At 35.9% G+C, this 46065-nt stretch carries 49 protein-coding genes and 2 pseudogenes (1 of these 51 only partly in view); 36 read left to right on the top strand and 15 right to left on the bottom strand.

The annotated features are described in order from the left end of the window. Both V7S50_RS23850 and V7S50_RS23845 read right to left on the bottom strand, forming a co-directional pair. Positions 1 to 1811 (bottom strand): collagen-like repeat preface domain-containing protein (locus V7S50_RS23850; RefSeq protein ID WP_336584408.1); only part of this gene is annotated, 1811 nt, incomplete at its 3' end. 116 nt (positions 1812 to 1927) lie between these two features. Beyond that, positions 1928 to 2890 (bottom strand): tyrosine-type recombinase/integrase, encoded by a 963-nt coding sequence (locus V7S50_RS23845; RefSeq protein WP_242255038.1) that lies wholly within the window; start codon positions 2888 to 2890, stop codon positions 1928 to 1930. 113 nt (positions 2891 to 3003) lie between these two features. Here V7S50_RS23845 and spoVK point away from each other — a divergent pair, with 113 nt between their 5' ends. Continuing rightward, positions 3004 to 3960 carry a stage V sporulation protein K gene (spoVK, locus tag V7S50_RS23840; protein WP_048525539.1) on the top strand — a complete coding sequence of 319 codons (957 nt, stop codon included), beginning with the start codon at positions 3004 to 3006 and terminating at the stop codon, positions 3958 to 3960. A gap of 35 nt (positions 3961 to 3995) precedes the next feature. Here the strand turns inward: spoVK and V7S50_RS23835 are convergent, their stop codons facing one another. Together V7S50_RS23835 and V7S50_RS23830 are read right to left on the bottom strand one after the other, a co-directional pair. Further along, positions 3996 to 4130, bottom strand: coding sequence for a hypothetical protein (locus V7S50_RS23835; protein ID WP_000181496.1), 135 nt, complete (start codon positions 4128 to 4130; stop codon positions 3996 to 3998). 99 nt (positions 4131 to 4229) lie between these two features. Continuing rightward, complete coding sequence (locus V7S50_RS23830) at positions 4230 to 4853, bottom strand: trimeric intracellular cation channel family protein (protein WP_000312265.1); 624 nt, start codon at positions 4851 to 4853, stop codon at positions 4230 to 4232. Positions 4854 to 4945: 92 nt separating this feature from the next. On the opposite strand from V7S50_RS23830, the gene hflX reads away from it, so the two are divergent. From hflX to V7S50_RS23795, 7 genes are all read left to right on the top strand, one after another. Then, on the top strand, positions 4946 to 6220 hold the full coding sequence (gene hflX, locus V7S50_RS23825; RefSeq protein ID WP_242255050.1) for a GTPase HflX: 1275 nt from the start codon (positions 4946 to 4948) through the stop codon (positions 6218 to 6220). Then, positions 6213 to 7484, top strand: a complete 1272-nt coding sequence (locus tag V7S50_RS23820; RefSeq protein WP_048525536.1) for a methionine gamma-lyase family protein — start codon at positions 6213 to 6215, stop codon at positions 7482 to 7484. Before hflX ends, V7S50_RS23820 begins: the two co-directional genes overlap by 8 nt. 175 nt (positions 7485 to 7659) lie before the next feature. Next, positions 7660 to 8049, top strand: a complete 390-nt coding sequence (gene glnR, locus V7S50_RS23815; RefSeq protein WP_000656783.1) for a transcriptional repressor GlnR — start codon at positions 7660 to 7662, stop codon at positions 8047 to 8049. A 48-nt stretch (positions 8050 to 8097) separates the two neighbouring features. Next, complete coding sequence (gene glnA / locus V7S50_RS23810; RefSeq protein ID WP_063221349.1) at positions 8098 to 9432, top strand: type I glutamate--ammonia ligase; 1335 nt, start codon at positions 8098 to 8100, stop codon at positions 9430 to 9432. A gap of 323 nt (positions 9433 to 9755) precedes the next feature. Beyond that, a complete protein-coding gene (locus V7S50_RS23805; protein ID WP_242255053.1) occupies positions 9756 to 10079 on the top strand; it encodes a PadR family transcriptional regulator in 324 nt (107 codons plus the stop codon). Continuing rightward, positions 10072 to 10614 carry a DUF1700 domain-containing protein gene (locus V7S50_RS23800; protein ID WP_242255056.1) on the top strand — a complete coding sequence of 181 codons (543 nt, stop codon included), beginning with the start codon at positions 10072 to 10074 and terminating at the stop codon, positions 10612 to 10614. The genes V7S50_RS23805 and V7S50_RS23800 overlap by 8 nt, the downstream gene beginning before the upstream one ends. Next, positions 10615 to 11421 carry a DUF4097 family beta strand repeat-containing protein gene (locus tag V7S50_RS23795; protein ID WP_242255058.1) on the top strand — a complete coding sequence of 269 codons (807 nt, stop codon included), beginning with the start codon at positions 10615 to 10617 and terminating at the stop codon, positions 11419 to 11421. An 85-nt stretch (positions 11422 to 11506) separates the two neighbouring features. On the opposite strand, the gene lexA is transcribed toward V7S50_RS23795, so the two are convergent. Beyond that, positions 11507 to 12127: a transcriptional repressor LexA gene (lexA, locus tag V7S50_RS23790; RefSeq protein ID WP_060631883.1), complete on the bottom strand. Its 621-nt coding sequence runs from the start codon at positions 12125 to 12127 to the stop codon at positions 11507 to 11509. A gap of 141 nt (positions 12128 to 12268) precedes the next feature. Between lexA and V7S50_RS23785 the strand changes: the two genes are divergently transcribed. Next, complete coding sequence (locus V7S50_RS23785; protein WP_060631882.1) at positions 12269 to 12925, top strand: YneB family resolvase-like protein; 657 nt, start codon at positions 12269 to 12271, stop codon at positions 12923 to 12925. A gap of 45 nt (positions 12926 to 12970) precedes the next feature. After that, the gene (locus V7S50_RS23780) at positions 12971 to 13210 is read left to right on the top strand and encodes a DUF896 domain-containing protein (RefSeq protein ID WP_000948565.1); all 240 of its coding nucleotides are present in this window, start codon (positions 12971 to 12973) and stop codon (positions 13208 to 13210) included. A gap of 40 nt (positions 13211 to 13250) precedes the next feature. Here the strand turns inward: V7S50_RS23780 and V7S50_RS23775 are convergent, their stop codons facing one another. Beyond that, positions 13251 to 14834: a bifunctional metallophosphatase/5'-nucleotidase gene (locus V7S50_RS23775; protein ID WP_242255061.1), complete on the bottom strand. Its 1584-nt coding sequence runs from the start codon at positions 14832 to 14834 to the stop codon at positions 13251 to 13253. Between the two features lie 185 nt (positions 14835 to 15019). Here V7S50_RS23775 and V7S50_RS23770 point away from each other — a divergent pair, with 185 nt between their 5' ends. From V7S50_RS23770 to V7S50_RS23705, 14 genes are all read left to right on the top strand, one after another. Next, on the top strand, positions 15020 to 15958 hold the full coding sequence (locus V7S50_RS23770) for a phosphate/phosphite/phosphonate ABC transporter substrate-binding protein (RefSeq protein ID WP_000915049.1): 939 nt from the start codon (positions 15020 to 15022) through the stop codon (positions 15956 to 15958). An 83-nt stretch (positions 15959 to 16041) separates the two neighbouring features. Next, positions 16042 to 16815 (top strand): phosphonate ABC transporter ATP-binding protein, encoded by a 774-nt coding sequence (gene phnC, locus V7S50_RS23765; RefSeq protein WP_063221328.1) that lies wholly within the window; start codon positions 16042 to 16044, stop codon positions 16813 to 16815. Then, a complete protein-coding gene (gene phnE, locus V7S50_RS23760; RefSeq protein WP_242255062.1) occupies positions 16812 to 17606 on the top strand; it encodes a phosphonate ABC transporter, permease protein PhnE in 795 nt (264 codons plus the stop codon). Before phnC ends, phnE (V7S50_RS23760) begins: the two co-directional genes overlap by 4 nt. Continuing rightward, positions 17606 to 18409 carry a phosphonate ABC transporter, permease protein PhnE gene (gene phnE, locus V7S50_RS23755; RefSeq protein WP_242255064.1) on the top strand — a complete coding sequence of 268 codons (804 nt, stop codon included), beginning with the start codon at positions 17606 to 17608 and terminating at the stop codon, positions 18407 to 18409. Before phnE (V7S50_RS23760) ends, phnE (V7S50_RS23755) begins: the two co-directional genes overlap by 1 nt. Before the next feature lie 304 nt (positions 18410 to 18713). Continuing rightward, complete coding sequence (gene tkt / locus V7S50_RS23750; protein ID WP_242255066.1) at positions 18714 to 20714, top strand: transketolase; 2001 nt, start codon at positions 18714 to 18716, stop codon at positions 20712 to 20714. A 156-nt stretch (positions 20715 to 20870) separates the two neighbouring features. Next, a complete protein-coding gene (gene sirA / locus V7S50_RS23745; RefSeq protein ID WP_000860645.1) occupies positions 20871 to 21311 on the top strand; it encodes a sporulation inhibitor of replication protein SirA in 441 nt (146 codons plus the stop codon). 78 nt (positions 21312 to 21389) lie between these two features. Continuing rightward, complete coding sequence (locus V7S50_RS23740; RefSeq protein ID WP_001123317.1) at positions 21390 to 21611, top strand: YneF family protein; 222 nt, start codon at positions 21390 to 21392, stop codon at positions 21609 to 21611. Positions 21612 to 21734: 123 nt separating this feature from the next. After that, positions 21735 to 23486, top strand: coding sequence for an ABC transporter ATP-binding protein (locus V7S50_RS23735; protein ID WP_242255068.1), 1752 nt, complete (start codon positions 21735 to 21737; stop codon positions 23484 to 23486). Beyond that, positions 23486 to 25249 (top strand): ABC transporter ATP-binding protein, encoded by a 1764-nt coding sequence (locus V7S50_RS23730; protein WP_063221323.1) that lies wholly within the window; start codon positions 23486 to 23488, stop codon positions 25247 to 25249. The genes V7S50_RS23735 and V7S50_RS23730 overlap by 1 nt, the downstream gene beginning before the upstream one ends. 118 nt (positions 25250 to 25367) lie before the next feature. Next, positions 25368 to 26387: a nuclease-related domain-containing protein gene (locus V7S50_RS23725; RefSeq protein ID WP_242255070.1), complete on the top strand. Its 1020-nt coding sequence runs from the start codon at positions 25368 to 25370 to the stop codon at positions 26385 to 26387. A 7-nt stretch (positions 26388 to 26394) separates the two neighbouring features. Then, entirely contained in the window at positions 26395 to 26958 is a 564-nt protein-coding gene (locus V7S50_RS23720; protein ID WP_242255072.1) for a hypothetical protein, read from the top strand. 215 nt (positions 26959 to 27173) lie between these two features. Continuing rightward, a complete protein-coding gene (locus V7S50_RS23715) occupies positions 27174 to 28901 on the top strand; it encodes an S-layer homology domain-containing protein (protein WP_242255293.1) in 1728 nt (575 codons plus the stop codon). A gap of 238 nt (positions 28902 to 29139) precedes the next feature. Further along, the gene (locus tag V7S50_RS23710) at positions 29140 to 29286 is read left to right on the top strand and encodes a BC1881 family protein (protein ID WP_000644411.1); all 147 of its coding nucleotides are present in this window, start codon (positions 29140 to 29142) and stop codon (positions 29284 to 29286) included. A gap of 60 nt (positions 29287 to 29346) precedes the next feature. Next, positions 29347 to 30150 (top strand): sulfite exporter TauE/SafE family protein, encoded by an 804-nt coding sequence (locus V7S50_RS23705; protein WP_142332739.1) that lies wholly within the window; start codon positions 29347 to 29349, stop codon positions 30148 to 30150. A gap of 315 nt (positions 30151 to 30465) precedes the next feature. On the opposite strand, the gene V7S50_RS23700 is transcribed toward V7S50_RS23705, so the two are convergent. Then, on the bottom strand, positions 30466 to 30699 hold the full coding sequence (locus V7S50_RS23700; protein WP_242255074.1) for a DUF3903 domain-containing protein: 234 nt from the start codon (positions 30697 to 30699) through the stop codon (positions 30466 to 30468). A 142-nt stretch (positions 30700 to 30841) separates the two neighbouring features. Here V7S50_RS23700 and V7S50_RS23695 point away from each other — a divergent pair, with 142 nt between their 5' ends. Further along, positions 30842 to 31255: an NUDIX hydrolase gene (locus tag V7S50_RS23695; protein WP_242255076.1), complete on the top strand. Its 414-nt coding sequence runs from the start codon at positions 30842 to 30844 to the stop codon at positions 31253 to 31255. 11 nt (positions 31256 to 31266) lie between these two features. Here V7S50_RS23695 and V7S50_RS23690 read toward each other — a convergent pair whose 3' ends face one another. Together V7S50_RS23690 and V7S50_RS23685 are read right to left on the bottom strand one after the other, a co-directional pair. Then, positions 31267 to 31944: an LrgB family protein gene (locus V7S50_RS23690; protein ID WP_063221318.1), complete on the bottom strand. Its 678-nt coding sequence runs from the start codon at positions 31942 to 31944 to the stop codon at positions 31267 to 31269. Next, on the bottom strand, positions 31941 to 32306 hold the full coding sequence (locus V7S50_RS23685; protein ID WP_000872364.1) for a CidA/LrgA family holin-like protein: 366 nt from the start codon (positions 32304 to 32306) through the stop codon (positions 31941 to 31943). Before V7S50_RS23685 ends, V7S50_RS23690 begins: the two co-directional genes overlap by 4 nt. 152 nt (positions 32307 to 32458) lie before the next feature. Between V7S50_RS23685 and alsR the strand changes: the two genes are divergently transcribed. After that, a complete protein-coding gene (gene alsR, locus V7S50_RS23680; RefSeq protein ID WP_063221317.1) occupies positions 32459 to 33364 on the top strand; it encodes an acetoin biosynthesis transcriptional regulator AlsR in 906 nt (301 codons plus the stop codon). Between the two features lie 62 nt (positions 33365 to 33426). Here the strand turns inward: alsR and V7S50_RS23675 are convergent. Continuing rightward, positions 33427 to 34025 (bottom strand): annotated as a pseudogene (locus tag V7S50_RS23675) (histidine kinase). 176 nt (positions 34026 to 34201) lie between these two features. Here V7S50_RS23675 and V7S50_RS23670 point away from each other — a divergent pair. The 3 genes from V7S50_RS23670 (at position 34202) to V7S50_RS23660 (ending at position 36716) form a co-directional block, all read left to right on the top strand. Continuing rightward, positions 34202 to 34777 carry an FtsX-like permease family protein gene (locus V7S50_RS23670; RefSeq protein WP_242255078.1) on the top strand — a complete coding sequence of 192 codons (576 nt, stop codon included), beginning with the start codon at positions 34202 to 34204 and terminating at the stop codon, positions 34775 to 34777. Positions 34778 to 34867: 90 nt separating this feature from the next. Continuing rightward, entirely contained in the window at positions 34868 to 35779 is a 912-nt protein-coding gene (locus V7S50_RS23665; RefSeq protein WP_242255080.1) for an ABC transporter ATP-binding protein, read from the top strand. After that, on the top strand, positions 35772 to 36716 hold the full coding sequence (locus V7S50_RS23660; RefSeq protein WP_063221314.1) for an ABC transporter permease: 945 nt from the start codon (positions 35772 to 35774) through the stop codon (positions 36714 to 36716). The genes V7S50_RS23665 and V7S50_RS23660 overlap by 8 nt, the downstream gene beginning before the upstream one ends. A 38-nt stretch (positions 36717 to 36754) precedes the next feature. Here V7S50_RS23660 and V7S50_RS23655 read toward each other — a convergent pair whose 3' ends face one another. Beyond that, positions 36755 to 37900, bottom strand: a complete 1146-nt coding sequence (locus V7S50_RS23655) for a M20 peptidase aminoacylase family protein (protein WP_242255082.1) — start codon at positions 37898 to 37900, stop codon at positions 36755 to 36757. 87 nt (positions 37901 to 37987) lie between these two features. Then, the gene (locus V7S50_RS23650; protein WP_060631865.1) at positions 37988 to 38896 is read right to left on the bottom strand and encodes an EamA family transporter; all 909 of its coding nucleotides are present in this window, start codon (positions 38894 to 38896) and stop codon (positions 37988 to 37990) included. Positions 38897 to 39222: 326 nt separating this feature from the next. On the opposite strand from V7S50_RS23650, the pseudogene V7S50_RS34100 reads away from it, so the two are divergent. From V7S50_RS34100 to V7S50_RS23640, 3 genes and pseudogenes are all read left to right on the top strand, one after another. After that, positions 39223 to 39366: pseudogene (locus V7S50_RS34100) on the top strand (peptidase T). 16 nt (positions 39367 to 39382) lie between these two features. Next, positions 39383 to 40090 (top strand): cytochrome c-type biogenesis protein CcdA, encoded by a 708-nt coding sequence (gene ccdA, locus V7S50_RS23645; protein WP_001152684.1) that lies wholly within the window; start codon positions 39383 to 39385, stop codon positions 40088 to 40090. Positions 40091 to 40180: 90 nt separating this feature from the next. Beyond that, positions 40181 to 40687, top strand: coding sequence for a CcdC family protein (locus V7S50_RS23640; RefSeq protein ID WP_001028639.1), 507 nt, complete (start codon positions 40181 to 40183; stop codon positions 40685 to 40687). A 131-nt stretch (positions 40688 to 40818) separates the two neighbouring features. Here V7S50_RS23640 and V7S50_RS23635 read toward each other — a convergent pair whose 3' ends face one another. Next, the gene (locus V7S50_RS23635; RefSeq protein ID WP_000889382.1) at positions 40819 to 41250 is read right to left on the bottom strand and encodes a DUF2621 domain-containing protein; all 432 of its coding nucleotides are present in this window, start codon (positions 41248 to 41250) and stop codon (positions 40819 to 40821) included. Positions 41251 to 41353: 103 nt separating this feature from the next. After that, on the bottom strand, positions 41354 to 41650 hold the full coding sequence (locus V7S50_RS23630) for a hypothetical protein (RefSeq protein ID WP_242255083.1): 297 nt from the start codon (positions 41648 to 41650) through the stop codon (positions 41354 to 41356). Positions 41651 to 41895: 245 nt separating this feature from the next. Here V7S50_RS23630 and V7S50_RS23625 point away from each other — a divergent pair, with 245 nt between their 5' ends. Both V7S50_RS23625 and V7S50_RS23620 read left to right on the top strand, forming a co-directional pair. Beyond that, entirely contained in the window at positions 41896 to 42483 is a 588-nt protein-coding gene (locus V7S50_RS23625; protein WP_242255085.1) for an AAA family ATPase, read from the top strand. Between the two features lie 4 nt (positions 42484 to 42487). Beyond that, positions 42488 to 43027 (top strand): DJ-1/PfpI family protein, encoded by a 540-nt coding sequence (locus tag V7S50_RS23620; protein ID WP_242255295.1) that lies wholly within the window; start codon positions 42488 to 42490, stop codon positions 43025 to 43027. A 13-nt stretch (positions 43028 to 43040) separates the two neighbouring features. Here the strand turns inward: V7S50_RS23620 and V7S50_RS23615 are convergent, their stop codons facing one another. Beyond that, the gene (locus V7S50_RS23615; RefSeq protein WP_242255087.1) at positions 43041 to 43988 is read right to left on the bottom strand and encodes a class I SAM-dependent methyltransferase; all 948 of its coding nucleotides are present in this window, start codon (positions 43986 to 43988) and stop codon (positions 43041 to 43043) included. A gap of 194 nt (positions 43989 to 44182) precedes the next feature. Between V7S50_RS23615 and hutP the strand changes: the two genes are divergently transcribed. Both hutP and hutH read left to right on the top strand, forming a co-directional pair. Next, positions 44183 to 44623 carry a hut operon transcriptional regulator HutP gene (hutP, locus tag V7S50_RS23610; RefSeq protein WP_000926516.1) on the top strand — a complete coding sequence of 147 codons (441 nt, stop codon included), beginning with the start codon at positions 44183 to 44185 and terminating at the stop codon, positions 44621 to 44623. Positions 44624 to 44728: 105 nt separating this feature from the next. Continuing rightward, positions 44729 to 46065, top strand: partial view of a histidine ammonia-lyase gene (gene hutH, locus V7S50_RS23605; RefSeq protein WP_242255089.1) — the 5' portion only. 181 nt of this gene lie beyond the right edge of the window; the window shows 1337 of its 1518 coding nt (coding positions 1–1337); the start codon lies at positions 44729 to 44731; its stop codon lies off the right edge, out of view.

Below are 46065 nucleotides of genomic sequence, written 5' to 3'. Positions count from 1 at the left end.
GTGTTACCTTGAGGTCCAGTAGCGCCAGTAGCACCAGTAGCACCAGTAGCACCCGTGTTACCTTGAGGTCCAGTAGCGCCAGTAGCACCGGTAGCGCCAGTGTTACCTTGAGGTCCAGTAGCGCCAGTAGCACCAGTAGCGCCAGTGGCACCAGTAGCACCGGTAGCGCCAGTGGCACCAGTAGCGCCAGTGGCACCAGTAGCACCGGTAGCACCAGTAGCGCCAGTGTTACCTTGAGGTCCAGTGGCACCAGTAGCACCCGTGTTACCTTGAGGTCCAGTAGCACCGGTAGCACCAGTAGCACCGGTAGCGCCAGTGTTACCTTGAGGTCCAGTAGCGCCAGTAGCACCAGTAGCACCAGTAGCACCCGTGTTACCTTGAGGTCCAGTAGCACCGGTAGCACCAGTAGCACCAGTAGCACCGGTAGCGCCAGTGTTACCTTGAGGTCCAGTAGCACCGGTAGCGCCAGTGGCACCAGTAGCACCGGTAGCGCCAGTGGTACCAGTAGCACCAGTGGCACCAGTAGCACCAGTAGCACCAGTAGCACCGGTAGCACCAGTAGCACCAGTAGCGCCAGTAGTGCCAGTGTTACCTTGAGGTCCAGTAGCACCAGTGGCACCAGTGGCACCAGTGGCACCAGTGGCACCAGTAGCGCCAGTGGCACCAGTAGCGCCAGTAGCGCCAGTGGCACCAGTAGCGCCAGTGTTACCTTGAGGTCCAGTAGCACCAGTAGCGCCAGTGTTACCTTGAGGTCCAGTAGCACCGGTAGCGCCAGTGGCACCAGTAGCACCAGTAGCACCGGTAGCACCAGTAGCGCCAGTGTTACCTTGAGGTCCAGTAGCACCGGTAGCGCCAGTGGCACCAGTAGCGCCAGTGTTACCTTGAGGTCCAGTAGCACCGGTAGCGCCAGTGGCACCAGTAGCACCGGTAGCGCCAGTAGCGCCAGTGTTACCTTGAGGTCCAGTAGCACCGGTAGCGCCAGTAGCACCAGTAGCACCAGTAGCGCCAGTGTTACCTTGAGGTCCAGTAGCACCGGTAGCGCCAGTAGCACCAGTGGCACCAGTGGCACCAGTAGCACCAGTAGCGCCAGTGTTACCTTGAGGTCCAGTAGCACCGGTAGCGCCAGTGGCACCAGTAGCACCGGTAGCACCAGTAGCACCAGTAGCGCCAGTGGCACCAGTAGCACCGGTAGCGCCAGTGGCACCAGTAGCACCGGTAGCACCAGTAGCACCAGTAGCACCAGTAGCGCCAGTAGCGCCAGTAGCACCAGTAGCACCGGTAGCGCCAGTAGCACCCGTGTTACCTCGAGGTCCAGTAGGTCCAGTAGGCCCGGTAGGACCTCTGCCGAACGAAGCCGAATTAACTAGAGTAGTTTGTAACTCTGCAATTAATTTAAGGAGTTCTTGGAGTGTACAATGATCGATTCGGAATAACTTTGTGATGTAAAGTAAATAATTAATTAAAATTTGGAGTTCAACAAATACAGCACTTGCTATGAAGGTTGGGTTTCTTAATATAGTTATTAAGTTTTTTATAATAGCTAATCCTTGCGCTTTCAGGGAGGAAGTAGCGTCTAGCGAACAAATAAATTTACTTAGTAGGTTCAATGTATCAATTAAATCTTCAATGTTTTGGGGAGATGGATTTGCGAAAAGTTTTGGGATTATTTTTGTTAAGTCGATAATGATTGCGCGAAATGTTCTAAGTTGTGCCTTAGTAATTGGGATTGATGGGGTATTTGGAATTCGCCCAGCGCTACTTGGAAAGCATGGTTTGGAGAATTTGTTTTGACTGTCGTCATAACGAGACATTAAATCTCTCCTTTCTAATGAGAATGTGAATGAAACTCATCATAGTAGATGCAAAAATTAGTTAAATGGTCATAGTAAAATCGTTTGTTTGAAGAAAAAATAGAAAAAACGCCTTATCATAAGGCGTTTTTTCTATTTTCTGCGTATTGATAATAGCGTTTTAGTGAAATTTTCGATTTGAACCCAGCTAGTTTTATAATTTCTGACTCCGGAGTTTCTTTTTTTATTAAGTTTAAAATATAGGTGTTACGAAAGTGTTGTCCTGAGATTCCTTTGCGTAAATTAGCTCTAGATACCTCAAGGCGAATCATTTTTTGGATAGCGATTTCTGTTAATCCCTTTGGTGCATCATTTTCGTATACCCATCTGTATGTTCCGCGATTAAAATCAAATGCGATAAATAATGGATCATTACTATGGTATTTTGGACGAACGGGTTCAGGGATACTTTTGTAATAAGTATATAGTTGTTTTTTGTCTTCGCTGGTTAATGTAATTGTTCTTTCTACCCCTGCGGTTGCTGGGATAGATAATGTGTTAGTTTCAAAGTGGACGTGATTCATAGTTAATGCTGTAAGTTCCTGTAAGGATAATCCATAGTCAATTAATAAGTTTAAAATAGCGATATTACGATCCATCAATAAAGGGCGCACAGGACGTTGTTTTTCTGAAAGTCCTTCTAATGAAGTGACTATATGTTTTAATCTTTTTTCTTCATCAGATGAAATGAAATCTTCATTGCGAAGTGTGCGATCTGGTTGAATAGAAATTTCCATGTTCTTTAATGGGTTAGGGATGTTTAGAAAGTGATGCATTCTATTCAATACAATAAATACACGGTGCATCGTTTTCTCTGAGTAATGTCGATTCTTTTTTAAGTCGGAAAAGTAATCTTCGTAGTCTTTTGTACAAAGTGTAGCCCATATATTACTGGAAGGGAGCTTTTTGTTTTTTTCTAACCAATGTCCGAAATCTTCAATGTCATAAACGTAACGTTTAATGGTTGAAGGTTTTCGGCCTTTATTCAATAAAAAAATAGAAAAGGCTTGTATTGTATCATGGAATTCCGTTGTCTCCATAGTCCCACCACCTTCATTATTTCTTATATTATAGCAAACTTTTCTGAAAATAGTCATTTGTAAGGGAGGCAGGAATAATAATATTTGGTGAGTGGATAAAATGAGGTGATTGTATGGAACAATCGATGCGAAAGAAAAATAATAATCAAATTAACATTGTGTTAAATCATCGAAAGAAAATTTCTTTACCGGCCGCAGAAAATAAAACAGTAATTTCAAATGAAACTACTACGAAACATGAGATGCTGCAAAGAATTGAAGAAGAGATGGGGAAGCTCGTTGGGATGGATGATATAAAAAAGATAATAAAAGAAATATATGCTTGGATTTATGTAAATAAAAAAAGACAAGAAATAGGGTTGAAGTCTGAGAAGCAAGTACTCCATATGTTGTTTAAAGGGAATCCAGGTACAGGGAAGACAACTGTTGCTAGAATGATAGGGAAGTTATTGTTTGAGATGAATATTCTATCAAAAGGGCACTTAGTTGAAGCTGAACGTGCGGATCTTGTAGGAGAGTACATCGGTCATACAGCTCAAAAAACAAGGGATTTAATAAAAAAAGCAATGGGAGGTATTTTGTTTATTGATGAGGCGTATTCATTAGCCCGAGGGGGAGAAAAAGATTTTGGGAAAGAGGCAATTGATACGCTCGTAAAACATATGGAAGATAAACAACACGGTTTTGTATTGATTTTAGCTGGATATTCAAGAGAGATGAATCACTTTCTTTCATTAAATCCAGGACTACAATCCCGTTTTCCGTTTATAATTGAATTTGCGGATTACTCAGTAAATCAGCTGTTAGAAATTGGGAAGAGGATGTATGAAGAGCGTGAATACCAGTTATCGAAAGAGGCTGAATGGAAATTTAGAGATCATTTACATGCTGTAAAGTACTCGTCGCAAATTACATCGTTTAGTAATGGACGATATGTACGGAATATAGTTGAAAAATCGATTCGTACACAGGCTATGCGGTTGTTACAAGAAGATACGTATGATAAATATGATTTAATAGGGATATCAAGTAGCGATTTGATGCTTGAAGAGGAGACGCACAGTACGTAAACTGTGCGTCTGTTTTTTCTGTATAAGTGCTTTTACTATTTTTTTGCTTTTTCTTGATAAGATTTATGGAATCGTTCCATTTTAGCACTTTTTTCGTGTGCAGAATTAGGATCGTGTCCAATTTGACCTACTGAGCTTTTTTGAGCACCTTTATTCACATGGTTTGTCATTTGTATTCACCTCGCTTTGAGAATTAGTATAAACATTATGTAAGGAAAAACTCATTAGAAAAGAAAAACCCCTTTACCATATGTAAAGAGGTTGGATTGTTATTTGTGCATTGAACGTTCGTTTGTGTCGATGCGCCTATGCGGTAAGTGCCATTTGTAATGAATAGAAACCATGCGGAAGCAAACAATTAAAATGAATAAGGTGTATAGAGCCCAATCGCTAACAATAATTTGAGCGCCAATTAAGAAACCTGCTAAAATCGTCCAAAAAGCATATACATCAGCTCGAAGAACGAGAGGTTTTCTGCGGGCTAAAAGATCGCGGATGATACCACCGCCAATGCCAGTTAAAACAGCTGCTACGATTGTAGCGCTAATTGGTAAATTTAATTTCTGAGCATATAGTGCTCCTTGTACGGCAAATGCTGATAAGCCGATAGCATCAGTGATATTTTCCCACTTTTTCCAGTGTCTAATTAATTTATTTGGAAAAAGAAAAATAATTGTCATTGATAAAAGTGCGATTTGGAATAACATGTCTTGTTGCCAAAACGCGACAATCGGATAACCGATTAATAAATTACGAAGGGCACCTCCCCCAAATGCGGTTGCCATTCCTAAAATATACACCCCGAAAATATCATAATCCTCTTCCATTGCAACAATGGCTCCGCTTAGCGCGAAAGCAATTGTGCCTATGATGCTAAAAATCTCCCATGCCATGAATTTTCTCCCCCGCTAACTAGATGAAATGTGCTTCCTCTGCTATTATATTAGAAGGTTTAAATTTCGAAAAGGATGAGTGAACATATTTGATGGAAGAAAAAGAAAAAGTCATATTAGTGGGCTGTCAATTGCCGCAAGATGATGATGAAAAATTTATGCATTCCATGAAAGAACTTGCATCACTAGCGAAGACTGCACGAGCAGAATTGTTAGTGTCTACAACACAAAAACGACCGAAGTTTCATCCGGCGACTTATATAGGTAAAGGTAAATTAGAAGAGCTTACAATGTTAACTGAAGAATTAGCACCGGATGTTATCGTATTTAATAACGAATTAACGCCGAGTCAAATTCGGAATTTATCCTCAGTATTAGATGCGAGGGTAATTGATCGAACGCAACTTATATTAGATATTTTTGCGCAACGTGCGAAGTCGAGGGAAGGTAAGCTTCAAGTAGAATTAGCTCAGTTGCAATATACAATGCCACGTCTTATGGGACAAGGATTGTCTTTATCACGTCTTGGTGGTGGTATTGGAACGAGAGGGCCGGGTGAGACGAAACTTGAGACGGATCGTCGTCATATTCGATCGCGCATTGATGAAATAAAGAAGCAACTTGCAGTTGTTGTGGAACATCGAAAAAGATATCGTGAAAGAAGAAAAGATAATAAAGTATTTCAAGTTTCATTAATAGGGTATACGAATGCGGGGAAATCTACACTGTTTAATAGATTAACGGAAGCTGATACGTTTGAAGAAAACTTGTTGTTTGCAACGTTAGATCCGACAACAAGGAAGATGCCGTTACCTTCTGGATATACAGTATTACTAACTGATACAGTTGGTTTTATACAAGATTTACCTACGTCATTAATTGCTGCTTTTCGTTCGACATTAGAAGAAGCTGGTGAAGCAGACGTTATTTTACATGTAGTTGATTCTGCAGATCCGAATTATGTAGGGCATGAGGAAACAGTAAAACAATTATTGTCAGAACTTGGAATTAATCATATTCCTATTATTACGTTATATAATAAAAAAGATGAATTACATCAAAACTTTATTCCGTTTCCGAAAAGTGATTTCTTAATGACTAGTGCTTTTGAAGAAATAGATCTATTACATATAAAAGAAGCAATAGAAACGAAAATGAAGGAAGAAATGAATCGTTATCAAGTGGAAATTCCTCCGAGTGAAGGTAAGTTGTTAACGCTATTAAAGACGGAGACACTATTAACAAAGATGGAGTTTTTGGAAGATAAATTTGTATATGATTGCGCAGGGTATATTTTTGCTCATTCATCGCTTAATGTGCAATTAAAGAGATTTTTAGTAGAAGAAGGAGAAAATAAAAATGTTTGATCGTTTGAAAAATGGAGAAAAAATTGCTCCAATCGTAAAAGAAGTAGAAAGCCAAATTACAGAAGTACATAAACGTGCGGATGAAGTGATTGAAAGTAATCAGTTTCGTGTATTAGAAAGTTTTCGTAAACATAAAATTAGTGATTCGCACTTTATTCCAACGACAGGTTACGGTTATGATGATATTGGTCGTGATACGTTAGAAAAAGTGTATGCGGATGTATTTGGAGCGGAAGCAGGTCTTGTTCGTCCGCAAATTATTTCAGGTACGCACGCTATTTCTACAGCGTTATTCGGTATTTTACGTCCAGGAGATGAGTTATTGTACATCACTGGCAAGCCGTATGATACGTTAGAAGAAATCGTTGGTGTACGCGGAAAAGGTGTAGGTTCATTTAAAGAATATAATATTGGTTATAATGCAGTTCCGCTTACTGAAGAGGGGCTTGTTGATTTTGGAGCTGTTGCGGCTGCAATTCAAAGTAATACGAAAATGATTGGTATTCAGCGCTCAAAAGGTTATGCTACTCGTCCGTCGTTTACTATTTCTCAAATTAAAGAGATGATAGCGTTTGTTAAAGAAATTAAACCGGATGTTGTTGTGTTTGTAGATAACTGTTATGGCGAGTTTATTGAAGAGCAAGAGCCATGTCATGTTGGTGCAGATTTAATGGCAGGTTCGCTTATTAAAAACCCAGGTGGTGGAATTGTTAAAACTGGTGGTTATATTGTTGGTAAAGAACAGTATGTTGAAGCGTGTGCATATCGTTTGACATCTCCAGGAATCGGTGCGGAAGCAGGTGCATCTTTATACAGTCTGCAAGAAATGTATCAAGGTTTCTTCTTAGCGCCGCATGTAGCGGGACAAGCGCTAAAAGGTGCGATTTTTACAGCTGCATTTTTAGAAAAATTAGGAATGAATACATCACCAGCATGGAATGCACCAAGAACAGATTTAATTCAGTCTGTTCAATTTGATGATAAAGATCGTATGATTGCGTTTTGCCAAGCGATTCAATATGCATCTCCAATTAATTCTCACTTCACTCCATATGCCAACTATATGCCGGGTTATGAAGATGATGTCATTATGGCTGCGGGAACGTTTATTCAAGGTGCGAGTATTGAATTGTCGGCCGATGGTCCAATTCGTCCGCCTTATGTTGCTTACGTGCAAGGTGGGTTAACTTATTCACATGTGAAGATTGCGATTTGTTCTGCAATTGATGCATTAATTGAAAAGGAATTATTAACAATTTCTTAAAGGGAAGCTGTCGATTTCGACAGCTTTTTTCGCGTGAAAGTAATGATTTGTTTCATTAGAAAAAAGAATGAAAAAATTTATAAAAAAATCATGTAAGAAAAGCTAACATCTATTGACACTAAACATAACATGGTATAGAATGAGAAGCAGTTAAGGCGAAGGAGGAACTGAAACAATGAAAGAAGATAGACGTTCTGCTCCGCTGTTTCCTATTGGTATTGTTATGGATTTAACACAATTATCTGCACGTCAAATTCGCTACTATGAAGAGCATAATCTTGTTTCTCCAACCCGTACAAAGGGGAATCGTAGATTATTTTCATTTAACGATGTAGATAAGTTGTTAGAGATTAAAGATTTATTAGATCAAGGCTTGAATATGGCTGGTATTAAACAAGTGTTACTAATGAAAGAAAATCAAACAGAAGCAGTGAAAGTAAAAGAAGAAACGAAAGAAATTTCAAAAACTGAGCTTCGCAAAATACTTCGAGACGAACTACAACATACAGGTAGATTTAATCGAACTTCATTGCGACAAGGTGATATTTCAAGGTTTTTTCACTAAAGAGAACTGATTCTGAAGGTGTTTAGAGGGACTAAGGAGGAATTTATAATGGCTAGGTACACAAAAGAAGATATTTTCCGTTTGGCGGAAGAAGAGAATGTAAAGTATGTCCGTTTACAATTTACAGACCTTTTAGGAGTAATTAAAAACGTAGAGATTCCAGTGAGACAATTAACGAAAGCTCTTGACAACAAAATGATGTTTGATGGATCTTCGATTGAAGGTTTCGTACGTATTGAAGAATCTGATATGTATTTATATCCTGACTTAGATACTTGGGTAATTTTCCCATGGACTGCCGAAAAAGGTAAAGTTGCTCGTCTAATTTGTGACATTTACAATGCGGATGGCACTCCATTTGATGGAGACCCACGTAACAATTTAAAACGTGTGTTAAAAGAAATGGAAGCTTTAGGATTCTCAGATTTCAATCTTGGACCAGAGCCGGAATTCTTCCTATTTAAAGTAGATGAAAAAGGAAATCCAACATTAGAATTAAACGATAACGGTGGATACTTCGACCTTGCGCCGATGGATCTAGGGGAAAACTGTCGTCGTGATATCGTTCTTGAACTAGAAGAGATGGGCTTTGAAATTGAAGCGTCTCACCATGAAGTTGCACCAGGTCAACACGAAATTGACTTTAAATATGCAAGTGCAATTCGCTCATGTGATGACATTCAAACATTCAAACTTGTTGTAAAAACAATTGCTCGTAAACACGGTTTACACGCAACATTTATGCCGAAACCATTATACGGTGTGAACGGTTCAGGTATGCACTGTAACTTATCACTATTTAAAAATGGTGAGAACGTATTCTTCGATCAAAATGGTGACTTACAATTAAGTGATGATGCTCGTCACTTCATCGCAGGTATTTTAAAACACGCACCAGCATTTACAGCGGTAGCAAATCCAACTGTAAACTCTTACAAGCGTTTAGTACCTGGATACGAAGCTCCTTGTTACGTAGCATGGTCTGCACAAAACCGTAGCCCATTAGTACGTATCCCTGCATCTCGTGGTATTAGTACACGCGTAGAAGTACGTAGTGTTGACCCAGCTGCAAACCCATATTTAGTAATGGCTACATTATTAGCAGCAGGTCTTGACGGAATTAAAAACAAATTAACTCCACCAGCTGCAGTAGACCGTAACATCTATGTAATGACAAAAGAAGAGCGTGAAGAAGCAGGTATCGTTGACTTACCAGCAACATTAGCGCAAGCATTAGTTACATTACAATCTAACGAAGTAGTATGTGGTGCACTAGGTGAGCATTTACTTGAGCACTTCATCGAAGCGAAAGAGATTGAGTGGGATATCTTTAGAACGCAAGTTCACCAATGGGAACGCGATCAATATATGTCTCTATACTAAGAGCTAAAAGGCCTTGATACTACGGTATCAGGGCTTTTTTTATTTGTAGAAAACATAGAGGTTAGTGAAATGCCTGAAAAAAGTGCTCGCAAAATGCCTGGAAAAATCAGGGGGATTATTTAAAAAGCGCGCTAGCTATGAATATAAATGTGAAAATTGTAATAGTATGCTGTGCTCAGTGTGTCATGATGCGGATGTATGTAATGCTAAAATTAAGTATTGGAACATACAGTACCTTGCAATAAATAGTACTAAGTGGTATATTATGGATAAGAAAGGTACCGTGTATTGAACAGTACTGAAATGAGAAAGGGGGACTATCCTTGAACGTTCAGTTTAAAAAAGGTGTGTTAGAACTGTGTGTTTTGGCACTTGTGAAACGTAAGGATTGCTACGGTTATGAACTTGTTCAGCAAATCTCAAATGAATTTTTAATATCGGAAGGGTCAGTGTACCCTTTATTACGTCGTTTAACGAAAGAAGGATATTTTCAAACATATTTAAAAGAATCTACGGAGGGGCCGCCTCGTAAATATTATCAACTAACTGAGCAAGGGGAAACGCAACTGAATTTGTTAGTAACAGAGTGGCGTGATTTTGCAAAAGGCGTACAAGAAATTATTGAAGGGGTGGAATGGGATGAGTAAAGAACAGTTTCTTAAAGAATTATTAAGTCATCTTAGAAATTTACCGGACGAAGAGCGGAAAGATATTTTATTTGATTATGAAGAGCATTTTCAGTTTGGGATAGAAGAGGGGAAAACTGAATCGGAAATAATAAAGGGGCTTGGCTCTCCGAAAGTAATTGCAAAAGAATTACTTGCGATGTATCGCTTCGATGAAATGAAAAAAGACCCATCAACTTCAAATGTGACAAGAGCTGTCATGGCAGCGATTGGACTTAGTTTATTTAATTTTATTATTGTGTTAGGCCCGTTAGTTGCAATTATCGCTTTTATATTTTCCTTTTGGGTCGGTGGAATTGCTAGTGTAGTAACACCATTTTTCGTTATTGGAAAAGTATTTATGGGTACTTTTATATGGTTGGATTTATTCGTTAGTATAACGTTTGTTGGCGTAGGTTTGTTGTTATGTATTATCGCTTATTATAGTACGAAGTGGTTTAAAAGGCTATGCGTACGTTATGTAATATGGAACTTCAAAATGATAAAAGGGGAGTAGATGATGAAAAAAATATTGTTAGTAGCAATCGCTTGTATCATTATTGGAGTAATTGGGATTTCACAAACATATAAAAAAGCAGTACAAACTGCAGAAAAAGGAAACAAAGAAGATATAATCAAAAACGAAACACTAAAAAATATAGAAGTTAAATTAGATGCTGGGGATATTGTTGTCCAAAAATCGCCTGACTCTTCTTTTTATGTAAAGCAATCAGGAGATACACGTAAACAAGAGGTTCGTATTGCTGAAGATGGTGACACATTAAAAATCATTGGGGAAAGAGAAAAAGGTGCTTCATTTGATTTTTCCTTTTACGATTTTAGGTTTCAAACGTCTACATTGACTCTCCTTGTGCCTGAACGCTCTTACCGAGATGTAAAAGTAAATTCATCTGCTGGACAAATCGAAATAAGTGATGTGAAAAGTGACCGTGTAAGTGTTGAGACACTTGCTGGTGAAGTGGATTTGAAACGTGTAACGGCTAAGAATGTGGAGGGATCTACAAAAGCTGGTGAGCTGAACTTTAAAAAAGTAATAGGGAAAGTGACTGCAAAAACGACCAGTGGGGAAATAAATATTCTAGATCATGATTCTAAGTATAATCTAGAAGCGAGTTCAACTGCGGGAGATGTAGATATTGTTTTATCGGAAAAACCACAAGATGCGGTAATCACCGGGCAAAGTGCTGCGGGAGATGTAACAATTTTTAATGAAGAAAATAAAAACGTAACAATTGGTAATGGGAGTACAAAGATTAGCGGTAAAACTGCTGCGGGAGATGTGACGATTGAAACGCGTTCATAAGAAATAGAATGTATGAAAATCTATCAAAATACAAAAAGAAGATAATTACCGTATATAAATAAGGTAATTATCTTCTTTTATATTCTTAATGTAAATCACGATATACGCCAATTACTTTACCAATAACTGACACTTGTTTTAAAATGATAGGTTCTAATGAAGAGTTTTCCGGTTGTAGACGGAAATGGTCTTTTTCTTTATAGAAACGTTTAACAGTTGCCTCGTTATCTTCTGTTAAAGCGACTACAATTTCACCATTATATGCAGACTGTTGTTGGCGAACAACAACTAGATCTCCATCGAAAATACCAGCTTCAATCATACTATCTCCAGAAATACGTAACATAAACACTTGATCTGCTCCAGCAACAATGCTAGCTGGAAGTGGGAAGTGATCTTCTACACTTTCAACTGCTGTAATTGGTAATCCAGCAGTAACTTTTCCGATGATTGGAACTTGAATAACAGATTGTGTTTCTGTATCCATTCGGTCATCACCTAAAATTTCGATTGCTCGTGGTTTTGTTGGATCGCGTCGAATGTATCCTTTTTCTTCTAATCTTGATAAATGTCCGTGCACTGTAGAACTAGAAGCGAGGCCGACTGCTTGACCGATTTCACGTACGGAAGGTGGATATCCTTTTTCTTGTACTTTTAGCTTAATAAAGTCGAGAATGTCTTGCTGGCGTTTCGTTAACTTTTCCATGTTTTCTAACACCTCGTTTTCTTTCATTTTTCTTATTAATAAGTATAACATGTGAAAAAACATTCTACAAACATAAGTTCGAACAAAAGGCGAATTTATGTTACACTGAAGGGAAATAATAGTGAGAAAGAGGGGTTCATAATGAATGCAATTATTTATGCACGTGTGAGTACAACAAAAGAAGCGCAAGAAACATCATTATTACGTCAAAAAGATGAATTATTGCATTTAGCGGAGCGCTATCAAATGAATGTTACTAAGGTGATTGAAGAGCAGGCTAGTGGTTATACAATTGAACGTGATGGAATATTAGAAGTGCTAGATACAATTCGAGACGAACAAATTGATGTGCTACTCATACAAGATGAAACGCGCCTTGGTAGGGGAAATGCAAAGATTGCATTAATGCACTGTTTACATAAAGAGGGAATAAAAGTATACACGCATACGCATAATGGAGAATTACAATTGTCGGATTCGGATTCGATGGTATTAGATATTATTGGTATTGTTGAAGAGTATCAAAGAAAGATTCATAATTTGAAAATTAAACGTGGTATGCAACGCGCGGTAGAAAAGGGCTATCGCCCAGAAAATAATTTAAAGAATCGTCATTTAAGCGTAGGACGAGAGAAGAAAGAAGTGCCAATTGAGGAAATTGTGCGTTTGCGCAAGAATGAACTTACTTTCGAAGAAATTGCAGCAACGCTTCGCGGCTTTGGTCATAATGTTTCAAAAGCGACGGTACATCGTAGATATGTAGAGTATACAAAGCAATTGCTTGATAAAGAAGAGTAACTATTGTATGATAATAATCAGTTTTGATTAGAAGGGGGATTCGAGATGCTTAGTCACGAACTCGTTGAACGCATTAACTTCTTAGCGAAAAAAGCAAAAGCTGAAGGTTTAACTGAAGAAGAACAACGTGAGCGTCAATCGCTACGTGAACAATATTTAAAAGGATTTCGTCAAAATATGTTAAACGAACTTAAAGGAATTAAAGTCGTTAACGAACAAGGTACTGATGTTACACCGGCGAAATTAAAAGCTTTAAAAAAGCAAGATAATGCAAAATTAAACTAAAAGATGGGCAAAGCCCATCTTTTTTTATTTATTATATTCGCTAGTTAATAACTTTCCAGTTGTTATTGATTGTTGCTTCTATTTTTTTGTGCTTCAATATATAGTCAGTAATAAGTTCAGACATATCTGTTGGTATGTCTTTTATTACAGGCTTATTTTGAAACATAAAGAAGTTCCCTCCGCCGCTTGCACGATAACTATTCATAACGACGTCATATTCTTCATCCATATTAAGAGGAGTGCCTTTATACTGTAAAGATTCTACTCTCTCGCCAATTGGTTTGGAAATGTTTAATACGTACGAAATTCCTTCCCACATATCGTAATTATAGTGTTGCGGTTTTGGTTCTATGTAGCTAGGGTTTACGATGATGGTTCCATCTGCTTTTAATATGAAATAAGAAGCAGAGAGTTCGAGAGCATCTTTTATATCCGCTCCAGTTATTCTAAGTACTTTTAATGTATTTGGATAAATATAATTAGAAACGATGTCACGCATTGTTACACGATTAGGGAAACCTGGAGATGTATTATGGAATAAGCTTGTACAAGAAATGGAAACATTAGCTATATCCATTTGTATTTTATTTATGAATTCAATAAAAGGATGGTCTTGCAAACGAGTTTGCATAGCATCTGAAATTCGCATGTCCCCATAGATTAGTCCAATAGGTTGATCGAGCCAATTTTGTGTTTTTTCTTCATAATCGGTAACCAAGGAAAGAATATCCTGGTCCGTCGCAATTCCTCGCACGGGCAATAATTGTGAACAACTCTCTTTTTTTACCCATTTTTGTTTTGTTTTTTCTAATGTTATTGTTACTTTTCCAATGAAGTGTCCATTGCATCCGGTTTGTAAAACTGTTACACCATTTATTGCGGCTTGAGCAATTTCACGGTGTTGGTGGCCTGTTAGTAAAATATCTATGCCTTCAATTTCATGGCACATTGCATATCCTTGGTTTTCACCTGTTAAAACTTCAGTCGGTACCCCGGTTTGTAAATCGCGTTCAAATCCCCCATGATACGCTACGACTAGTAAATCTGGTTTCTCATGTTCGCGAATGTAAGAAACCCAATTTTTTGTAGTTTCTAATGCATCTTCAAATTGTAAGTCTTTAATGTGATGGGGTTGTTCCCAATTGGGAATGTAATGCGTTGTCACCCCTAAAATAGCAATTTTTATATTTGATTCAATGTGTTTTATTATATATGGTTTCCCGAAATAAGGTTCTTTACTGTTTTTGTTTAAAATATTTGCTGATAGATACGGGAAGTTTGCAGTAGAAATAGCATTGTTTAATACATCCATTCCATAATTAAATTCATGATTCCCGATAACTGCAGCATCATAACGTAAATAGTTCGCTAATAAAGACATTGGATTTTCCTTATCTTTTTCGTATGTAGCGTAATGGTAAGTAAATGGTGTTCCTTGTATGAAGTCACCGTTATCAATTAAAAGAACGTTTGTATTTTCGGAACGTTCTTTTTTTATAAGAGTAGAAACTTTAGCTAAACCAATTTCCGATTGAGAATTATCTTGGTAGTGAATTGGATAAACAGTACCATGTATATCACTTGTTAATAGGATGTTTAAAGTTACAATTTGATTTGGATTCAATATTATTCACCTTTTCTATTGTTATCTACAAATTAAGCATATCAAATATATGAAGAGAATTTTAATGTGAGTGTATAGAATGTGTAAAGATTATGTAAATAATCAATTATTTGTAAAAATGTGTGATATATTTCTTCATGTTTATGAAAGGTTATTTTATAACAATGAAAAATGGAGGCATTAACATGTTGAAAAAAGTTTTTGCAATGAGCACAACAGTTGTACTAGCAGCGGGATTATTAAGTGGCTGTGGAACGAAGGAATCAAGCGCAAGTAAAAATGCAGATACGAAAAAAGGGTATGTACCGAAGACTTTAAATGTTCAATTTGTTCCTTCTCAAAATGCAGATACGTTAGAGGCGAAGGCAAAACCATTGGAAAAGCTATTAAGTGATAAATTAAATATTCCAGTAAAAGTTAGTATTTCAACGAATTACAATACAATTGTAGAAGCGATGGCATCTAAGCAAGTAGATGTAGGATTTTTACCCCCAACAGCTTATGTGCTAGCTCATGAGAAAAAGGCTGCAAACGTAATTTTACAAGCACAACGTTTTGGAGTGGACGATGAAACGGGAGCTCCTACAAAGGATTTAGTAGACTTTTATAAATCTGAGTTTGTTGTTAAGAAAGATTCAAATATTAATAGTGTAAAAGATTTAAAAGGTAAAAAAATTGGTTATCAAGATGTAACGTCATCAGCGGGATATGTATGGCCTGCGGCTGTACTATTAAAAGAGGGTGTTGATCCGTTAAAAGATGTGAAACCTGTTACATTAAAAGGTCACGATCAGTCGCTTATTGCTCTTTTAAATGGTGATGTAGATGCAGCTGTTGTATTCCAAGATGCTCGTAATATTGTAAAAAAAGATTATCCGAATATATTCGATCAAACGAAAATAGTGAAATTTACGGAGAAAATTCCAAACGATACGATTTCGGTACGCTCTGATTTAGATGAAGAGTGGAGCAAGAAATTACAGGATGCTTTCATTGAAATAGGAAAGAATGAGGAAGGTCACAAAATCATAAAAGAAGTATATTCACATGAAGGATATGTTAAATCTGATGATAGTAAATTTGATATCGTTCGTGAATATGGGAAGAAAGTAAAAACGCAATAATACATATGGAAATGGCAGCTAACTGGAAAGGTATGTTTTCAGTTAGTTTGCCGTTTTGAATTCATAGAAGGTAGGTAAGATGTGTGATAGAGTTTCGAAATGTTTCCAAAGTATATCCGAATGGTACAAAAGGATTGAATAATATAAACTTGAAAATTGAAAAAGGTGAATTTGTTGTAATGGTGGGGCTGTCCGGGGCTGGAAAGTCCACACTTCTCAGATCGGTAAATCGTCTTCATGAGATTACAGAAGGCGAAATCATGATTGAAGGTGAGTCTATTACTGCTGCGAATGGAAAAGGATTACGCCGCATGCGCCGGGATATTGGTATGATTTTTCAAAGTTTTAACCTGGTAAAGAGATCAACGGTATTGAAGAACGTATTAGCTGGCCGTGTTGGGTATCATTCGACATTGCGTACAACGTTAGGTCTATTTCCAAAGGAGGATTTGGAGCTTGCCTTTCAATCGTTAAAAAGGGTAAATATTTTAGAAAAAGCATATGCGCGAGCTGATGAATTATCAGGAGGACAACAGCAACGTGTATCGATTGCTAGAGCGTTGGCGCAAGAAGCGAAAATTATATTGGCAGATGAACCTGTTGCGTCGTTAGATCCGCTAACAACAAAGCAAGTATTAGATGATTTGAAAAAAATTAATGAAGATTTTGGAATTACAACAATTGTAAACTTACATTCTATTGATTTAGCTAGGCAATATGCGACACGCATTATTGGATTACATGCAGGCGAAATTGTTTTTGATGGTCTAGTAGAAGAGGCAACGGACGAAAAATTTGCTGAAATTTATGGTGACGTAGCGCAGCAAAGTGAATTGTTAGAGGTGGCAGTTAAATGAATGACGTGATGATACATTCGAAATCGATACCGAAGCCGTCGAGTAAGTTAAAACATATGTTAACGTTAATTCTAGTCATTTTACTGTTGTGGGGAAGTAGTGTACAGGTCGATGCATCATTTTCAAAACTAGTAGTTGGTTTTCCTAATATGCTGGATTTGTTGAAAGAGATGGTACCGCCAGATTGGAGTTATTTTCAAGTTATTACAACAGCGATGTTAGATACAATACGTATGGCGATTATTGGGACGACTTTAGGAGCGATTTTAGCCATTCCACTTGCATTATTTGCAGCAAGTAATGTGTTTACTAACACATTTTTATACAGTCTAGCTCGAATGATTTTAAATTTTATCCGAACGATACCAGATTTATTATTGGCGGCTATTTTCGTAGCGATTTTTGGAATAGGACCACTTCCAGGTATTTTGGCTCTTACTTTTTTCTCAATTGGGCTCGTGGCGAAATTGTTGTATGAGTCAATTGAATCGATTGACCCAGGTCCATTAGAGGCGATGACAGCAGTAGGAGCAAATAAAGTGCAATGGATTGTTTATGGGGTAATTCCGCAAGTGAAAGCACATTTTGTCTCCTATGTTCTTTATACATTTGAGGTGAACGTACGTGCAGCAGCTGTTTTAGGTTTAGTAGGAGCAGGTGGTATTGGATTATATTATGACCGTACACTTGGTTTTTTACAATATCAACAAACTGCATCTATTATTATCTATACCCTTGTTGTTGTATTGTTAATTGATTATGTAAGTACATTGTTGCGGGAGAAATTATAATGAGTAAAACGACGATAATCGTACCAAAACCGAAGAAATCGAGTGTATATCGCTGGTTTATTTTTATAGCACTTACATTTGTTTATGTATGGGCTTTTTCAGGAGTACCACTAGAGGGAATCAAGGATACAGCAGGAGAAATTACAAAAGCAATTATGACAGGTGTATTGAATCCAGATTGGGCGTATGTATCTTTGCCAGATGGTGAAGATTTATTACATGGTTTAATTGATACGTTGGCAATTGCAATATTAGGTACATTTATTTCTGCCTTTTTATCTGTTCCATTCGCTTTTTGGGCGGCAACGAATATGAGCAGTGGAAGATTAACTTCAGGAACTGGGAAATTTGTGCTTAGTTTTGTTCGTACATTTCCTGAATTAGTTATGGCCCTTTTATTTATAAAAGCTGTTGGACCAGGCTCTTTTGCCGGAGTTCTAGCTTTAGGATTACACTCTATTGGGATGTTAGGAAAACTATATTTAGAAGGAATCGAAAATATAGATAAGGGACCGACAGAAGCGTTAATAGCAACAGGGGCAAATCGATTTCAAATACTTTGGTATGCAGTGTTACCACAAGTGTTACCGGATTTTCTATCGTATACGTTATACAGATTTGAAATTAATGTACGATCCGCTGCGATATTAGGTGTTATTGGAGCAGGAGGGATTGGTACACCGTTAATTTTTGCGCTGAGTTCACGGAATTGGTCTCGTGTTGGAATTATTTTGTTAGGTATCATTTTAATGGTAATTATAATTGATTTGATTTCAAGTTCGATTCGGAAACGGATTGTTTAACTTATTTGAAAAGCATCGAAGTTAGATGCTTTTTTGTGTTTTGTAAAATGTATTGAAAAAAGTAAGTATAGAAGAATTTTGTATATATGTATAAATATACAGATAATTCCCTTTCTTTTTAAAATAAAAATAATGAAAAAGTATGTCATATTGAATACCCATACATTCCCGAAATCATTGATTTTTTTATAAAAAATCAAAAAAACATCAACATATTTGTCGATACATGTTGTATAATCTTGCGTGGGAAGCTATCATATAAATGTATAAAACGTTTACTAATATAAGCGAAGGGAAGAATAGCATGTCACATTCAATCGAACAACTTTCTATCAACACGATTCGCACATTATCCATCGATGCGATTGAAAAAGCAAACTCTGGTCACCCAGGAATGCCAATGGGTGCAGCACCAATGGCTTATACATTATGGACTCAATTTATGAAACACAATCCAAATAACCCAACGTGGTTTAACCGTGATCGTTTCGTATTATCTGCAGGTCATGGTTCAATGTTATTATACAGCCTACTTCACCTATCTGGTTATGATGTAACAATGGATGACTTAAAGAACTTCCGTCAATGGGGAAGCAAAACTCCAGGACATCCTGAGTACGGTCATACAGCTGGTGTAGATGCAACTACTGGTCCACTTGGACAAGGTATTGCAACTGCGGTAGGTATGGCGATGGCTGAAAGACATTTAGCTGCTAAATATAACCGTGATGCGTATAATGTAGTAGATCATCATACATACGCTATTTGTGGTGATGGAGATTTAATGGAAGGCGTTTCAGCTGAAGCATCTTCATTAGCTGCTCATTTACAATTAGGTCGTCTTGTTGTGTTATACGATTCAAACGATATTTCATTAGATGGCGATTTAAATCGTTCATTCTCTGAAAGTGTAGAAGATCGTTACAAAGCATACGGATGGCAAGTAATCCGTGTTGAGGATGGAAACGATATTGAAGCAATCGCGAAAGCAATTGAAGAAGCGAAAGCTGACGAAAAACGCCCAACGCTAATTGAAGTAAGAACGACAATTGGTTTCGGTTCTCCAAACAAATCAGGAAAATCAGCTTCACATGGTTCTCCACTTGGTGTAGACGAAACGAAATTAACAAAAGAAGCATATGCTTGGACTGCTGAGCAAGACTTCCATGTTGCAGAAGAAGTATATGACAACTTCCGCAAAACAGTACAAGATGTTGGTGAAACTGCGCAAGCAGCTTGGAATACAATGTTAGGCGAATATGCGCAAGCATATCCAGAATTAGCAAACGAATTGCAAGCAGCAATGAACGGTCAACTTCCAGAAGGTTGGGAGCAAAACTTACCAACTTATGAATTAGGATCTAAAGCAGCAACTCGTAATTCTTCAGGTGCTGTAATTAATGCAATTGCAGAGTCTGTACCATCATTCTTCGGTGGATCTGCTGACCTTGCTGGTTCTAACAAAACATACATGAATAACGAAAAAGACTTTACAAGAGATGATTACAGCGGTAAAAACATTTGGTACGGTGTACGTGAGTTCGCAATGGGTGCAGCAATGAACGGTATTGCACTACATGGTGGTTTAAAAACTTACGGTGGTACGTTCTTCGTATTCTCTGACTACTTACGTCCAGCAATTCGTCTTGCAGCATTAATGCAATTGCCAGTAACGTATGTATTCACACACGACAGTATCGCTGTTGGTGAAGACGGTCCAACGCATGAACCAGTTGAGCAATTAGCAGCGCTTCGTGCAATGCCAAATGTATCTGTTATTCGTCCGGCTGATGGTAACGAATCTGTTGCGGCTTGGAGATTAGCTTTAGAATCTACAAAAGCACCAACTGCTTTAGTATTAACTCGTCAAGACCTTCCAACATTAGAAGGTGCAAAAGACGATACGTATGAAAAAGTAGCAAAAGGTGCATATGTAGTTTCTGCAAGCAAGAAAGAAACAGCTGATGTAATTTTACTTGCATCTGGATCTGAAGTAAGTCTAGCTGTTGAAGCACAAAAAGCTCTAGCAGTAGACGGCGTTGACGCAGCTGTTGTCAGCATGCCATCTATGGATCGCTTTGAAGCTCAAACAGCTGAGTACAAAGAATCTGTATTACCAAAAGCAGTAACAAAACGTTTCGCGATTGAAATGGGTGCTACATTCGGATGGCACCGTTACGTAGGTCTTGAAGGAGATGTGTTAGGTATCGATACATTCGGTGCTTCTGCTCCTGGTGAGAAGATTATGGAAGAGTATGGATTTACTGTAGAGAACGTTGTTCGTAAAGTAAAAGAAATGCTTTAATGATTTTAGAAAAATCTCTCCGGCATGGAGAGGTTTTTCTATGTAAATGAGTTTTTTCGACAGAAAAAGTTTTTTATCTCTCCGCAGTCAGACAATCATTGCAAATTTTCTTCTATATAATGAAGAGAAAAGGTTGTCCAGATTGGGAGGCGAAAGATGAAAACGTATGAATTGTATTTAATTCAAGAGGATATTGCGAAAGCTTACTTTGGTCGTGAATATTTGTTTTTTGATTTATTTGCTCGATTTTCAGAATCTGGGTCCCTTTCGGAGAAAAAAGTGTTATATAAACAAATGATGTATATAACGATGCCATTACAAGTAATGAAAATTCATCATAAATTAGAACAAGCTTTGCGCGTTCTTGGTAAATATGATCGAACACATCATACACATACACTTTATACAGGGGCGGAATATGGCGAAATAATGGTGAAACCACACTATATTCGTATGAATACCTCTGGAAATGTTTCTATGGAAACGACTTTCTTTGAGGTGTTGAGAAAGTGTGAATTAACATTTTTAGCTATGGATTATGAAAATACAAAGTACGGATGGCTGAATCCTCTAAAACAAGTACGAACATATGTGTAAAAAATGTCGAATTGTATCTTGTCTTATTGAAAAGGTTTTAGTACACTGTAAGGTAGACAACATGAAGGAGGAAAATATATGCCAATTTGGTTAGGTATTCTAGTGGGCGTAGTAGCACTAGTAGCAGGCGTGGCGTTAGGATTTTTCATTGCCCGCAAATACATGATGAATTACTTACAAAAAAATCCACCAATTAACGAACAAATGTTAAAAATGATGATGATGCAAATGGGACAAAAACCTTCCCAAAAGAAAATCAATCAAATGATGAGCGCGATGAACAAGCAACAAATGAAATAAGCGCTAAAAGACACTCGCTAAGGGTGTCTTTTCTTTTTGTTAGTTACAGCGTTTAAAACTTTTAAAAATTCTGTATTTTTGATAAACTGAAAACATCGCTCATTTTAAGGGAGGAGGAAAAAAATGAAAGTGTTTATGAATTTAGCGTGGTTTTTTAAACAAGAAAAACGAGCGTACATAATCGGAATTATTTTATTATTTGGCGTTGCACTTTTAGAACTTGTAGCACCAAAAGTGATTGGGATTGTTGTAGATGAAATTAATAATGGAACATTAACGACTGATAATTTACTAAAATGGGTTGTACTCTTAGTAATTGTAGGTATTACGATGTACATATTACGTTACGTATGGCGTATTATGATTTTTGGGTCTTCGTTAAAGTTGGCTCGCCAATTACGGAAAAATTTGTATGAACATTTTACAAAGATGAGTCCATCGTTTTATCAGTCAAATCGCACAGGTGATTTAATGGCACATGCGACCAATGATATTCAAGCGATTCAGCAAACTGCTGGAGCAGGTGTTTTAACACTGGTTGACTCTTTAGCTGTTGGGGGATGTGTACTCGTAGCGATGGGTTTTACAATTAGTTGGAAGTTAACATTGTTAAGCTTAATTCCGATGCCGATTGTAGCAATATCGACAAATTATTACGGCACTTTATTACATAAAAGGTTTCATAAAGCGCAGCAATCGTTTTCGGAAATCAATGATAAAGTGCAAGAGAGTATGAGTGGGATGAAGGTAATTCGATCGCTTGGACAGGAGAAAGAAGATTTACAAGCGTTTCGAAAAAAATCAGAAGATGTCGTACATAAAAATATGTTAGTCGCACGTATTGATGCATTATTTGATCCAACAATCGCTCTTATCGTAGGATTTTCATTTTTAATCGCAGTATGTTATGGGTCAGTATTAGTTGTGAGAGGTGAATTAACAGTAGGTGATCTCGTTACATTTACGACGTATTTAGGTACCCTCGTTTGGCCAATGTTAGCGTTTGGATGGTTGTTTAATATTATGGAGCGTGGGCGTGCTTCATATGACCGTGTAGAAAAAATCCTCTCGCAAAAATCAGATGTAGTAAATAGAGAAAATGCTGTGCACACAATAGCGAGCGGTGATGTTTCATTTGCGGTCGATTCGTTTTCGTATAAGAAAAATGAACTGTTACATTTAACAGATATTCACTTTGATTTGAAGAAGGGAGAAACGCTTGGGGTTGTAGGACGTACAGGTGCAGGGAAAACGACTTTATTAAAATGTTTAATCCGTGAGTATGATCATTTTAATGGTGAATTAAAAGTTGGAGAGCGGGATATTCGAGATGTAACACTCTACGGTGTTCGTTCTGCCATTTCATATGTGCCGCAAGACCATTTTTTATTTTCAGCGAGTATTGGGGAGAATATTGCCTTTGGAAAGGCGGATGCTACATATAATGAAATTACCCGTGCTGCAGAGATTGCTTGTATTCACAATGACATCCTTCAATTTTCAGAAGGGTATGAAACAGTAGTTGGGGAAAGAGGTGTTTCTTTATCTGGAGGTCAAAAACAGAGAATTTCTATTGCACGTGCTTTATTAACGAATGCTGAAATTTTAATTTTAGATGATTGTTTATCAGCAGTAGATGCAAAAACAGAAGAAACAATTTTAAATGCTTTGAAGAGGGAAAGAGCAGGGAAAACAACGATTATTACTGCTCATCGTTTAAGTGCAATTCAGCATGCCAACCTCATTCTTGTTGTGGATGAAGGCAGAATTGTGCAACGAGGTACACATGAACAATTAATGGAAGAACGTGGTTGGTATAAAGAAATGTATGAGAGCCAGCAATTAGAAGCATTAGTCGAGAAAGGAGGCGTATGATGGCTGAGAAAAAACGGAGTGATTTAAGTAGATTGCTTTCTTATATGAAACCATATAAAGGGTTGTTATCTTTAGCATTTATCTTTTTAGTTGGTGCAACTGTAACTGAAATGATGGGGCCTTTTTTAATTAAACAATTTCTTGATGAACATTTAGTACCACGTAACTTTGATCAATCAGCACTTGTTACTCTATTTGTAGTGTATATTGTTGCTCACTTATTAAAAGTATTATTTACTTATTTAGACTTATTATATTTTCAAAATATCGCTTTTAAAATTGTTCAAGATATGCGTGTTGAAGTATATGAGCATGTTCAAAAGTTGTCATTAAGTTTCTTTGATCGTACGCCGATTGGTACACTCGTATCGCGCATAACGAATGATACGGAAGCAATTAAAGATTTTTATGTTAGTGTATTATCAACATTTGTTAAAAATATCGTGTTTTTAGTAGGTATTTTAGTAGCGATGTTTTTATTAAATGTAAAATTAGCGCTATTTTCTCTCGTATTAATTCCGATAATGTTTGCGATTATGGTGCTATATCGCCGGAAAAGTGCAGCTTTTTATTTAGAAGTGCGTAATCAATTAAGCGTGTTAAATGCAAAGTTAAATGAGTCCATTCAAGGGATGAATATTGTTCAAGTGTTTAGACAAGAAAAGCGTATGAGAAGAGAGTTTGAAGAAGTGAACAATAAACATTATAGTGCAGGGCGACGTACGTTAAAGTTAGATGCATTGCTTTTACGTCCAGCTACGGATTTAGTACATATTGTAGCGATTGCGTTAGTACTTGGTTTATTTGGAATTGATGCTTTGAAAAGTCCTGTTGAAGTAGGCGTTTTATATGCGTTTGTTAACTATATACATCGTTTCTTCCAGCCGGTAAATGAGATGATGATGAAGTTGTCATTTTTCCAACAAGCACTTGTTTCATCATCACGTGTATTTCATTTAATGGATGAGAAAGATTTAGCACCAGTTCAACAAGGGGGTGGAAATCCTCAAGTCGTTAATGGAGATATTGAATTTAAAAATGTTACTTTTTCTTATGATGGAAAACGTGATGTTTTAAAAAATGTATCTTTTCACGTGAAACAAGGGCAAACGGTTGCTTTCGTTGGGCATACTGGTAGCGGAAAAAGTACCATTATGAATTTGTTAATGCGATTTTATAATATTAAGTCCGGAAATATTGTAATAGACGGTGTAGATTTAGAGAAATTTGAAGAACAAGAAATTAGAAAGAAAATAGGACTCGTATTGCAAGATGCATTTTTATTTGCAGGAAATGTAAAACAAAATATTCGTATGTACAATGAAGAAATTACGGATGAAGAAGTAAAAGAAGCGGCACAATTTGTGCAAGCCAATACGTTTATTGAAAAATTACCAGAGCAGTATGAAACGGAAGTAGTAGAAAGAGGAGCTGCATTTTCTAGTGGTCAACGACAATTAATTGCTTTTGCTAGAACGATAGCAACGAATCCGAAAATATTAGTATTGGATGAAGCAACAGCTAATATTGATACAGAAACTGAAGATGCGATCCAAACAGCGTTACAGCAAATGCGAAAAGGAAGAACGACTATAGCCATTGCGCACAGATTATCTACAATTCAAGATGCAGATCAAATTTTCGTTATGCATAATGGAGAGATAGTAGAAAGAGGAACACACCAAGAATTACTGAGTGAACAAGGATTATATTATAATATGTATTTACTACAAAATAAAGGAAGTTTGCAAAAGGCCTTGTAGAATTACAAGGTCTTTTGACTGCGTGTGAAATTTTTACAAAAAATATAGGAATAACATAGTATAATGTAGTAGAAATGTGAATGGAAAATAGTAGGGAATGAAATAAAGGAGAAAAAATATGGATTATGTGCTAATAGGTGTGATTTTATTATTATTAGCTGCAGTATTCATGCTGTTTTATAAAAATAAACAGTTAGAATCAGAGAGTCAGCAAGTAGAATTTGAAAAGAAACAAGCAATTGAAACGTATGAAAATGAAATTGCAGCCACGGTTACAGAGCATAAAGAACAACAAAATACATTGAAAAATATGGAACAGAAGAAATACAGTGATTTACAAATAAGTGCAGCTCGAGAACTTGAAAATATGCGTATGATGAAAAATCAATTAGCTGTACAGCATAGTAAAGAACGTAGTGAAATGCAAGAAAAACATAGTAATGAAATACATATGTTTCAAAATTTAATTGCAAATTTGCGAGAGTATACAAAAAATAGAGCTGAAGTGAATACACACGAAACATTACATTATATGAAGCGTAGCTTCGTAGAGCAAGGCGTAATACTAGATAATGAATTTCATATTATGCCGAATGTTTTTATGAGAAATCAGCATAGAGGAAATGATTTTCGAATTCATCATCTTGTCTTAAGTAAAACGGGTATGTATCTACTTGAGACGAAAGAATGGACCGGGAAATTAATTCATGGCTTAACGAAAGAAAATGCTAGTATATATGCATTTATGATTGATGAAATTGGCAAGTATCAACAAGAGATAGAGAAAGAAGAGACGTTTGAATATATTACAGGTGAAGATTCATTAACGATACAAGTGAAAAATGAAGGGAATCCAGTATATAGAGCGAAGAAACTATCTCATATTCTATACAATTGTTTGAAAGAAATGCAAGTTGATATTGTAAAGGAAAACGTAAAACCGATTGTATATTTTTCTAATGAGAGTGGGAAAGAAGTGCTAGATCTTTCTGAAGAAAAAACGCCGAGATTAAAGGATAGAGAGCAAATTGTAACGTTTTTCAGAAATGAAATCTTAACGGGGAAAGTAATATATACAGGTCAAGAATTAGAAAAACTTCGAGAAATCATTAGTCGGATGAATTATAGAATGAATTAAAAAAGGGGTGGGCATTCTGAGTGCAATATTAAGGGGTATTTTGTATGTTTATATTTGTTTGTATATACTAATGTATTTTGCGTTTATTTTTGTGATTGATGCAATTCACATGTCATTAAGTGTAAAAGGTATGTTTGTAGTAATCATGCCATTTGTTTTATTAGTTGTGATTCAAAAGTTCGTCTTACGTACTTCTGTAAATCGTAATACAGAAAAGAAGATGCTAGGTGTAATGATAGTAGGTGGCATTCTATTGTTAGTGTGTACTGCACAATTAAGTATGAATACATACACTTCCAAGTTTAATCAAGATCGGTGGTTAAATGTTGAAGAAAAACGGGTACATATGGTAGATGATCTACTACAAAAATATAAATTAACAGGGAAATCAAATGAGGAAATTATAAAATTATTAGGAGAGCCTACTCAAACAAGAAATGGAGAAGACGGGGTTATCACTTTGTACTATCTTGGAAATGAACGTGGTTTTATTTCGATAGATAGTGAACAGCTTGTTTTACAATTTGATAGAGATGGTAAAGTTGCAGAATATAAGGTGCAAAGGGACTAAAGAAACGTAGAGAGAAGCTATATATTATAGCTTCTTTTTTATATTCCAATATAGTAAATATAGGCAAATAGTAGTCATTCCTATCTATACGAACCGGAATGAGTCTGTTATATTGTAAATAGTTATGTTGCTTAATAGTTTAGTAGATAACCTATATTTTGGTTGAGGAGGGGAAATTTAACACGAATTTAATTATATGCGTGTTAAGTATTATGATGAAAAAAGGATTTTATAATGTTTTAGCTGCATCAATTGTATTTAGTATGGTAACGATTCCAAATTATTCCTATGCTAATGAGTTTGAAAAAACTGTTACAGTTTCACCTGAAGAACAAGCTTTAAAAAGTATTGAAAACCATATGAAAGATGAAGATGGTAGAGGAGAAGATAAAGGAGTAAGAAATGAAGTGCAAGGTGAGTTTCTTGTACATATAGTTAAAGAAGTATCTTTATACGATTCTAGTAATTTTCAAAAAGAGACAGGGATTCGTATTTCGAATCAAGTCGTAAAAGCTGAGAAGAGAAAAGGAAACGCTTACTATGTTCAAACTTCATCTGGAGCTGGATGGATACAAAATAGTGAGGGGAATGTAGAAGTTAAAGAAATTCATTCGTTATTAAGTGAAAAGTTAGTTGTAAATGAAGAAACCTCTACATACTCTGAACCATTTGCATCATACAAAGAAGAAAATGTACTGGAGCCACAAACTATTCAAGCAATTGGACAGGCGGGAGAATGGTTCCAAGTAAAAATAAATAATGAGATAAAATGGATTCATTCACCTTCAGCAAAATTTGAAGGAACAAAAGCGTCGCTTATTCAAGACGCAGCACCAACACGTACAAAACGTGCAGCAGTTATGTATGCCGCACCATTAGAAGAGAAAACAACAGATATTTATGGTGTACCTTTAAAAGAAATGATTGTACCGAAAGGAAATGAAAATATTCGTCCAGGTTATGCGATGAATCCGAAGTATATTACGATTCATGAGACAGATAATTACAGTGTTGGGGCAAATGCTAGAAACCATGCGCTATATTTATATAACCAAGCAACGGGAACGGAAGATCGTTCAGCGTCTTGGCATTTTACGGTAGACGATAAAGAGATTTATCAACACCTTCCATTAAACGAAAATGCTTGGCATGCAGGAGATGGAGCAGAAGGAACTGGAAATCGAGAATCAATTGCGATTGAAATTGCTGTAAACGAAGATGGTGATTATAATAAAGCTGTTGAAAATGCTCGTAAACTAGCAGCTTATTTAATGGGGGAATTAAATATCCCTTTAGAAAATGTGAAGAAGCATCAATTTTGGAGTGGTAAAAATTGTCCTGCTATTATGATTAAAAACAATGCGTGGGAACCATTCTTACAAGGAACAAAAGTTTATTATGATGCGAACCATAAAGATGATATAACGGGTGGCTGGTACGAAGCAGACATTCGTGAATTAGATAAACTTGGCATTATGGTTGGGGATGGAAAAGGTTCTTATTGGCCAGAACGTCTCGTAACACGTGGTGAATTTGCGAACTTCATTTCAAGATCATTGCAGTTGCCTGAAGGAACATCGAATTTTAATGATTTAAATACAGCACATCCATCGCTAATAGATGGTATTAATCGTGCAGCAAGTGCCGAAATAATAAGTGGTAGAGGAAATGGTATATTTGCTCCAAATGATACGATTAAACGAGATGAAGCTGTTATTATGATTGACCGTGCACTGCAATATAAAAAAATTAAAGGTAACTTAGCTCCGCTACCATTCTCGGATCAAGATTTAGCATATGATAAACAAGCTGTACAACGTGTTTATGGATTAGGTATTGTAAAAGGAAATGACAATAATGAATTTATGCCGAAAGGTTCTGCAACGCGTGGGGAATCGGCAGCATTTATTAATAGAATGTTAAAAGTAATAGAAAGTAAATAATGAAATAGCATTCGCTTTGGCGAGTGCTTTTTTATTTTTCAATATGTTACGGAAGGGAGTGAAGGTTTTGAGTGGAATAAGGAATGAAAGCGGAGGTGATGCATATATATAGATGCGTTGGGTTATTTTTAATGCGTATTAACGAACAGCCTAATTATAATCAGTGTGAAATGGACCAAATCTCTACTGATTAAAGTTTCACTTTATCATATTGTATAAATGAAAAGGAGGTAAGACGGTGAAAGCAATACCGACTGATGTCCTGAGTAAAGAATTGATGGAAAGAGAAGGCGTTATATCTATTACAGTAAAGGAATTTGAAAAGATAGAAGTAGCTGGAGTAGTAGTTGCTGGCCCCGCTGTTATTTTGATTAATCAAGATTAAGTACATATTATCAATTTTGAAAAGTACGAAAAGCATCCGTCCAGGGTGCTTTTTATTTGTATGCAAGGAAGAATATGGTGGATAATTGGATTACTGGAGGGAGAGTTTGTGGCAATTATTATAACGATGTTAGTAATGGGAGTTTTATTAGGATTTGTTGGAGCAGGGGGAGCTGGTTTTATTATCGCAATACTCACTTTAGTATTCCACATTCCTATTCACGTTGCGCTTGCAACGTCTTTAACTGCCATGGCATTTACGACATTATCTGGGGTTATAAGTCATTATCGCGAAGGAAATGTTGTATTTACTATAGGCGGGATTGTTGGTGGATGTGGAGCACTGGGTTCTTATATCGGTTCAAAAATTGGTTCACTTATACCACCGCATCTTCTTCATTGGTTTACAGCTGGGATGTTATTTTTATCTGCAATTTTTATGTGTATTAAATTAATTAAGTTTCAAAATAGGGAAGAATTACTTTTAGCAGAAATTAAAGATTTTTCGAAAGAAAACATAATGAAATGTATATGCCTTGGATTAGTCACTGGAATTATGGCTGGTTCATTTGGGATTGGTTCTGCACCATTTATTCAACTTGGATTAATGGTTCTATTAGGATTAACGATTCAGCAATCTGTAGGAACAACAATGCTTGTTATATTGCCGATTGCGATTGGAGGTGGGCTGGGATATAGTTCAGAAGGGTACCTAGATTATATATTATTATTGCAAGTATTAATTGGGACGATGTTAGGAGCGTATATCGGGGCGAAGTTTACAAATTATGCACCACGTATGCTTTTGAAGCTTTCAATGATTATGACACCAGTTTTAGCGGGATGTATGTTATTGATAGAGTGAAAATAATATAGCAAACTAATATGTTTTACGAATGAATTATGTAAGTAATTCATATTTCCCATATAAAAGGATTTGCTTTAATATAATGAGTGTAAAGTTCGAGTATTCGAAGTACTACTTGAATTATATCCCTATCCCTTTTCTAAAAATGCGAACAAGTTTTGCCCTATTCTATTCAATATTTAATTGCATAGAAATATATTGTTCGATGACCATTATGGAACGTACATAATGGGAAAATCCCGATCCTTAAAGAGGATGCCCCTAATCTTCATGTGAAAATATGATCGGATATGAAAGCTGACCAATTTATGGTCAGCTTTCTTTTTGTTCAAAAACTATTTCTTCTTTAATTTCTTTTTGTTCAAAAACTATTTCTTCTTTAATTTCTGTTTGTAATAATAAAGCTTTTCCGAAACGACGTTTACATTCCATACGCACTTTTTCAATGGCTAGTAGCTGAGTAGTGGCGGGAACTGTGACGATAGCTTGACGAGGTTTTCGATTTTCTTCACAAAAGACACATTCCACAACATATTTAGAAATCATATTTTCATCCTTCCATTTTTAATTTCTAAGAAGGGATTGTCTATGAAGTTCATGTAAACTTTCGTCATCGTTTGACTTTTTTCCTTTTTTTTCAAGGAGAAAATAATAAAGAAGGCGAATGTTTGTAGGGGAGGGATTTACAATGGAGAGATGGATAGGTGCAGCAGCTATATGTGTAAATGAAAGAAATGAAGTCTTAATGGTATTGCAAGGACAAAAGGGAGAAGAAAAAAGGTGGTCTATCCCAAGTGGAGGACTTGAAAAAGGAGAAACATTAGAAGAATGTTGTATCCGAGAGGTTTGGGAAGAAACAGGCTACAATGTGGAAATTATAAATAAAATATATGAAAAAGAAGGTATTACATATGGAATTCCCGTGTATGTTCATTATTACTTTGTAGAAAAAGTAGGGGGTAATATGAAAATACAAGATCCTGATGAGTTAATACATGAAATTGCTTGGAAAGGAATACATGAAGTTGAAACATTATCATTAGCGTTTCTGGAGGATTACGAGTTAATATGCCAATATATAAATAAAAAAGCAAGTATTTAAATACTTGCTTTTTAATGTATCCACGATAAGAAAAGCGGAACGATAACTAAACTAGCTCCTGCTGTTAAAAGCATGGATAAACTGGCGATTGTTCCTTCTACAGGACCGATTTCAAATGCTTTTGATGTACCGGTGCCATTTGCGCTCGTGCCTAACATAATGCCTTTTGCGAGCGCTGTTTTAATACGACATATACGTATGAGAGAAGGACCGAGCAATGCTCCTGTTAATGCAGTTAAAACAACAAATACAGCTGTTAATTGTGACATACCACCAATCATTTCTGAAATGGCCATTGCAATTGGTGTTGTTACAATATGAGGCGCTAAACTATGTTCTAACGATGAATCAATTTGAAAATAATTTGCTAGTAGTGCTGAAGTAATAACTGATAAAAACGAACCGACAATGACATTAAGTAAAATAGCCATTCCATGTTTCTTGAGTAAATCAAAGTATTTATAGATTGGCCATGCAAAAGCAACTGTTGCAGGCTTTAATAATTCTGTTAACCATTGGCCGCCAGTTTCATATGTTTCATAAGGTGTGTCTAGTCCGAGTAATAAAGCAATTAAAATAATAGGACAGACGAGAAGAGGAGAAAGTAAGCTCCAATTCCAGCGTTGATACATTTTCTTCGATATCCAATATGTGAATAGTGTTAATAATAAACAAAGAAAGCCAATCATTGTACGGATCCTTTCCGTTTTAGTAGCAATTCTGTTAAGAGTCCTGTAACGAGAGTGACGCAAAGTGTACTAATCATAATAATTAAGATGAGATCGATTCCATATTGTGATAGTGTATCTTTGTAGCGTATAACAGCGACTGCAGAAGGAATGAAAAATAAAATAAGTTCTTTTAATAAAAAGTCTGCTCCGTCCTGTATCCACTCTTTTTTCACTAGGTTAAATTTTAACGAAATTAACAATAGAAAAATACCGATTATACTTCCTGGAACTGGGAGGTGTGCCTGTTTTGCAATCCATTCACCTGTCCAAGCGAAACAAAATAATAGTAAAATTTGTCCGCTTAATTTCCACCATTTCATACAGTAACCACCTCTTTCTTTTTTTACATAAAAATTGTAAAAAAGAATTAACAATTTCTACTATACGTTCATTCGAAAAATTTGTCTAATATATAAATTATATGTTATTAATATATTAGACGTATTAATTGAAATGGAAAAGGGTGTCCAAAATGGAATTACGGCATTTGCAATATTTTGTTGTAGTGGCAGAGGAGTTACACTTTGGACGAGCAGCTGCTCGTTTACAAATGACACAACCACCGCTTAGTCAACAAATTCAGCAATTAGAAAAAGAAATGGGAGTTATGTTATTTTCAAGAACGAAGAGAAAGGTTGAATTAACAGAAGCTGGAGAAATGTTTTTGAAAGAAGTAAAAAAAGCGTTCGAACAAATTGAAAAAGCGGTAGAGATTGCACAAAGTGCCCAAAGGGGAGAAGTGGGCTCACTTTCAATTGGTTTTGTAGGTGCGGCGATATATGATATTTTACCATCTATCGTAAGGGAGTATAGAAAGAAATTTCCGAGGGTATCTGTTGCATTACATGAATTATCTACTCCAGATCAAGTGCATGCACTTCATGATAATCGTATTGATATTGGATTTTTGCGTCCACCAATCCCAACACAATTATTAGAATTAGAGCCAATTCAAAAACTATCTTGTACTTTATGTTTACCGAAGGCTCATCCACTTGCAGAGAAAGATGAAATACATATAGAAGATTTACGGGATGAACCGTTTGTATTTATTACGAGACCAGTATGGCCAGCTTTGTATGATACAATTTTATCCCTTTGTAGAGAAGTCGGATTTAGCCCGCGTATTGTGCAAGAAGCAACGGAATATCAAACAGTTATGGGACTTGTAGCAGCAGGGATTGGAATTACAGTAATACCCGTATCGGCAAATAAATTATATAAAACAGAAGTTGTATATAAAGAGCTATATGATTCTAATTTTGTTGCAGAAATGTCAGTAGCTTACAAAAAAATGAACAGCAATCCCGAGCTTTTGGAGTTTTTAAAAATTGCAAGAGAGAAGAAAAGAATAGAAGTTGAGGATGAGAATAATTAATTAATTTAAAAGTACACCTCATTAAACAATAAAGCGGAAATGCAATGAAGCGCATTTCCGCTTTATTGTGCTTTTTTTAGCTCTATACTAAAGAGATAAACATGTTCATTTTCTTGTAATAATTGATCAATAGCTTTTTTTCTTCAAGCATTGGCACTCTTACGGTTTCTTTATTTGTTTTTATTATAGCGGCTAAAGGCGTTTTTTGATTGTATTTTAAGTTTATAGCAGATTGAATCGTGGTAGATGCAGAGCTGTTTACACTTGGAGGCAATTCTTCAGGAACGAGCATTGAACTACCTTCAATATTAACATACCAATGTTTTTGCTTTTGTACATCTTTATCGAGTTGGAAATGTGGTGGTAAAAAAGAAAGTTTTACTTTCTTTTTTGAAAAATGTGAGGAAGTTATATTAGCAATTTCGTTTGTTTTTTTACCGTTTTGATAATAATCAATCGTAGCGTTTATTTCATCTTTCTCACTTTTAAGCGTAACACAATAAAACATGCTATTTCCTTCTTTAAAAGGAGTTATTTGTAAAATAGCAGATTGTTCTTTTGTTAATTTGTAGGGCTCAACAATGGAAACTTCATTGTTTTTTAGTGGGCTACAACTTGTAAGAAATAATAAAGACAAGATTTCTAGTAATTTTATACGCATGCAATCCCCCCTTTTTTTACAATTATATTCTAAATATGATCTATTTACCCTTTTGTTTTCTAGGACTAAAGACTTAGAAAAAACTCCTATTGTAGTGCGATGTTAATAATGTCATATTTTTATACACTAGTAGTATAGAATGAGTTTGTTATGAAGTAAGGTAGGGGAAAGAATGTATGTCTGTATGTCGGTTAGTGAGAAAAAATATAAGAACATTTGCTGCCAAAAGGATGAAGCAATTCATGTGGATTGCTATGAGTACTATGATTTTATTTTTTATGATATCGCTACAATTTAATGAAGTAGTTGCTGTGGGATTAGGGACTACACTTTTATTTCAAATGTATTTTTACACGCTGTTTATCGTAGTCATTTTAATATGTATGTTTATTACATATAAAATGACGTATTCTTTTCTGCTAGTGAGGAGAGAGGAATTCCAAACATATGTAGCAAGGAATAGGAAGAGAAATGACGTACTATGTTTATTATGTCAGGAGCAATTATTTATTTATGGAGCAGCATTTGTTTTTGGGTTAGTTAATGGGATGTTATTTTTGAAATTATTTATGATTATCTTTATGAAAATAGCAGGAATACAAGGGATAAATAGTGCGCCGATTACAATATATGCAATAGTAGTTGTTAGTATAATTATGATCGTTATCTTCCTATTATCGATGCTGCAATGTTTTCGATTTATTCAAAGTTTACAAGATAAAAATCCATTTCATTTCAAGGAAAAGGCATGAGAAATCATGCCTTTTTCGATTTTACACATAAAAATAATCATGTTACAGTGTAAAGACCTGACAAAGAATGGGAAGGAAAGGTTGTATAGAATGACAAAAGAACAATCAATTGTAAAAGTTGAGCGGTTAACGAAACGAATCGGTTCAAAGACACTTGTAGAAAATATTAGTTTCGAAGTTAAAAAAGGTGAAGTAGTTGGTTTGCTCGGACCAAATGGTGCTGGAAAAACGACTTTAATGAGAATGATGGTCGGCATGATTCGCATGACAGAGGGCGAAGTTTGGATTGACGGTCAATCTGTCAAACAGCAATTTGAAAATACTGCTGCGAAAATTGGAGCAGTAATTGAGACACCGGAATTTTATCCTTTTTTGAGCGGCTATGAAAATTTAACATATTTCGGACGAATGAATGGTAACGTGACAGAAGAACGTATCGATGAAGTAGTGAAATTGTTAGGGATGGGACAAGTAATTGATCGCAAAGTAAAAGCATATTCACTCGGCATGAGACAACGATTAGGAATTGCTCAAGCCCTTATTCACGATCCGGATGTATTGATATTAGATGAACCAACGAATGGATTAGATCCTAGTGGAATACATGAAATGAGAATGTACATAAAGAAAATTGCACATGAACAAGGGAAAGCGGTACTTGTATCTAGTCATTTACTTTCAGAAGTTGAATTAATGTGTGAAAGAGTTATCATTATTCAGCACGGAGAATATGTGGCGACGCAAAATATTCAGCATAATCAAAGCGAAGAGATGGAGACAATTCGTATACGAGTAGATGATGCGAATAAAGCGGTAGAAATATTAGAACAAGATGTTTTAATAAAAGGTAATGATCTACTTATTAATGTAAAAGATGAAGAAATCCCAAATGTTATTCGTACATTGCTTGAGAAAAATATTCAAGTTTATCGTGTATATGAAGAAAGAAAAACGTTAGAAGAGCAATTTTTAGAATTAACAGGGGGAAAAGATATTGTTTAATTTAGTATATAACGAACTGTATAAAATATTTAAGCGAAAGCGAACGATTATTCCATTTGCAGTTATTGCAGTATTAATAATTGGATTAGGGTGGGTTACGGTCAAGTATTTAGAGCCGGAAACAAAAGGATGGAAAGCCGATTATACAGAACGAACTGTAGAAATAGAGAAAAAGCTAGGCATGAAAAAAGAAGCTATTTTAGCAGAACGATCTGGAGACGAGCTTGTAAATGAATATCAACTTAAGATGAAGCATTTAGATACAGATACTGCACCGGCAAGTAGTTCCCCGCTTTCTTTCATGAGAGATACAGGTTTTATCGTATTTCCAATATTGCTTCCATTTATCCTTGTGTATGCAAGTACAATTTTTGCGAATGAATATAGCTGGGGAACATATAAATTTTTAACGATACGACCAGCGAGTCGATTTAAAATTTTAACAGCTAAATTTTTAGCAATCGTGATATTTGCAGCGTTATTGTTTATATTTAATATGATTTTCTCCATTTTATGTGGACTTGTTATTTATAAATTCCAGCAGCCTGCATGGAGCGAGTTTATATTCCAAGATGGAAATATTATAAAACAAAATATTTTTGTAGAAGCTAGTAAGTATTATATTTTATCGTGGTTGCCGACTATTGTGTACGCAGCGTTTGCATTTATGATTTCTGTGTTAACAAGATCTAGCGGAGGCGCAATTGGTATTTCACTATTTCTTGCTTTATCAGGAAACATTGCATTACTAGCAGCAACTAGATACGATTGGGCGAAATATTTATTGCCAGCAAATACAGATTTATATAGTATTTCAAAGAATGGAAGTTTTATTGATGGAGTAACATTCCCGTTTGCTTCATGTATGTTATTACTGTATTTATTTGTATTTTTAAGCATTTCTTATACAGTATTTTTAAAACGTGATTTAACTTAATAAAAGGAGCCGTTAAGTATGTCTTAACGGCTCCTTTTTTATGCAAATTGTTTAAGTACTTTTTCAGCTAACAAAGCGAAGTATTCTGCACTTATAGGTAAAGCTCGCTCGTCTACTGTAAAAGCTGGATGATGCCATTCATGTGTACCACTCGTTCCCATAAAGACGAATGAACCAGGTATTTCTTGTTGATAAAAAGAAAAATCTTCTCCAGCCATTGACGGGGTAGGGGAGATAATATTTAAATTCATTTTTTCGGCAACTTGAGTCGATAAGTTTGTTAGAGATGTATCGTTATGAACGGCAGGAGGACCTGGATAAAAGCGAAATTCTGTTTTTACACCTAATGCATCAGAAACTCCTTGAATAATACGTTTCATTAGAGCTGGAATCTTTTCGCGTGTTTCTCCTTGGAAAGTACGAACGGTTCCTTCCAACGTAGCTTTTTCAGGAATAACGTTCCACGTATTTCCTGAATGGATGTTTGTAACGCTAACTACGGCATTATGAGAAGAACTTATATTTCGGCTTACAATTGTTTGGAGTGCCATAACAATTTGAGAGGACGCGACAATAGGATCTACCCCAGCGTCTGGTACAGCTGCATGTGTACCAACTCCGTGAATTTCAATTTCAAATCGATCAACGCCGGCCATCAGTGGACCATCTTTAATACCGATTGTACCTACTGGTAAATCAGGTTTATTATGCATACCGAAAATAGCTTGCACGCCATGTAAATGTCCGGCTTCAATTACTTTGCAAGCACCATTGCTACTTTCTTCAGCTGGCTGGAATATAAAGCGCACAGTTCCGTTAAGAGAAGATTCTTTTTCCTTCAATAAATAAGCGGCCCCTATAATAGAAGCTGTATGAAAATCATGCCCACAAGCATGCATTTTACCGTGAATTTTTGAAGCGTACGGCAAATTTGTTTCCTCTTGAATAGGAAGGGCATCAATATCAGCACGGATTGCTATAAGCGGTCCACTATTATTCCCCGAAATCTCAGCAATAACGCCTGTTTTTAAACTAGAATTTATAATCGTGATGTTTTTTTCTTCTAACCAATTTTTTATAGCTTTCGTCGTTTCAAATTCTTCGTATGATAATTCTGGATGCTCATGTAAATTTCGACGAATAGAAATCAGCGTCTCAGTTAATTGCTCTAGATTGGCTGCCACTTAGAATGACCTCTTTCTTAAATAAAGTATTTACATTAAGTATACAATAATAAAAGAGAGGATTCTCAAATGAAAATCCTCTCTCGTTTATGCTGCCAGTTTTTTGTGTGTATGATGTTTACGATAACGTCCACGCATTGCATAGGCAATTTGCGGGATTGCAATACCAATTAAAATAAGTGATACACCGAACCATTGTGAAGATAGTACAGCTTCTTTTAAAACGAATACAGACATAATTGTTGTAACTGGTAGTTCGGCTGCGCCAAGAATAGTCGCTAAGCCAGAACCAATCTTTGGAATACCAATTGTAAAGGCGATAGAAGGAATAACGATACTAAATGTTCCTAAACCTAAACCGTATTTCCAAAGTCCTTCAGAAATTGCACCGTTAAAAATAAATGTGGGTGGGAATACAATCATTACTAAAGTTAAAGCTCCAGCCATTAAGAGAACACCACGTGGTAATGAAGGTACTTCAACAGCAACTTTTCCGCTCACAAAAATGTATGTTGCAAATGTAACAGCAGATAATAAACCTAGTATGATTCCAGTCGTATCGAAATCACCTGCTGATTTTTCTAGTAAACCACTTGATAAAAATGTACCTGCAAGTAAGAAAATAACGGAAATAACTTTTTCTCTTGAAGGTAATGTTTTTGTTGAGACTGCTTCAATAATAATTCCGACCCAAACGAATTGGAATAAAAGTATAATTGCAATAGATGCTGGTACAGTTTTTAATGATGCATAATAAAAAATTCCAGTGAAGCTTGCAGATGTTCCTGCAACGAATAAAATTAACGCTTGTTTTAATGGGACACGGTGTCTAGAAAATAGAAGTGTAATAGCAAGCAAAATAATCCAACCGAACATATATTGGCTGCCAATTACCTCTCCAAGTGAAAATCCTTCTGCATATGCAAGTTTAACGAAAATAGCTAAAATCCCATAACTACACGCTCCTAATAAAACTAAAAGAGAATAACGAAGCATGAAAAATTCCTCCCATCTATATGAAATTGTTCCGTAACGGACATATATAACTAGAGGGAAGTATACAAAATTAAAAATAAAGGGTCAAATAAAAGAAAAGTGTGACATTTTATAGAATAATAATAAAAGTATGATATTTATGCATAATCTTGAAATTAATAATAATAGAAGTATTGTAAAATCAGGTTTGTATTGTATAAAGACAGCATTTGAAAAAAATATTTTTTAATCAATATGTATATAGACGTACTAGTAACATGCTAATCATTTGAGAAACTAGGGTACCTTTGTTATGTTAATAACATTAGAGAGGTTTTGTAGTTTAATTGAGATTTTTCTATATAATAGAAGGAAATGAAAACGTTTTTTTAGAAACTGTGTGAAAGGTTAGTTTTTCTTATTATCATGTTGGAAAAGTGATTTCACGAATTGTTCATAGTATTTTTACGTGTTTTTGCTACAATATGTAAGGAGAGGAGTGGAATAATGCAAGATATTAGTATTTTTTTAGCGTTTGGCGCCGGGTTTTTATCATTTATTTCCCCATGTTGCTTACCGCTTTATCCGGCATTTTTATCGTACATAACAGGTATGTCGGTTTCTGAGCTGAAAGAAGAAAATGCAATGCTTCGCAAAAGAAGTATGATACATACAGCGTTTTTCTTACTTGGATTTTCAATTATATTTATTGCAATTGGATTTGGTACAAGTTTTATTGGAGGTATCTTTACAAATTATAAAGATTTAATTAGACAGTTAGGTGGTATATTTATCATCGTGTTCGGTCTTATTATTGTCGGTGTGTTTAAGCCGAAGTTTTTAATGCAAGACCGTAAATTTACGTTTAAAAATCGTCCGAGTGGTTATTTTGGATCTGTTTTAATTGGTTTAGCATTTGCTGCAGGATGGACGCCTTGTACAGGACCTATTTTAGTGTCTGTAATCGGATTAGCGGCAACAAATCCAGAATCAGCAATGATTTATATGATCGCATACATACTTGGATTCGCTATCCCGTTCTTTGTGCTATCATTCTTTATTACGAAAATGTCTTGGATTAAAAGAAATAGTATGAAGTTCATGAAAATCGGGGGATACGTTATGATTGTTATGGGTATCTTCCTATATTTTAACTGGATGACGAAAATTATCGTATATTTCTCAAGTTTATTTGGTGGTTTTACCGGTTTTTAGTATTATTCTGTGAAAATGTTGGAAATACTAACGGAAAAGCATATAATGAAAGTATATTTTGCATATAGCCACAAAAAAGGATGAGAAAATATGAACATAGTTGTTTTATCCAGTATCGTTGCTGTTTGTATGGCTGTTGGTGCGATGTTTATTCGTTTAAAAGCAGCTAAGAAACCTGCAACATTGAAAAAAATTATACTTCCGCCATTTTTTATGAGCACGGGAGCATTGATGTATGTTTTTCCTGAATTTCGATTAACTCCAGCAGAAATGTTAGAAGCAATTGGAGTTGGTTTGTTTTTCTCTATTTTTCTTATTAAAACGTCTAAATTTGAAATTAGAGGACAAGAGATTTATTTGAAGCGTTCAAAAGCATTTGTCTTTATTTTAATTGGATTACTTGTCGTGCGTATTGTATTTAAAACATACTTAAGCCAATCTCTTGATTTAGGACAACTTAGTGGCATGTTCTTCTTACTGGCATTTGCGATGATTGTGTCATGGAGAATTGCGATGTACCGTTCCTTTACGAAATTACAGAAGGAAATGGAAAAAGAAGATGGCTTTTATAATGAAAAAGATATGAAACTAACGTGAAGTATATATCTGTACAGAAAAAACAGCGTCAAAGACGCTGTTTTTTTTATTGATATTATTAATAATTTTTTGTTCCAATTTCAACTTATAAATTGTTTAGTCTTGCGGTTAACTTGTTTGAAAAATGAAGATTATTTTGCTAATAAAGTTTTATAATTTGAATAATCAATTTCTTTTTCTTGTAGTTTTTTTACTAAAAATTTATGATCACGCTTTGGTGTAGCAATAATATACCCTTTAATAATTAAGTCTTGTGTAATTTGAGAGGCTTTTTCTTGTAATGCAAGTTCTCCGATTTTACCAGCAATTTTTGATTTAGCAACATCGCGAAATAGTTCAGGAACAGGACTTACGAGCTCTTCTAACAATTGTTTTTGTTCGTCATCCCATAAATGCCTCGTTTTATTAATATAGTGCTCTTCCCAATCTAAAATAGACATACCATCTTCTTTTGGTAATCGTTTTAAAAATTTTCTGAACATAAAGTATCCACCAATAGACATAAGTCCCAGTAAAATAACAGTCCATAGCACAATAAACCAACTGAACCATCCTTCGAGCAAGTGTATCCCCCCTTAATGATTGCGGTTTTCTTTTATTCATATTATAAACAGTGAGATTCATAGAAAGCAAGAACGCTTGGTCATTTTGACCAAGCGTTATCATTTAAACGAAGTATAGTTGTTCAACACATAAATTATTATTATCATCTTCTATATACTCAATAATTAATGTGCCAACTTTACGATCTTTATCTTCAGTTGTGAAAATAGAGTAAGAAGTAAAACGTGCTGTTGATAGGCCGCTTATATGTGTAGGTAAAGAAATGTAGTCGTTATCGCTGAAGAATTCCAATAGTTCAATATCCTCAAATTCTTTTCGGTCAACTTGTTTGTTTGTATAGCGGCGTTGAAGTTGTTTTAAAGACTCATTCCAAGAAATTGCTTTTGTGTCGTATACCATTGTTCTATCTCCTTACTGTATGTAATTATTAAGAACATACGTTCTAACCTAGTATACTCTTTTTAATAGAAAAGGGAAAGCAAAAAATAATGTAAGCTTGGATTTCCAAGCTTACATTATTGATGCGTCCGTCATAATCTCTATTTTTTATTATAAGTTAGATAAGAATAAGAAACAAGATGATATATATTTCGTTGATAGTTTTTAAAATTCTGTATATTATCGATGTATTATAGGAAAAGGGAATGAGAGAGATGGTATACGTAATTTCACTCCAAGGGCCGATGGCAAGTGGAAAAACCACCTTAGCTAAAAGGATAGAGCTACATGGGTTATCGGTTATATATGAAAATCCTTATCCAATTGTAGAAAAACGAAAAGAATTAAATTTGGATATGAATTCAAAAGAAGGGTTTATAGCAAATCAAAAAATGTTTATAGAAGCTAAAATAAAGGAGTTTCAAAATGTGAAAGATTCAGTCGTAATTTTTGACCGTGGACCAGAAGACATTGAGTTTTATACACTTTTTTACCCAACGATTATAGGAGAAGCGTGGGATATAGAAACTGAACTGAAAGATGAATTATATAAATTAAGAGAGAACCGTTCGGATGCGATTTTTTACTTAGATGTTACGAAAAAGAATGTATATAATAGAAAAAACAGTGATAGAACAAAAAACAGAAGTACATTTGAGGAGCAATTTAAATTAGTAGAAACTGAAAAAGGCTGGTATAAACGATTTCCTGTAACTTATGTGGACACGAATAGATTAACAGTGGACGATTTAGAGGTATATTTTATGGACTGGTTAAAGGAGAGAGGGCTATGAAAAAATACTTTTATTTGTATACCCAACATTTGCGGAGTTTGAAATAACAGTAGCAACGGCATTGCTGAAAAACAAATATGAAATCATTACAGCAGGTTTAACAAAAGAAATGATTATAAGGGAAACAGGTTTGCAAGTGCAACCACATATAGAATTAAGGGAAGTGCATGTAGAAGAATATGAGGGAATTATTATTCCAGGCGGAGATGCAATACATATGGAGGATGCAGAAGGACTCTTTTCAGTCATTCGTCAATTTCACGAAAAAGAGAAATTAGTAGCAGCTATTTGTGCAGGACCGTATGCGCTAGCAAAAGCATGCTTACTCAAAGGAATATCGTATACAGTGACTATGGATTATAAACAATTAGATTGTTTTCCAGTAGAAAATTTTGTGTATGAACAAGTTGTGCAACATTCAAATATTATTACAGCACAGGGGCATGCATTTGTACCATTTGGAATAGCGAACGAACATAATATAAATTTTTACAGCGGTAAGGGGAATGTGATGATGGAGGAGCTTTTGCCTGAGAATGTATAAAAGCTAGCAAATGCTAGCTTTTTTCTTTTTGACATCGATAAATGGCTAACGTTTTCGGATCGCGCCATATACCGTTATGAAGTGATAATTCATTTTCTACTTCTTCTTTTAGCCATTCCTTCATTTCCGCGTGAAGATATGTATTATCAGGTATATTTAGCGACGGAAACATGCTAGAAATATAGTTTAAAATCGGAGTAGCATGATGAAAAATGAGAGCATTATGAATAACTTCTTCTTCAACTGCTGGAAAAACAGACTGTAATATCTCTTTACCATTTTCTAAACAAAATGGAGTGACTGATGATGTTGTTTTCGGTAAATCAAATGCGTCTAACATGCGGTTACACATTTCAACTATACGAGGTAATGTAACGCTAGAATTTGTTGTAGCTAAAAGTGAGCCACCGGGACGAATTACTTTATGGAATCCTTGAATTGTTTTTTCGACATCTTTCATGTGATATAACATATGTCTTGCGACGATCCAGTCATAGCAATTAACTTCGAAAGGGAGTTTAGCAGCATCACCTAGTCTCCATTCAATTATGTTATTCTTTATTGTAGCTTCAGAAAGCATAGCTTTCGATTGATCAAAACCGGTTAGTTGTCCTTTATGACCGCTAGTTTGTAAAACGGAAAGAAAATTCCCATTAGCGCACCCAACCTCTAATATTTTTTCGTCTCCTTGAAGTTGTAAATGTTCCATGACGACTTTATCTAAATTCACTTGTTTTTCTTCGTAATGTTTATGTGTATCGATACGTGTTTGTAAATGGTTACTTACGTTGTATTGGCGTTTTACATCATTCATTTTTTCACATTCCACCTTCGTGCAAAATTGCTGAATTGCATGTGTTAATACGTCGGTTTTCTTTAACCCTTCGTAATGGAGTGCAGATTCAAACCTTTCAAGTAATTTTTCTTCAATTCGAAAATGAATATCTTTTCGCTTTGTCATTGAAATCTCGCCCCTTTGTATCTGTTAGTGAGACTATAGCATGCCTGGAAAATTTGTGTAAATAATTTGTGTACACAAATGGAGGAGATGAAAAAATTGTTTGAATGTGAGTTTAAACTATTGACGATTTAACCGTTTTCATATATTCTTAAATTAAGAAATATTCAAATAATTAAAAGAAATGAGAGAGTCACATGCTTCTTCAAGGAACACATCGAATTGGTCGTATGGCCATGCTGTTGGCACTTGCGGATGAGAATGAAAGCCCTGTATTATCTATCCCAAAAGGTTGGAAGTATTGTACGGGGAAAGTGGGTTCGATGAATTCGCAAAAGGTTGTCGCAGCAATGGAAACAGCGGCTAAGAGCAACCAAGTTATTGAAACAGACGTTTACAGAGAAACACATGCACTTTATCATGCAATTATGGAAGCTTTGTACGGAGTGACGAGAGGTCAAATTCAGTTAGCAGACGTTCTTCGTACAGTAGGACTTCGTTTTGCGATTGTGCGCGGTACACCATACGATGGGAAAAAAGAAGGCGAATGGGTTGCTGTAGCATTATATGGAACGATTGGTGCACCTGTAAAAGGATCTGAGCATGAGGCGATTGGTTTAGGAATTAATCACATATGATTTGCCCATAGTCTATTAGTTAGAAGGGGGCCTTACTTTTTTTAGGACAGAAGTCTGTCTTAAAAAGATAAGGTCCCCTTTTGCCTTTTTAAGGAGGAAAAAAGAATGATTACGTTAACAGGACACACATTGACAATTGAAGAAATGAAGAGGTTGTTACTTGAAGGAGAAGGTGTAACAGCTTGTCCAACTAGTATGCAAAAGGTAGCAGAGTGCCGTGAAGTAGTAGAGAAAATTGTAGAAGACGGAAAAGTCGTTTACGGTATTACAACTGGATTTGGAAAGTTCAGTGACGTGCTTATTCAAAAAGATGATGTAAAGGCACTTCAACACAATTTAATTCAGTCACATGCATGCGGGATAGGCGATCTATTCCCTGAAGAAGTATCACGTGGTATGTTAATTTTACGAGCGAACACGATGCTGAAAGGAGTATCTGGCGTTAGACCGCTTGTTGTAAATATGCTTCTTGAGTTTGTAAATCGTAAAATTCACCCAGTCGTTCCGCAACAAGGTTCACTTGGTGCGAGTGGAGACTTAGCACCTTTATCTCATCTTGCGCTTGTATTATTAGGCGAAGGTGAAGTGTTCTATAAGGGGAAACGCGTTCATGCGATGGTTGCTCTTACTGAAGAAGGTCTTGAGCCGATTGAACTTGAAGCGAAAGAAGGGCTTGCATTAATCAATGGTACGCAGGCGATGACAGCGCAAGGAGTTCTTTCTTATATAGAAGCAGAAGCAACGGCTTATCAAGCTGAATTAATTGCTTCGATGACAATTGAGGGCTTACAAGGCATTATTGATGCATTTGATGAAAATGTTCATAAAGCACGCGGTTATAAAGAGCAAGTAGAAGTAGCAAGCAGAATTCGTGACATTCTTCATGATAGTAAGTTAACAACAAAGCAAGGAGAACTACGTGTACAGGATGCATATTCACTTCGTTGTATCCCGCAAGTACACGGTGCTTCTTGGCAAGTTTTAAATTATGTAAAAGAAAAATTAGAAATTGAAATGAATGCAGCAACAGATAATCCACTTATCTTTGATGGCGGAGAAAAAGTAATTTCGGGTGGTAATTTCCATGGTCAACCGATTGCGTTTGCGATGGACTTCTTAAAAGTAGGAATGGCGGAACTTGCAAATATTTCAGAGCGTCGTATTGAGCGTTTAGTAAATCCGCAGTTAAATGATTTGCCACCATTTTTAAGTCCAGAACCAGGACTGCAGTCTGGTGCAATGATTATGCAATACGCAGCTGCGTCACTTGTTTCTGAAAATAAAACGTTAGCACATCCGGCGAGTGTTGATTCAATCCCGTCATCAGCTAACCAAGAAGATCACGTAAGTATGGGAACAATCGCTTCACGCCATGCGCATCAAATTATTCAAAATGTAAGACGTGTTCTTTCAATTGAGATGATTTGTGCGATGCAAGCAGC

Source organism: Bacillus sp. CCNWLW194, from assembly GCF_037120585.1.
GTDB classification, from domain to species: Bacteria; Bacillota; Bacilli; order Bacillales; family Bacillaceae_G; genus Bacillus_A; species Bacillus_A basilensis.
This window is presented reverse-complemented; position numbering and strand designations above follow the sequence as displayed.

What these genes read in the sequence shown, in the direction of transcription:
- V7S50_RS23845 (WP_242255038.1), bottom strand. Translation starts at nt 2,890, where the DNA reads ATGGAGACAACGGAATTCCATGATACAATACAAGCCTTTTCTATTTTT.
- spoVK (WP_048525539.1), top strand. Translation starts at nt 3,004, where the DNA reads ATGGAACAATCGATGCGAAAGAAAAATAATAATCAAATTAACATTGTG.
- V7S50_RS23835 (WP_000181496.1), bottom strand. Translation starts at nt 4,130, where the DNA reads ATGACAAACCATGTGAATAAAGGTGCTCAAAAAAGCTCAGTAGGTCAA.
- V7S50_RS23830 (WP_000312265.1), bottom strand. Translation starts at nt 4,853, where the DNA reads ATGGCATGGGAGATTTTTAGCATCATAGGCACAATTGCTTTCGCGCTA.
- hflX (WP_242255050.1), top strand. Translation starts at nt 4,946, where the DNA reads ATGGAAGAAAAAGAAAAAGTCATATTAGTGGGCTGTCAATTGCCGCAA.
- V7S50_RS23820 (WP_048525536.1), top strand. Translation starts at nt 6,213, where the DNA reads ATGTTTGATCGTTTGAAAAATGGAGAAAAAATTGCTCCAATCGTAAAA.
- glnR (WP_000656783.1), top strand. Translation starts at nt 7,660, where the DNA reads ATGAAAGAAGATAGACGTTCTGCTCCGCTGTTTCCTATTGGTATTGTT.
- glnA (WP_063221349.1), top strand. Translation starts at nt 8,098, where the DNA reads ATGGCTAGGTACACAAAAGAAGATATTTTCCGTTTGGCGGAAGAAGAG.
- V7S50_RS23800 (WP_242255056.1), top strand. Translation starts at nt 10,072, where the DNA reads ATGAGTAAAGAACAGTTTCTTAAAGAATTATTAAGTCATCTTAGAAAT.
- V7S50_RS23795 (WP_242255058.1), top strand. Translation starts at nt 10,615, where the DNA reads ATGATGAAAAAAATATTGTTAGTAGCAATCGCTTGTATCATTATTGGA.
- lexA (WP_060631883.1), bottom strand. Translation starts at nt 12,127, where the DNA reads ATGGAAAAGTTAACGAAACGCCAGCAAGACATTCTCGACTTTATTAAG.
- V7S50_RS23785 (WP_060631882.1), top strand. Translation starts at nt 12,269, where the DNA reads ATGAATGCAATTATTTATGCACGTGTGAGTACAACAAAAGAAGCGCAA.
- V7S50_RS23780 (WP_000948565.1), top strand. Translation starts at nt 12,971, where the DNA reads ATGCTTAGTCACGAACTCGTTGAACGCATTAACTTCTTAGCGAAAAAA.
- V7S50_RS23770 (WP_000915049.1), top strand. Translation starts at nt 15,020, where the DNA reads ATGTTGAAAAAAGTTTTTGCAATGAGCACAACAGTTGTACTAGCAGCG.
- phnE (WP_242255062.1), top strand. Translation starts at nt 16,812, where the DNA reads ATGAATGACGTGATGATACATTCGAAATCGATACCGAAGCCGTCGAGT.
- phnE (WP_242255064.1), top strand. Translation starts at nt 17,606, where the DNA reads ATGAGTAAAACGACGATAATCGTACCAAAACCGAAGAAATCGAGTGTA.
- tkt (WP_242255066.1), top strand. Translation starts at nt 18,714, where the DNA reads ATGTCACATTCAATCGAACAACTTTCTATCAACACGATTCGCACATTA.
- sirA (WP_000860645.1), top strand. Translation starts at nt 20,871, where the DNA reads ATGAAAACGTATGAATTGTATTTAATTCAAGAGGATATTGCGAAAGCT.
- V7S50_RS23740 (WP_001123317.1), top strand. Translation starts at nt 21,390, where the DNA reads ATGCCAATTTGGTTAGGTATTCTAGTGGGCGTAGTAGCACTAGTAGCA.
- V7S50_RS23735 (WP_242255068.1), top strand. Translation starts at nt 21,735, where the DNA reads ATGAAAGTGTTTATGAATTTAGCGTGGTTTTTTAAACAAGAAAAACGA.
- V7S50_RS23730 (WP_063221323.1), top strand. Translation starts at nt 23,486, where the DNA reads ATGGCTGAGAAAAAACGGAGTGATTTAAGTAGATTGCTTTCTTATATG.
- V7S50_RS23725 (WP_242255070.1), top strand. Translation starts at nt 25,368, where the DNA reads ATGGATTATGTGCTAATAGGTGTGATTTTATTATTATTAGCTGCAGTA.
- V7S50_RS23715 (WP_242255293.1), top strand. Translation starts at nt 27,174, where the DNA reads ATGAAAAAAGGATTTTATAATGTTTTAGCTGCATCAATTGTATTTAGT.
- V7S50_RS23705 (WP_142332739.1), top strand. Translation starts at nt 29,347, where the DNA reads ATGCAAGGAAGAATATGGTGGATAATTGGATTACTGGAGGGAGAGTTT.
- V7S50_RS23700 (WP_242255074.1), bottom strand. Translation starts at nt 30,699, where the DNA reads ATGATTTCTAAATATGTTGTGGAATGTGTCTTTTGTGAAGAAAATCGA.
- V7S50_RS23695 (WP_242255076.1), top strand. Translation starts at nt 30,842, where the DNA reads ATGGAGAGATGGATAGGTGCAGCAGCTATATGTGTAAATGAAAGAAAT.
- V7S50_RS23690 (WP_063221318.1), bottom strand. Translation starts at nt 31,944, where the DNA reads ATGATTGGCTTTCTTTGTTTATTATTAACACTATTCACATATTGGATA.
- V7S50_RS23685 (WP_000872364.1), bottom strand. Translation starts at nt 32,306, where the DNA reads ATGAAATGGTGGAAATTAAGCGGACAAATTTTACTATTATTTTGTTTC.
- alsR (WP_063221317.1), top strand. Translation starts at nt 32,459, where the DNA reads ATGGAATTACGGCATTTGCAATATTTTGTTGTAGTGGCAGAGGAGTTA.
- V7S50_RS23670 (WP_242255078.1), top strand. Translation starts at nt 34,202, where the DNA reads ATGTCTGTATGTCGGTTAGTGAGAAAAAATATAAGAACATTTGCTGCC.
- V7S50_RS23665 (WP_242255080.1), top strand. Translation starts at nt 34,868, where the DNA reads ATGACAAAAGAACAATCAATTGTAAAAGTTGAGCGGTTAACGAAACGA.
- V7S50_RS23650 (WP_060631865.1), bottom strand. Translation starts at nt 38,896, where the DNA reads ATGCTTCGTTATTCTCTTTTAGTTTTATTAGGAGCGTGTAGTTATGGG.
- ccdA (WP_001152684.1), top strand. Translation starts at nt 39,383, where the DNA reads ATGCAAGATATTAGTATTTTTTTAGCGTTTGGCGCCGGGTTTTTATCA.
- V7S50_RS23640 (WP_001028639.1), top strand. Translation starts at nt 40,181, where the DNA reads ATGAACATAGTTGTTTTATCCAGTATCGTTGCTGTTTGTATGGCTGTT.
- V7S50_RS23630 (WP_242255083.1), bottom strand. Translation starts at nt 41,650, where the DNA reads ATGGTATACGACACAAAAGCAATTTCTTGGAATGAGTCTTTAAAACAA.
- V7S50_RS23625 (WP_242255085.1), top strand. Translation starts at nt 41,896, where the DNA reads ATGAGAGAGATGGTATACGTAATTTCACTCCAAGGGCCGATGGCAAGT.
- V7S50_RS23615 (WP_242255087.1), bottom strand. Translation starts at nt 43,988, where the DNA reads ATGACAAAGCGAAAAGATATTCATTTTCGAATTGAAGAAAAATTACTT.
- hutP (WP_000926516.1), top strand. Translation starts at nt 44,183, where the DNA reads ATGCTTCTTCAAGGAACACATCGAATTGGTCGTATGGCCATGCTGTTG.